The organism is Pseudomonas sp. FW305-70 (assembly GCF_058783925.1).
The window spans coordinates 57,517-111,793 of record NZ_JBYSYZ010000015.1; the positions used below are offsets into that span (position 1 = coordinate 57,517).

At 62.2% G+C, this 54,277-nt stretch carries 60 protein-coding genes and 2 pseudogenes (2 of these 62 running past the window's edge); 31 read left to right on the top strand and 31 right to left on the bottom strand.

The window, feature by feature from the left end:
* The 4 genes in view from AC3WN7_RS13970 to cysG are tightly spaced (at most 16 nt apart) and all read left to right on the top strand, a layout consistent with a single transcriptional unit that may run on beyond the window.
* A protein-coding gene (locus AC3WN7_RS13970) for a replication-associated recombination protein A (protein WP_102673994.1) crosses the window boundary here: on the top strand, positions 1-500 show its 3' portion. 823 nt of this gene lie to the left of the window's left edge; 500 of the gene's 1,323 nt are visible here — the last part of the coding sequence; the start codon falls outside the window, past its left edge; its stop codon occupies positions 498-500.
* The gene (gene crcB, locus AC3WN7_RS13975) at positions 500-874 is read left to right on the top strand and encodes a fluoride efflux transporter CrcB (protein WP_102673993.1); all 375 of its coding nucleotides are present in this window, start codon (positions 500-502) and stop codon (positions 872-874) included. Before AC3WN7_RS13970 ends, crcB begins: the two co-directional genes overlap by 1 nt.
* A gap of 16 nt (positions 875-890) precedes the next feature.
* The gene (serS, locus tag AC3WN7_RS13980) at positions 891-2,171 is read left to right on the top strand and encodes a serine--tRNA ligase (protein ID WP_015094401.1); all 1,281 of its coding nucleotides are present in this window, start codon (positions 891-893) and stop codon (positions 2,169-2,171) included.
* Positions 2,172-3,566, top strand: a complete 1,395-nt coding sequence (gene cysG / locus AC3WN7_RS13985) for a siroheme synthase CysG (RefSeq protein ID WP_095966489.1) — start codon at positions 2,172-2,174, stop codon at positions 3,564-3,566.
* A 128-nt stretch (positions 3,567-3,694) separates the two neighbouring features.
* Here the strand turns inward: cysG and AC3WN7_RS13990 are convergent, their stop codons facing one another.
* The 9 genes from AC3WN7_RS13990 to AC3WN7_RS14030 all read right to left on the bottom strand — a co-directional run bounded on the left by AC3WN7_RS13990 (position 3,695) and on the right by AC3WN7_RS14030 (position 8,694).
* Positions 3,695-4,696: a glutathione S-transferase family protein gene (locus AC3WN7_RS13990; RefSeq protein ID WP_102673992.1), complete on the bottom strand. Its 1,002-nt coding sequence runs from the start codon at positions 4,694-4,696 to the stop codon at positions 3,695-3,697.
* Positions 4,697-4,787: 91 nt separating this feature from the next.
* The gene (locus AC3WN7_RS13995; RefSeq protein ID WP_102673991.1) at positions 4,788-5,789 is read right to left on the bottom strand and encodes a glycosyl transferase family protein; all 1,002 of its coding nucleotides are present in this window, start codon (positions 5,787-5,789) and stop codon (positions 4,788-4,790) included.
* Positions 5,786-6,121: a TusE/DsrC/DsvC family sulfur relay protein gene (locus AC3WN7_RS14000; protein WP_015094405.1), complete on the bottom strand. Its 336-nt coding sequence runs from the start codon at positions 6,119-6,121 to the stop codon at positions 5,786-5,788. The genes AC3WN7_RS13995 and AC3WN7_RS14000 overlap by 4 nt, the downstream gene beginning before the upstream one ends.
* Positions 6,118-6,411 carry a sulfurtransferase complex subunit TusB gene (gene tusB / locus AC3WN7_RS14005; RefSeq protein WP_102673990.1) on the bottom strand — a complete coding sequence of 98 codons (294 nt, stop codon included), beginning with the start codon at positions 6,409-6,411 and terminating at the stop codon, positions 6,118-6,120. Before tusB ends, AC3WN7_RS14000 begins: the two co-directional genes overlap by 4 nt.
* Positions 6,411-6,773, bottom strand: coding sequence for a sulfurtransferase complex subunit TusC (gene tusC / locus AC3WN7_RS14010; RefSeq protein WP_102673989.1), 363 nt, complete (start codon positions 6,771-6,773; stop codon positions 6,411-6,413). The genes tusB and tusC overlap by 1 nt, the downstream gene beginning before the upstream one ends.
* Before the next feature lies 1 nt (position 6,774).
* The gene (gene tusD, locus AC3WN7_RS14015) at positions 6,775-7,167 is read right to left on the bottom strand and encodes a sulfurtransferase complex subunit TusD (RefSeq protein ID WP_095966485.1); all 393 of its coding nucleotides are present in this window, start codon (positions 7,165-7,167) and stop codon (positions 6,775-6,777) included.
* Positions 7,168-7,365: 198 nt separating this feature from the next.
* Entirely contained in the window at positions 7,366-8,070 is a 705-nt protein-coding gene (locus AC3WN7_RS14020; RefSeq protein ID WP_095966484.1) for a YoaK family protein, read from the bottom strand.
* A 25-nt stretch (positions 8,071-8,095) separates the two neighbouring features.
* Positions 8,096-8,425 (bottom strand): DUF6388 family protein, encoded by a 330-nt coding sequence (locus AC3WN7_RS14025; protein WP_095966483.1) that lies wholly within the window; start codon positions 8,423-8,425, stop codon positions 8,096-8,098.
* A 20-nt stretch (positions 8,426-8,445) separates the two neighbouring features.
* On the bottom strand, positions 8,446-8,694 hold the full coding sequence (locus AC3WN7_RS14030) for a hypothetical protein (protein WP_095966482.1): 249 nt from the start codon (positions 8,692-8,694) through the stop codon (positions 8,446-8,448).
* Between the two features lie 148 nt (positions 8,695-8,842).
* On the opposite strand from AC3WN7_RS14030, the gene AC3WN7_RS14035 reads away from it, so the two are divergent.
* Positions 8,843-9,193, top strand: a complete 351-nt coding sequence (locus AC3WN7_RS14035) for a hypothetical protein (RefSeq protein ID WP_015094411.1) — start codon at positions 8,843-8,845, stop codon at positions 9,191-9,193.
* A gap of 132 nt (positions 9,194-9,325) precedes the next feature.
* On the opposite strand, the gene AC3WN7_RS14040 is transcribed toward AC3WN7_RS14035, so the two are convergent.
* On the bottom strand, positions 9,326-9,751 hold the full coding sequence (locus AC3WN7_RS14040) for a GNAT family N-acetyltransferase (RefSeq protein WP_102673988.1): 426 nt from the start codon (positions 9,749-9,751) through the stop codon (positions 9,326-9,328).
* A 145-nt stretch (positions 9,752-9,896) separates the two neighbouring features.
* Between AC3WN7_RS14040 and AC3WN7_RS14045 the strand changes: the two genes are divergently transcribed.
* Together AC3WN7_RS14045 and AC3WN7_RS14050 are read left to right on the top strand one after the other, a co-directional pair.
* Complete coding sequence (locus AC3WN7_RS14045) at positions 9,897-10,334, top strand: hemerythrin domain-containing protein (RefSeq protein WP_007980611.1); 438 nt, start codon at positions 9,897-9,899, stop codon at positions 10,332-10,334.
* Between the two features lie 57 nt (positions 10,335-10,391).
* The gene (locus tag AC3WN7_RS14050; RefSeq protein WP_095966480.1) at positions 10,392-10,985 is read left to right on the top strand and encodes an NUDIX domain-containing protein; all 594 of its coding nucleotides are present in this window, start codon (positions 10,392-10,394) and stop codon (positions 10,983-10,985) included.
* A gap of 76 nt (positions 10,986-11,061) precedes the next feature.
* On the opposite strand, the gene AC3WN7_RS14055 is transcribed toward AC3WN7_RS14050, so the two are convergent.
* Positions 11,062-11,574, bottom strand: a complete 513-nt coding sequence (locus tag AC3WN7_RS14055; RefSeq protein ID WP_007980613.1) for a methylated-DNA--[protein]-cysteine S-methyltransferase — start codon at positions 11,572-11,574, stop codon at positions 11,062-11,064.
* Positions 11,575-11,710: 136 nt separating this feature from the next.
* On the opposite strand from AC3WN7_RS14055, the gene ggt reads away from it, so the two are divergent.
* Together ggt and AC3WN7_RS14065 are read left to right on the top strand one after the other, a co-directional pair.
* Entirely contained in the window at positions 11,711-13,438 is a 1,728-nt protein-coding gene (gene ggt / locus AC3WN7_RS14060; protein WP_102673987.1) for a gamma-glutamyltransferase, read from the top strand.
* Positions 13,439-13,507: 69 nt separating this feature from the next.
* Positions 13,508-14,041: a cysteine hydrolase family protein gene (locus tag AC3WN7_RS14065; RefSeq protein ID WP_102673986.1), complete on the top strand. Its 534-nt coding sequence runs from the start codon at positions 13,508-13,510 to the stop codon at positions 14,039-14,041.
* Positions 14,042-14,152: 111 nt separating this feature from the next.
* Here the strand turns inward: AC3WN7_RS14065 and AC3WN7_RS14070 are convergent, their stop codons facing one another.
* Positions 14,153-15,055, bottom strand: a complete 903-nt coding sequence (locus AC3WN7_RS14070; protein ID WP_095966477.1) for a LysR family transcriptional regulator — start codon at positions 15,053-15,055, stop codon at positions 14,153-14,155.
* Between the two features lie 199 nt (positions 15,056-15,254).
* Between AC3WN7_RS14070 and AC3WN7_RS14075 the strand changes: the two genes are divergently transcribed.
* The 7 genes from AC3WN7_RS14075 (at position 15,255) to AC3WN7_RS14105 (ending at position 24,741) form a co-directional block, all read left to right on the top strand.
* Positions 15,255-16,754 carry a purine-cytosine permease family protein gene (locus AC3WN7_RS14075; protein WP_095966476.1) on the top strand — a complete coding sequence of 500 codons (1,500 nt, stop codon included), beginning with the start codon at positions 15,255-15,257 and terminating at the stop codon, positions 16,752-16,754.
* Entirely contained in the window at positions 16,751-17,593 is an 843-nt protein-coding gene (locus tag AC3WN7_RS14080) for a nitrilase-related carbon-nitrogen hydrolase (RefSeq protein ID WP_095966475.1), read from the top strand. Before AC3WN7_RS14075 ends, AC3WN7_RS14080 begins: the two co-directional genes overlap by 4 nt.
* Before the next feature lie 87 nt (positions 17,594-17,680).
* Positions 17,681-18,703, top strand: a complete 1,023-nt coding sequence (locus AC3WN7_RS14085) for a helix-turn-helix transcriptional regulator (RefSeq protein WP_102673985.1) — start codon at positions 17,681-17,683, stop codon at positions 18,701-18,703.
* 201 nt (positions 18,704-18,904) lie between these two features.
* Entirely contained in the window at positions 18,905-20,701 is a 1,797-nt protein-coding gene (locus tag AC3WN7_RS14090) for an amidohydrolase (RefSeq protein WP_102673984.1), read from the top strand.
* A gap of 18 nt (positions 20,702-20,719) precedes the next feature.
* Entirely contained in the window at positions 20,720-22,459 is a 1,740-nt protein-coding gene (locus AC3WN7_RS14095; RefSeq protein ID WP_102673983.1) for an amidohydrolase, read from the top strand.
* Positions 22,460-22,566: 107 nt separating this feature from the next.
* Positions 22,567-23,307 carry a TorF family putative porin gene (locus AC3WN7_RS14100; RefSeq protein WP_102673982.1) on the top strand — a complete coding sequence of 247 codons (741 nt, stop codon included), beginning with the start codon at positions 22,567-22,569 and terminating at the stop codon, positions 23,305-23,307.
* Between the two features lie 45 nt (positions 23,308-23,352).
* Positions 23,353-24,741: a purine-cytosine permease family protein gene (locus AC3WN7_RS14105; protein WP_102673981.1), complete on the top strand. Its 1,389-nt coding sequence runs from the start codon at positions 23,353-23,355 to the stop codon at positions 24,739-24,741.
* 134 nt (positions 24,742-24,875) lie between these two features.
* Here the strand turns inward: AC3WN7_RS14105 and AC3WN7_RS14110 are convergent, their stop codons facing one another.
* The 7 genes from AC3WN7_RS14110 to AC3WN7_RS14140 form a co-directional block, all read right to left on the bottom strand.
* Positions 24,876-25,592: a L,D-transpeptidase family protein gene (locus AC3WN7_RS14110; protein WP_102673980.1), complete on the bottom strand. Its 717-nt coding sequence runs from the start codon at positions 25,590-25,592 to the stop codon at positions 24,876-24,878.
* Complete coding sequence (locus tag AC3WN7_RS14115; protein ID WP_102673979.1) at positions 25,589-26,347, bottom strand: M15 family metallopeptidase; 759 nt, start codon at positions 26,345-26,347, stop codon at positions 25,589-25,591. Before AC3WN7_RS14115 ends, AC3WN7_RS14110 begins: the two co-directional genes overlap by 4 nt.
* A 33-nt stretch (positions 26,348-26,380) precedes the next feature.
* Positions 26,381-27,370, bottom strand: coding sequence for a lipoyl synthase (lipA, locus tag AC3WN7_RS14120; protein WP_095966467.1), 990 nt, complete (start codon positions 27,368-27,370; stop codon positions 26,381-26,383).
* Positions 27,371-27,509: 139 nt separating this feature from the next.
* A complete protein-coding gene (gene glyA, locus AC3WN7_RS14125; protein WP_102673978.1) occupies positions 27,510-28,766 on the bottom strand; it encodes a serine hydroxymethyltransferase in 1,257 nt (418 codons plus the stop codon).
* Between the two features lie 32 nt (positions 28,767-28,798).
* Positions 28,799-29,182 carry a glycine cleavage system protein GcvH gene (gcvH, locus tag AC3WN7_RS14130; RefSeq protein WP_095966465.1) on the bottom strand — a complete coding sequence of 128 codons (384 nt, stop codon included), beginning with the start codon at positions 29,180-29,182 and terminating at the stop codon, positions 28,799-28,801.
* A gap of 396 nt (positions 29,183-29,578) precedes the next feature.
* Positions 29,579-31,087 carry a transcriptional regulator GcsR gene (gene gcsR / locus AC3WN7_RS14135; RefSeq protein WP_095966464.1) on the bottom strand — a complete coding sequence of 503 codons (1,509 nt, stop codon included), beginning with the start codon at positions 31,085-31,087 and terminating at the stop codon, positions 29,579-29,581.
* 69 nt (positions 31,088-31,156) lie between these two features.
* A complete protein-coding gene (locus tag AC3WN7_RS14140; protein ID WP_015094432.1) occupies positions 31,157-32,071 on the bottom strand; it encodes a LysR family transcriptional regulator in 915 nt (304 codons plus the stop codon).
* A 151-nt stretch (positions 32,072-32,222) separates the two neighbouring features.
* On the opposite strand from AC3WN7_RS14140, the gene speB reads away from it, so the two are divergent.
* The 5 genes from speB to AC3WN7_RS14165 all read left to right on the top strand — a co-directional run bounded on the left by speB (position 32,223) and on the right by AC3WN7_RS14165 (position 38,951).
* The gene (speB, locus tag AC3WN7_RS14145; RefSeq protein WP_008049320.1) at positions 32,223-33,224 is read left to right on the top strand and encodes an agmatinase; all 1,002 of its coding nucleotides are present in this window, start codon (positions 32,223-32,225) and stop codon (positions 33,222-33,224) included.
* Between the two features lie 68 nt (positions 33,225-33,292).
* Positions 33,293-34,804: an aldehyde dehydrogenase family protein gene (locus AC3WN7_RS14150; protein ID WP_095966461.1), complete on the top strand. Its 1,512-nt coding sequence runs from the start codon at positions 33,293-33,295 to the stop codon at positions 34,802-34,804.
* Positions 34,805-35,017: 213 nt separating this feature from the next.
* Positions 35,018-36,592, top strand: a complete 1,575-nt coding sequence (locus tag AC3WN7_RS14155; RefSeq protein WP_102673977.1) for a purine-cytosine permease family protein — start codon at positions 35,018-35,020, stop codon at positions 36,590-36,592.
* Positions 36,593-36,594: 2 nt separating this feature from the next.
* Positions 36,595-38,283 (top strand): choline dehydrogenase, encoded by a 1,689-nt coding sequence (betA, locus tag AC3WN7_RS14160; protein WP_102673976.1) that lies wholly within the window; start codon positions 36,595-36,597, stop codon positions 38,281-38,283.
* A 209-nt stretch (positions 38,284-38,492) separates the two neighbouring features.
* The gene (locus AC3WN7_RS14165) at positions 38,493-38,951 is read left to right on the top strand and encodes a GNAT family N-acetyltransferase (protein WP_007980669.1); all 459 of its coding nucleotides are present in this window, start codon (positions 38,493-38,495) and stop codon (positions 38,949-38,951) included.
* Positions 38,952-38,964: 13 nt separating this feature from the next.
* Here AC3WN7_RS14165 and AC3WN7_RS14170 read toward each other — a convergent pair whose 3' ends face one another.
* The gene (locus AC3WN7_RS14170; protein ID WP_095966458.1) at positions 38,965-39,270 is read right to left on the bottom strand and encodes an NIPSNAP family protein; all 306 of its coding nucleotides are present in this window, start codon (positions 39,268-39,270) and stop codon (positions 38,965-38,967) included.
* Between the two features lie 230 nt (positions 39,271-39,500).
* Here AC3WN7_RS14170 and AC3WN7_RS14175 point away from each other — a divergent pair, with 230 nt between their 5' ends.
* Both AC3WN7_RS14175 and AC3WN7_RS14180 read left to right on the top strand, forming a co-directional pair.
* Complete coding sequence (locus tag AC3WN7_RS14175; protein WP_102673975.1) at positions 39,501-40,163, top strand: ATPase; 663 nt, start codon at positions 39,501-39,503, stop codon at positions 40,161-40,163.
* Positions 40,164-40,203: 40 nt separating this feature from the next.
* Positions 40,204-40,542 carry a hypothetical protein gene (locus AC3WN7_RS14180; protein WP_095966456.1) on the top strand — a complete coding sequence of 113 codons (339 nt, stop codon included), beginning with the start codon at positions 40,204-40,206 and terminating at the stop codon, positions 40,540-40,542.
* A 317-nt stretch (positions 40,543-40,859) separates the two neighbouring features.
* On the opposite strand, the pseudogene AC3WN7_RS14185 reads toward AC3WN7_RS14180, so the two are convergent.
* Together AC3WN7_RS14185 and AC3WN7_RS14190 are read right to left on the bottom strand one after the other, a co-directional pair.
* Positions 40,860-41,018 (bottom strand): annotated as a pseudogene (locus AC3WN7_RS14185) (polyphosphate kinase 2); the annotation flags it as partial.
* Positions 41,018-41,107, bottom strand: a pseudogene (locus AC3WN7_RS14190) (hypothetical protein); the annotation flags it as partial. The pseudogenes AC3WN7_RS14185 and AC3WN7_RS14190, both read right to left, overlap by 1 nt.
* Before the next feature lie 112 nt (positions 41,108-41,219).
* Between AC3WN7_RS14190 and AC3WN7_RS14195 the strand changes: the two are divergent.
* The 4 genes from AC3WN7_RS14195 to AC3WN7_RS14210 all read left to right on the top strand — a co-directional run bounded on the left by AC3WN7_RS14195 (position 41,220) and on the right by AC3WN7_RS14210 (position 43,637).
* Positions 41,220-42,149, top strand: coding sequence for a Ppx/GppA family phosphatase (locus AC3WN7_RS14195; RefSeq protein WP_102673974.1), 930 nt, complete (start codon positions 41,220-41,222; stop codon positions 42,147-42,149).
* A 24-nt stretch (positions 42,150-42,173) separates the two neighbouring features.
* On the top strand, positions 42,174-42,617 hold the full coding sequence (locus AC3WN7_RS14200) for an arsenate reductase ArsC (protein WP_102673973.1): 444 nt from the start codon (positions 42,174-42,176) through the stop codon (positions 42,615-42,617).
* A 62-nt stretch (positions 42,618-42,679) separates the two neighbouring features.
* Complete coding sequence (locus tag AC3WN7_RS14205; protein ID WP_102673972.1) at positions 42,680-43,060, top strand: DUF1801 domain-containing protein; 381 nt, start codon at positions 42,680-42,682, stop codon at positions 43,058-43,060.
* Positions 43,061-43,247: 187 nt separating this feature from the next.
* The gene (locus tag AC3WN7_RS14210) at positions 43,248-43,637 is read left to right on the top strand and encodes a c-type cytochrome (RefSeq protein ID WP_102673971.1); all 390 of its coding nucleotides are present in this window, start codon (positions 43,248-43,250) and stop codon (positions 43,635-43,637) included.
* On the opposite strand, the gene AC3WN7_RS14215 is transcribed toward AC3WN7_RS14210, so the two are convergent.
* Complete coding sequence (locus AC3WN7_RS14215; RefSeq protein ID WP_008002864.1) at positions 43,638-44,495, bottom strand: LysR substrate-binding domain-containing protein; 858 nt, start codon at positions 44,493-44,495, stop codon at positions 43,638-43,640.
* Between the two features lie 134 nt (positions 44,496-44,629).
* Between AC3WN7_RS14215 and AC3WN7_RS14220 the strand changes: the two genes are divergently transcribed.
* From AC3WN7_RS14220 to AC3WN7_RS14235, 4 genes are read left to right on the top strand one after another with little or no spacing between them, the layout of a single operon-like run.
* Positions 44,630-45,682, top strand: a complete 1,053-nt coding sequence (locus AC3WN7_RS14220; protein WP_102673970.1) for an agmatine deiminase family protein — start codon at positions 44,630-44,632, stop codon at positions 45,680-45,682.
* Between the two features lie 4 nt (positions 45,683-45,686).
* On the top strand, positions 45,687-46,595 hold the full coding sequence (gene aguB / locus AC3WN7_RS14225) for an N-carbamoylputrescine amidase (protein ID WP_007980688.1): 909 nt from the start codon (positions 45,687-45,689) through the stop codon (positions 46,593-46,595).
* Position 46,596: 1 nt separating this feature from the next.
* Positions 46,597-47,697: an extracellular solute-binding protein gene (locus tag AC3WN7_RS14230; protein WP_102673969.1), complete on the top strand. Its 1,101-nt coding sequence runs from the start codon at positions 46,597-46,599 to the stop codon at positions 47,695-47,697.
* Between the two features lie 49 nt (positions 47,698-47,746).
* Positions 47,747-48,871: an agmatine deiminase family protein gene (locus AC3WN7_RS14235; protein WP_102673968.1), complete on the top strand. Its 1,125-nt coding sequence runs from the start codon at positions 47,747-47,749 to the stop codon at positions 48,869-48,871.
* Between the two features lie 138 nt (positions 48,872-49,009).
* On the opposite strand, the gene AC3WN7_RS14240 is transcribed toward AC3WN7_RS14235, so the two are convergent.
* The 8 genes from AC3WN7_RS14240 to AC3WN7_RS14275 all read right to left on the bottom strand — a co-directional run.
* Entirely contained in the window at positions 49,010-49,438 is a 429-nt protein-coding gene (locus tag AC3WN7_RS14240; RefSeq protein ID WP_102673966.1) for a nuclear transport factor 2 family protein, read from the bottom strand.
* Positions 49,431-50,174, bottom strand: a complete 744-nt coding sequence (locus tag AC3WN7_RS14245; protein ID WP_095966446.1) for an SGNH/GDSL hydrolase family protein — start codon at positions 50,172-50,174, stop codon at positions 49,431-49,433. Before AC3WN7_RS14245 ends, AC3WN7_RS14240 begins: the two co-directional genes overlap by 8 nt.
* A gap of 27 nt (positions 50,175-50,201) precedes the next feature.
* On the bottom strand, positions 50,202-50,402 hold the full coding sequence (locus tag AC3WN7_RS14250; protein WP_095966445.1) for a helix-turn-helix transcriptional regulator: 201 nt from the start codon (positions 50,400-50,402) through the stop codon (positions 50,202-50,204).
* A complete protein-coding gene (locus AC3WN7_RS14255) occupies positions 50,399-50,773 on the bottom strand; it encodes a hypothetical protein (RefSeq protein WP_102673965.1) in 375 nt (124 codons plus the stop codon). The genes AC3WN7_RS14250 and AC3WN7_RS14255 overlap by 4 nt, the downstream gene beginning before the upstream one ends.
* A 250-nt stretch (positions 50,774-51,023) precedes the next feature.
* Positions 51,024-51,596: a chorismate mutase gene (locus AC3WN7_RS14260; protein WP_102673963.1), complete on the bottom strand. Its 573-nt coding sequence runs from the start codon at positions 51,594-51,596 to the stop codon at positions 51,024-51,026.
* Between the two features lie 81 nt (positions 51,597-51,677).
* Positions 51,678-51,968 carry a DUF7693 family protein gene (locus AC3WN7_RS14265; RefSeq protein WP_102673962.1) on the bottom strand — a complete coding sequence of 97 codons (291 nt, stop codon included), beginning with the start codon at positions 51,966-51,968 and terminating at the stop codon, positions 51,678-51,680.
* 180 nt (positions 51,969-52,148) lie between these two features.
* Positions 52,149-53,711 (bottom strand): amino acid permease, encoded by a 1,563-nt coding sequence (locus AC3WN7_RS14270; RefSeq protein WP_102673961.1) that lies wholly within the window; start codon positions 53,709-53,711, stop codon positions 52,149-52,151.
* A 162-nt stretch (positions 53,712-53,873) separates the two neighbouring features.
* Positions 53,874-54,277, bottom strand: partial view of an iron-containing alcohol dehydrogenase gene (locus tag AC3WN7_RS14275; RefSeq protein ID WP_102673960.1) — the end only. Its footprint extends 757 nt past the window's final position; the window shows 404 of its 1,161 coding nt (coding positions 758-1,161); its start codon lies off the right edge, out of view; the stop codon is at positions 53,874-53,876.

The window sequence follows — 54,277 nt, forward strand, 5'->3', positions numbered from 1 at the left end:
TCGACGGCGGTTGCGACCCGCTGTACCTGGCCCGGCGCGTGGTGCGCATGGCCAGCGAAGACATCGGCAACGCTGACCCGCGCGCCCTGAGCCTGTGCCTGGCGGCCTGGGAAGTGCAGGAGCGTCTCGGCAGCCCCGAAGGCGAACTGGCGGTGGCCCAGGCCATCACCTATCTGGCCTGCGCGCCGAAAAGCAACGCGGTGTACATGGGCTTCAAGACCGCATTGCGCGCCGCCGCCGAACACGGCTCGCTGGAGGTGCCGCTGCACCTGCGCAACGCGCCGACCAAGCTTATGAAACAATTGGGCTATGGCGACGAATACCGCTATGCCCACGACGAACCGGATGCTTATGCCGCCGGGGAAGACTATTTCCCCGAAGAACTCGACCCGATTCCGTTCTATCAGCCCGTGCCCCGTGGCCTGGAGTTGAAGATCGGCGAAAAACTCAACCACCTGGCAAAACTCGACCGTTTAAGCCCCCGGCAGCGGAGAAAATAGTGCTTCCCTTGATCGTTGCGGTTTCCGCTGGCGGGATGGCCGGCACGCTGTTGCGCTTCGCCACCGGCAACTGGATCAACGCGAATTGGCCGCGGCACTTCTATACCGCGACGCTGGCCGTTAATATCGTGGGCTGTTTGCTGATCGGCGTTCTATACGGTCTGTTTTTGATACGCCCGGAGGTGCCCATCGAGGTGCGCGCCGGGTTGATGGTCGGCTTCCTCGGGGGGCTGACGACTTTTTCATCCTTTTCACTGGATACGGTGCGCCTGCTGGAAAGCGGGCAAGTGCCGCTGGCCCTGGGCTATGCGGCACTCAGCGTATTCGGCGGGCTGCTTGCCACCTGGGCCGGCCTGTCCTTGACCAAACTTTGATAAACGAGAAACCGACATGCTCGATTCCAAACTGTTACGTAGCAACCTTCAGGACGTAGCGGACCGCCTGGCATCCCGTGGCTTTGTGCTGGATGTTGCGCGCATCGAAGCGCTGGAAGAACAGCGCAAGACCGTCCAGACCCGCACCGAAGCACTGCAGGCTGAACGTAACGCGCGCTCCAAATCCATCGGTCAGGCCAAGCAGCGCGGCGAAGACATCGCACCGCTGATGGCGGACGTCGAGCGCATGGCGGGCGAATTGAGCGCCGGCAAAGTCGAACTGGACGCGATCCAGACCGAACTGGACTCGATCCTGCTGGGCATTCCCAACCTGCCCCACGAATCCGTGCCGGTCGGCGAAGACGAAGACGGCAACGTCGAAGTGCGCCGTTGGGGGACCCCGACTGCCTTCGATTTCCCGGTTCAGGACCATGTGGCCCTGGGCGAGAAGTTCGGCTGGCTGGACTTCGAAACCGCCGCCAAGCTGTCCGGCGCCCGTTTCGCCCTGTTGCGCGGTCCGATTGCCCGTCTGCACCGCGCCCTGGCGCAGTTCATGATCAACCTGCACGTCACCGAGCACGGCTATGAAGAGGCCTACACGCCTTACCTGGTCCAGGCCCCGGCGCTGCAAGGCACCGGTCAACTGCCGAAGTTCGAGGAAGACCTGTTCAAGATCGCTCGCGAAGGCGAGGCCGACCTGTACCTGATCCCGACCGCCGAAGTGTCGCTGACCAACATCGTCGCCGGCGAAATCGTCGATTCGAAACTGCTGCCGATCAAGTTCGTCGCCCACACGCCGTGCTTCCGCAGTGAAGCCGGCGCATCGGGTCGTGATACCCGCGGCATGATCCGTCAGCACCAGTTCGACAAGGTTGAAATGGTGCAGATCGTCGAGCCGTCGAAGTCGATGGAAGCGCTGGAAGGCCTGACCGCCAACGCCGAGAAAGTCCTGCAACTGCTGGAACTGCCTTACCGCACCCTGGCGCTGTGCACCGGCGACATGGGCTTCAGCGCGGTCAAGACCTACGACCTGGAAGTGTGGATCCCGAGCCAGGACAAGTACCGCGAAATCTCGTCGTGCTCCAACTGTGGCGACTTCCAGGCCCGCCGCATGCAGGCGCGCTTCCGCAACCCGGAAACCGGCAAGCCGGAACTGGTACACACCCTGAACGGCTCAGGCCTGGCAGTGGGTCGCACCCTGGTGGCGGTGCTGGAGAACTATCAGCAGGCCGACGGTTCGATCCGGGTGCCCGAGGTTCTCAAGCCGTACATGGGTGGTCTTGAGGTCATCGGCTAAATGAAATATCTGCCGCTGTTTCACAACCTTCGCGGCAGTCGTGTGTTGGTCGTCGGCGGGGGGGAAATTGCCTTGCGCAAATCCCGCCTGCTGGCCGATGCCGGTGCGCAGCTGCGGGTGGTTGCACCTGAAATCGAAGCACAACTGCGCGAACTGGTTGCCGGCAGCGGTGGCGAGTGCCTGTTGCGTGGCTACGCCGAAGCGGATCTGGACGGTTGCGGGCTGATCATTGCCGCCACCGACGACGAAGCGCTGAATGCACAAGTCTCCGCCGATGCCCATCGGCGTTGCGTGCCGGTCAATGTGGTGGACGCGCCGGCCCTGTGCAGCGTGATCTTCCCGGCCATCGTTGACCGTTCCCCGTTGATCATTGCCGTGTCCAGCGGTGGCGATGCGCCGGTGCTGGCACGCTTGATCCGCGCCAAGATCGAAACCTGGATTCCTTCCACCTACGGTCAACTGGCCGGTCTGGCGGCGCGTTTTCGTCACCAGGTCAAAGGCCTGTTTCCGGATGTGCAGCAGCGTCGGGCATTCTGGGAGGATGTTTTCCAGGGCCCGGTTGCCGATCGGCAACTGGCCGGGCAGGGCGCTGAAGCCGAGCGTCTGCTGCAGGCGAAAATCGATGGTGAAGCTCCTGTTGCGACCGGTGAGGTCTATCTGGTGGGCGCAGGGCCAGGTGATCCCGATCTGCTGACGTTCAAGGCACTGCGCCTGATGCAGCAAGCCGACGTGGTGCTGTACGACCGTCTGGTAGCGCCGGCGATTCTCGAATTGTGCCGTCGCGACGCCGAGCGGGTCTACGTCGGCAAGCGCCGTGCCGATCACGCGGTGCCGCAGGATCAGATCAACCAGCAATTGGTGGATCTGGCCAAGCAAGGCAAGCGTGTAGTGCGGCTGAAGGGCGGCGATCCGTTCATCTTTGGTCGTGGCGGTGAAGAGATCGAAGAACTGGCGGCCCATGGCATTCCGTTCCAGGTCGTGCCGGGGATTACGGCGGCCAGTGGTTGCGCGGCCTATGCCGGGATTCCGCTGACCCACCGCGATTACGCGCAATCGGTACGCTTTGTCACCGGGCACCTGAAGGACGGCTCAACCGACTTGCCGTGGGCCGATCTGGTCGCGCCAGCGCAGACGCTGGTGTTCTACATGGGCCTGGTGGGCTTGCCGATTATCTGCGAGCAGCTGATCAAGCACGGTCGCGGTGCTGATACCCCGGCGGCGTTGATCCAGCAGGGCACCACGGTCAATCAGCGCGTCTTCACCGGAACCCTGGCCGACTTGCCACGATTGGTGGCGGAGCATGAAGTGCATGCGCCGACGCTGGTGATCGTCGGTGAAGTGGTGCAACTGCGCGAGAAACTGGCGTGGTTCGAAGGGGCTCAGGGGCAGGTCTAGAGACCGAGGTGCCCCCATTCGCGAGCAAGCCCGCTCCCACATTGGATTCGTGAACGACACAAATCCCCTGTGGGAGCGGGCTTGCTCGCGAAGAGGCCCTCACATCCACCGCAAAACTCAGCTCAGACTCAGGCCTTGCGCCAAACCCCTTTCCCGCTCAACCGCTCCCGATCATGGGCCACGGTAAAGTCCTGCGCCGGCCCCTTGGGCACCACACCCGTCGGGTTGATAGTGCGATGGCTGGCATAGTAGTGGTGCTTGATGTGTTCAAAATCCACCGTCTCGGCAATCCCCGGCCACTGATAGATCTCCCGCAGCCAGTTCGACAGGTTCGGATAATCCGCAATCCGCCGCAGGTTGCACTTGAAGTGCCCGTAGTACACCGCATCGAAGCGAATCAGCGTGGTGAACAGGCGGATGTCCGCTTCGGTCAGGTATTCGCCAGCCAGATAGCGGTTGGCGCCCAGCAGCAGCTCCAGGCGGTCCAGTTCGGCAAACACCTCGTCGAAGGCTTGTTCATAAGCCTGTTGCGAGGTGGCAAACCCGGCGCGGTACACGCCATTGTTCACCGCCGGATATATCCGTTCGTTCAACGCATCGATCTCACCGCGCAGCGGCGCCGGGTAGAAGTCCAGGTCGTTACCGGTCAGATCGTCGAAGGCACCATTGAACATGCGGATGATTTCCGATGATTCATTGTTGACGATGCGTTTGTGCTGTTTGTCCCACAGCACCGGCACGGTGACGCGGCCGGTGTAGTCAGCGGTATCGGCGGTGTAGCGCTGGTGCATGAAGTCGAAGTGATCGAGCTTGTCGCCGGTGGAGCCCAGGGCTTTGTCGAAGGTCCAGCCGTTTTCCAGCATCAGCCAACTGACCACCGAAACGTCGATCAGGCTTTCGAGGCCTTTGAGTTTGCGCAGGATCAGGGTGCGATGGGCCCACGGACAGGCCAGGGACACATACAGGTGATAGCGACCGGGTTCGGCCGCAAAACCGCCGACGCCGGTGGGTCCCGGCTTGCCGTCTGCGGTCAGCCAGTGGCGACGTTGCGCCTGTTCACGCTGGAACGCGCCGTCCTTGCTGCTTTCGTACCACTTGTCCTGCCAGCGGCCATCGACTAACAAACCCATGTTCAAGACTCCAGAAGCCAATATTCGTTGGAGTTGAGTCTATTCCCATGGGTTCGAACAAAAAGCGCAAAGATCGGGCGCGAATGATCGGTTAAATCGATTTGTTGCGCGCGGCCCAGTATTGCCCGGCTGTTTCAAAGGCCTGTTCGCGGCTCTGGCCGAGTCCACGCAGGGCCAGGGCCATGGTCGAGATCAGGGCCATTTGCGGGTAGCTGTCGACCACCTCGCCACGCCACACCGCTTTCAAGTGCTCGGGATCGAGCGAGGCGGGTTTGACGTGACGCTGCGCCGACAACTGCGGCCATTCCTCGTCCCAGCTCTCGCCGCCAGTGGTGCCGTACAGATGGCTGTCGGCGTCCGGGTTGATCTCGATCTCGCCGCCATCGCCCTTGATCACGATCGCGGTATCGCCGAGCAAGCCGCTGGCATCGCGATGCACGGCCTGATAGCCGGGGTGGAAAATGCTCTGCAGGCCGCAACGCGCGCCCAGCGGATTGAGAATCCGCGCCAGCGAGTGGATTGGCGAGCGCAGACCGAGGGTGTTGCGCAGGTCGATCATCCGTTGCAGCTGCGGTGCCCAGTCCACCAGGGGCATGAAGGCCAGGCCGCCGTTATCCAGTGCCGAACCCACCTGTTGCCAGTTGCGGCACAGCGGGATGTTCAATTCACCCAGCAGTTGCTCGCTGTACAGGCGACCGGCCGTGTGGGCGCCGCCGCCATGCATGAAAATCCGCACGCCGTTTTGCGCAAGGCACTTGGCTGCCAACAGGTACCACGGCAGGTGCCGCTTCTTGCCGGCGTAGGTTGGCCAGTCCAGGTCCACCGCCAGTGCCGGAGGGTCCAGGCGTTCGCGCAAGGCTTCGGTGAACCCGGCCATTTCCTCGGCGCTTTCTTCCTTGTGCCGCAACAGCATCAGGAACGCGCCGAGCTGGGTTTCCTCGATCTTTTCATCGAGCACCATGCCCATGGCCTCGCGGGCCTCGACCCGGGTCAAGTCCCGGGCGCCGCGCTTGCCTTTGCCAAGAATCCGCACGAACTGGGCGAACGGGTGCTCGGCGGGCGTTTCGAGGGTCAGTGCTGGGTAATCGGTCATAAGCAATTCGTCGGTTTGGGCAGGCCCGCCAGCTTCGCGGCGAGTTTGGCGGGGGTGCCTTTGAACAGTCGGTTCAGGTGCAGGCTGTTGCCTTTTTCCGGGCCGAGTTTCAATGCGGTGTATTTGATCAACGGGCGGGTGGCCGGTGACAGCTGGAACTCGGCGTAGAAACTGCGCAGCAATTCGAGGACTTCCCAGTGCTCGGGCGTCAACTCGATGTCTTCGGCAGCCGCCAGGGCGCTGGCCACATCGGCAGACCAGTCATTGAGTTCGACCAGGAAGCCGTCCTTGTCCAGCTCGATGGCGCGGGCGCCGACCGTCAATGCATTCATAGCCAACTGTTGACCTTGTCATAGTGAATCGACAGTTCGACGAAGGCCGGGTAATCGATGGCCTGGGCCCAGTCCGGAACCACCAGCGCACGGGCCTGGGCATCTTCGGCCAGGACGAACAGCTTCAGGCCACGGGTGCTGAGTGCCGTGAACGGCGCGGTGCCTGGCTGCAGGGCATAGGCGGCATCGCCGGACAGCAGCAAGCCGTCGTTGGCACCGATCACGCGCAGGCAACTGGTCAGGCGTTCGTCACCGAACGGGGAGTGAGACAACACATGCAAAGTCGACATCAGAGGGTGATCACCTGGTCGTAACGGTCAATGAGGGCGGTGATTTCGTGGGCGGCCAACACCCGGGCTTCTTCCAGCGCCAGGCTGCTCGGGTCGAGGCCGCGCTGGGTGATGCTGTCGCCACAGGCAAACAGTTCCTCGACACCGAACATCGGCAGGGCTTGCAGGTTGGCGCTCAGGTCTTTCTGTTGCAAGGTCCTGGCGTTCTGGCTGGCGGCCAGCTGGAACACGCCGTCATCGAGAAACAACAGGCCAATCGGCAGATCGAAGGCCCCGCCGGCCAGCACGATATCCAGCGCTTCCCGCGCGCCCGGGCCGGACCATGGCGACTGGCGGCTGATGATCAATATGGATTTGGCCACGTCATGCGCCTCCGAAACAGATCAGGCGGTCGGCATCCTGCGCCGCGTCATGCAATTGGCCGAGGCCGGACAATTCCCACGGCGCACCGACGGCAACAGCCTCGCGCTGATAGCGCCGGGCTTCTTCTTCATTCAAGACACCACGACGCAGGGCGGCGGCGATGCACACCACGCCGTCGAGTTGATGGTCGCTGACAAAAGTGCGCCATTGCTTGGGCAAGTCCGCTTCATCCTGGGGCGTGACCACGCTGGCGGACGCGTTGTAGACGCCGTCCTGATAGAAAAACAGCCGGACGATCTCATGCCCGCCGGCCAGCGCCGCTTGGGCGAACAGCAGGGCGCGGCGCGAGGAGGGCGCGTGGGCGGCGGAAAACACGGCGATGGCGAACTTCATGACAGACTCGATCAGCGAAACTGCGGCCATGATAATGCTTTATCGGCGGGGCGGCCAAAGTGATGTTGTCTGTACGGGCCTCTTCGCGGGCAAGCCCGCTCCCACAGGTTTTGTGGTCATGCCGTAATCTCTGGCATTGCACAGATCACTGTGGGAGCGGGCTTGCCCGCGAAGGCGGCCGAACAGGCGATGCAAAACTCAGCGCGGCATGTACCCCAACTGCCAGCGCCGCGGGATCTTCAACGACAATACCCCGAGCGCGGCAGCCAGCAGGCCACTGGCAAACAACGCCTTGAGTCCCAGGTGATGTTCCAGCACGGCACCGAGTACCGCGCCGGCGAACATGCCGGTCCAGGGAATCAGTTGCACGCGCCAGCCGTTGCGGCGCTCGCCGAGCATATAGCGGCCCAGTCCGCGGCCGAAACGCGACAGGGCGCCGGTAACGTAAGTCAGGCCCACCGGCAGGCCGTTCACTTCTTCCACCGCGGCGTTGAGCATGCCCATTGCGATGATCGCCGCCAGCAGGGCCGGCAGTTGCGCGTCATAAGGCCAGGCTGCGGCGGCGCACAGCAGGGTGGCGATGCACAACAGCAGCGGCAGGGCCCGGCGGCCACCCAGGCGGCTGACGATAATGCCCAGCGCGTTGCCGACGATGAAGGTGGCGACGAGGATCACCAGGCGCAGGGTCAAGCCAAGGTCGCCAGCGCTGATGGCGACAGCCATCCGGGTGGTGTTGCCGCTCATGAACGAGACGAAGTCGCCGCTGGCCATGAAGCCGATGGCGTCGGTCATGCCGGCGAGTACCGAGAGCATGGCCACCAGGCTCAGGCCTATGCGCCCGCGCCATTTCTGCGTGTGCAAGTGACCGGGGCTGGCGTGGGTCCTGGCGGTGTTGGGCAGCATTGGCGACGGCATCCTTGAACAGTGCTCAGGGTTTTATCCCATTCAACTCGCAATACTCAAGCCAGTCCATACCGGCCATTTCCGCGACTTCCCGGTGCACTTCCAGGCGCTGCGCTTCGTAGTCCCGGGGGGTGGCGGCGGTTAACTGCAACGTCAGTTCCCAAGCGAACAACTGCTGGCGTTCTGCTTCAGCTTCAAACGCTTCGTGCAGCCGTTCCTCGCGATACTGTGCCGCCGTTTCACCCTTGGCCTGAGCCAGCAGCGGGTTGAGGTGGTCGAGTTCTTCGCGCAACTCGGGGCGTGCATCGAGAAACTTCTTGAGTGCTTGCTCATGCTGCAGTTCGGTTGCCGCCATGGTCGCTCCTTGAGAACGGATTACGAGGATTGCTGCTTGCTGGCTTTGGCCGCTGCCGCCAGGCATTCGAGGGCAAACTGCTCGGTGTAGGTCATCTGGATCGGCGTGGTTTCGCCTTTGACGGTTCTTTCGCCGTCGAGGATGTAGCGAATCCGCTTGTCGGTGACGCCGATTCGCTTGGCGATCCAGGACGGCGTCTGACCGATCTGGCTGATCAGCTTGTCGGCATACTCAGTGCTCGGTTTGTAGAACTCGGCATTAGGTGTCATCAGATTTCCAGTCAGGGGTGCGATGGGGCGTTATTGGCGCGACAGGGTGCGCGAATCGTTGTGCGCTGTCGCGGTATAAATGCAGTAAAGCAGAACGATACGGGCTGGCGGGGTGATAAAGTCCGCTTTTTCCTGATGAGTGAATGCAATGCGAATTCTGATGGTGGCGCTGGCCGTGACGTTGCTGGCCGGATGCGCCAGCTCGGCGATGAACGACGCCCGCACCAAGGCCCCGTACAAGACCCTGAACTCGGAAAAACCGGGAAAGGACGTCGCCCAGTGCGTGCAGTTTTCCTGGCAGGACGAGGCTGTGTTCGGCGTTGATGCCGCCGCCTATCTGGAGCCTGGCGAGAAGGGCGGCACGACCGTTTATACCCGTTCGGCGGAGTCCTTCGTCGACGTGACCACCGATGCCTCGGGCACGGTGTTGAGCTACTACGCGCAGAAGGATGATTTCGTGGCCAAGCGCCGTTTGGCGGCGTTGGCGACTTGCCTCTGATCTGACGCTGTACCCCTGTAGGAGCGAGCTTGCTCGCGATGGTCGTCAACGAAAACGCTGGGTGCCTGACACCCCGCGGCGTTCCGGTTTTTTTCGCGAGCAAGCTCGCTCCTACAGGGGGGGCGTTATGGATCAGTAGCTCAGGCGCTTCTGGAAGAAGAAGTGCTTGTGCCCCGGCGGGTAATCGGCAATGTGCCCGATCTCGCTGTAGCCGCATTTTTTGTAGAACTCCGGGGCCTGGAATTCGAAGGTTTCCAGCCACAGACCGACGCATTCCTTTTCGCGCGCAAGGTCTTCGGCCATCTGCATCAACCTGGTGCCCATGCCTTGTCCCCGGGCCTGTTCCGGCACCGCCAGCAAGTCTATGAACAACCACTGATAAAACAACCGGGCGTAAACGCCGCCGACGATTTCGTCGTTGTCATCGCGTATCAGCAATGCGATATGTTCCGGTGGCGGGCTTGCAGACTTCGAGGCGTTGTAGGCGCGCAACGGCACGAGGATCGCCTCGCGCTCTTCGGTGCTGGGGTTGTGCTTGCGTTCAATACGCAGGTTCATGGCTATATCCTTATGGCAGTGAAGCCGCAGCCTATCCCGGTTGCTGTGATTGTTCCATCCCCGGGAAAGTTGAACCGTCGCCAACGCACAGCTGTCATTCCTTAAGACGCGTCACTCCAGGCGCCGCTGATGAGGACAACGCCCCGTGAACATTTTTGAAGCCTTGCGCGAAAGCCACGAACGCCAACGGACCTATGCCAAGGCGCTGATCCACACCAGCGGCGATACGCCTGAGCGGGTCGAGGCGTACAAGCAACTCAAGTCAGAATTGCAGGCTCACGCCACGGCCGAAGAGCGGCATTTCTACATTCCGCTGATGAAGTTCGACAACGGGGTCGACCTCAGCCGTCATGGCATCGCCGAGCACCACGAAATGGACGAAATGATGGAGGCGCTCGATGACACCGAAATGTCCAGCCCGGCCTGGCTGGTGACCGCGAAGAAGCTCTCGGAGACGGTGCATCACCACCTCGAGGAAGAAGAGCAGAAGTTCTTCCAGATGGCCGGCAAGTTGCTCGACGACAAACAGAAAGAGTCGTTGGCCGGGCAATACGAGAAGGAGTACAAGGCGCAGCTTGCTTGAAGGGGCAGGTTTTCACCTAACATGTGCACTCTCTGACAAATAACAGGACGCGTTGTCATGTCGAACACAGCCGAGCGGGTCAACATCCTTGAGTCCCAGGTGTTGTCCCACGACTGGTACCTGCTCAAGAAAATCACCTTCGATTACCAACGCAACAACGGCGAGTGGCAACGCCAGACGCGAGAGGTCTACGACCGTGGCAACGGCGCAGCGATCCTCTTGTACAACCGCGAAAAGAAAACCGTGGTACTGACCCGGCAATTTCGCCTGCCGGTGTTCGTCAATGGCCACGACGGGCTGTTGATCGAAGTGGCGGCGGGGCTGCTGGAAGGCGCGGCGCCTGAAGACCGCATCCGTGATGAAGCGGAGGAGGAGACGGGTTACCGCGTGCACCATGTGCAGAAGGTGTTCGAGGCGTACATGAGCCCCGGTTCGGTGACGGAAAAACTGCACTTCTTCATTGCCGAATACGACGCCAGGTCGAAAGTCAGCGACGGTGGCGGGCTGGAGGCGGAAACCGAAGAACTGGAAGTGCTGGAGTGGGCGTTCGACGATGCACTCGAAGCGTTCTACCGTGGTGAGATCTGCGACGCCAAGACCATCATGCTGCTGCAGTATGCGGCGATGAAAAACCTCTTCAATCAATCCTGATCTCCCCGTAGGAGCTGTCGCAGGCTGCGATCTTTAAAAGATCAAAAGATCGCAGCCTGCGGCAGCTCCTACAAGGTCAAAAGCCGGGCAGGCGTGCGGTGCCGGGCGTTTGCCCGCCTTCAAGGGTGAGCAACAACGCCTTCGCCTCCAGCCCACCGGCAAACCCGGTGAGCTTGCCCGACGCCCCAATCACCCGGTGACACGGCGCCACGATCGAAATCGGGTTCTTGCCATTCGCCGCACCCACCGCCCTGACCGCCGCCGGGTTGCCGATCTGTTCGGCGATCTGGCTGTAGCTGCGGGTCTCGCCGAACGGGATGGTCAGCAGCGCCGCCCAGACCTTTTTCTGAAATTGCGTGCCGGCAAAGTCCAGTTCCAGTTCGAAGCGATCGCGGGTGCCGGAAAAATATTCGCGCAGCTGCGCGGCGGTGCGCACCAGGATCGGGTTGTCCGGCGCCTCGCTCATCGGGCCGAGGCGCACCCGCCCGGGTTTGTCGTTTTCCCAGAGGATGGCTGCCAGTCGCGAACCGTTCGCCACCAGCTTCAACTGGCCGACCGGGGAAGCCACGGTGATGCAGGTATAGGTCATGCCAGGGCTCGCGGAAAATTGCTGAACAAGCGTTAAGGATACTGCCTCGACGAGGAGGCGCAATACGTAATCCCGACCATACTTGCTCACGGCTTTTGAAGCGTTCCCCTGGTTAATGACAAGAAGAGACCGACTCATGAAGTACGAACCTTTTGCCAAATCGCTGATTGCGACCTCATTGGCTCTCAGCTGCCTGACTGCTCACGCTGCCTCCGTGGCCCCGGCGACGGGGGAAAACGGCATGGTGGTCACCGCCCAGCATCTGGCCAGCCATGTGGGCGTGGATGTGCTCAAGAGCGGCGGCAACGCCGTCGACGCAGCGGTCGCGGTCGGCTATGCGCTGGCGGTGGTGTACCCCGCGGCAGGCAACCTCGGTGGCGGTGGTTTCATGACCATCCAGTTGGCGGACGGGCGCAAGACCTTCCTCGACTTCCGTGAAAAAGCGCCGCTGGCCGCCACCGCCAACATGTACCTGGACAAGGACGGCAACGTCGTTCCCGATCTGAGTACCCGTGGCCACCTGGCCGTGGGTGTGCCGGGCACCGTTTCCGGCATGGAACTGGCGCTGTCCAAGTACGGCACCAAACCGCGCAAGGAAATCATCGCCCCGGCCATCAAGTTGGCCGAAGACGGTTTCGTGCTGGAGCAGGGCGACGTCGATCTGCTGGACTACGCCACCGACATGTTCAAGAAGGACATGAAGGATTCCGGCTCGATCTTCCTCAGCAACGGCGAGCCGATGCAGGTCGGCCAGAAGCTGGTGCAAAAGGACCTGAGCAAGACCCTGCGGGAAATCTCCGAGAAAGGCGCCGACGGTTTCTATAAGGGCTGGGTGGCCGACGCCATCGTCACCTCCAGCCAGGCCAACAAGGGCATCATCACCCAGGCCGATCTCGACAAATACAAGACCCGCGAACTGGCGCCCATCGAGTGCGACTACCGTGGCTACCACGTGGTCTCGGCACCGCCACCGAGCTCCGGCGGCGTGGTGATCTGCGAGATCATGAACATCCTCGAAGGCTATCCGATGAAGGAACTGGGCTATCACTCGGCCCAGGGCATGCACTATCAGATCGAAGCCATGCGCCACGCCTATGTCGACCGCAACAGCTACCTGGGCGATCCGGATTTCGTGAAGAACCCGATTGCCCACCTGCTGGATAAAAACTACGCGACCAAGCTGCGCGAAGCGATCAAGCCACAAAAAGCCGCGGTATCGAGTGAGCTCAAGCCCGGCGTAGCGCCCCATGAAGGCAGCAACACCACGCATTACTCCATCGTCGACAAGTGGGGCAACGCGGTGTCGGTGACCTACACCCTCAACGACTGGTTCGGCGCGGGCGTGATGGCGAGCAAGACCGGGGTCATCCTCAACGATGAAATGGACGACTTCACCTCGAAAATCGGCGTGCCGAACATGTACGGCCTGGTGCAGGGCGAGGCCAACGCCATCGCACCCGGCAAGGCGCCGCTGTCGTCCATGAGCCCGACCATCGTCACCAAGGACGGCAAAGTGGTGATGGTGGTCGGCACCCCGGGTGGCAGCCGCATCATCACCGCGACCTTGCTGACCATGCTCAACGTGATCGACTACGGCATGAACATCCAGGAAGCAGTGGATGCGCCGCGTTTCCACCAACAGTGGCTGCCGGAGGAAACCAACCTGGAAGCGTTCACCACCAGCCCGGACACGGTGAAGATCCTGGAAAGCTGGGGGCACAAGTTTGCCGGTCCACAGGACGCCAACCACCTGGCGGCGATCCTGGTCGGTGCGCCGTCCCTGGGGGGCAAGCCGGTGGGCAAGAACCGTTTCTACGGGGCGAACGACCCTCGGCGTAACACCGGGTTGTCGCTGGGTTATTGAGGGTTGTGTCCGGAGGGGGGCGGGCTTATGTTCGTCCCCTGAACCATCGACCGTTCAAGGAAGGAAATCATGACCACTGCGTTGTTAATCATCGACGTCCAGCAGGCCTTGTGTTGCGGTGAGTACGAGTGCTTCGAGATCGAACGAGTCATCAACACCATCAATGACCTGTCTGCCCGGGCGCGCAAGGCCGGCGTGACCGTGGTGCTGATCCAGCACGAAGAAACGGGCAGCCCGCTGGCGCATGATGTTCCCGGCTGGCAACTGGCCGCAGGACTGCAAACCTCGCCCACGGATCATCGCGTGCGCAAGACCACCCCGGATTCGTTCTACAAGACCCACCTGCAAAATCTTTTACCGGTGCAGGACTTCGAGCGCCTGGTCATCTGTGGTTTGCAGACGGATTACTGCATCAACTCCACCGTGCGCCAGGCCCTGAAACTGGGCTATGACGTGGTACTGGCGAGCGATGCTCATTCCACCGTCGACAACGGCAACCAGACCGCCGAAGACATCATCGCCGAACACAACAAGGACCTGAAGCGCCTGACCGGTTCCGTGGCGCGAATCGACGTGATCCCGGCCAAGGACATCCATTTCTGATCCCACCACATCCCCCTGTGGGAGCGGGCTTGCTCGCGAAAGCGGTGTATCAGTCAACATCAATATTGACTGTAGCGACGCTTTCGCGAGCAAGCCCGCTCCCACAGAGCCCTACACCGCTCCGAAAATCTCCATCAGCTCGTTGAGGAACGCACTCACCAGGTCCTTCTGACGAGATGAATGCCGCACCGCCGCATGAAAGCTCACCTCATAACGCAGCAGATCCGGGTTCAGCGGGTGCAATTGCCCCAGCTGTTCATGCCGGGTCGCGTAGTGCTGTGGCAGAAACCCCAGGTGCTGGCCGGACAGGATCAGCAGGGCCGCGCCGTCCATGCTGTCGGTGAGCACGGTCAGGCGTTCGAGGGAGGTGGGGGCCGGCATCTCCGGCAGCGGATGGCTCGGCCAGACCCAGTCAAAGCCGCTGACATCTTCGCGGGTCAGTGCGCCGACCTGGTCGAACAACGGATGCGAGGGCGCGCAGTAGGCAATCTGGGTTTCCGGGAACAACGGGAAATAATCGATGCTGGGCAAGCGGTGCCAGAAGTAACCAATGGCCAGGTCGATATGGCCGTTGATGATTTTCTCTTCCAGCAGCGACGACGACAGCTCGGTGAAATGGAAGTACAGCCCCTCGTGCCGAGCCCGCAAACGGGCAATGGCCAGGCCGATTTTCTTGTTCGCCACCGGATCGATCTGCCCCAGCAGGCCGATGTTGATGCTGCCCGAGACTTTGCGGTTGATGTGCTGCACCTCGACCCGGAATCCTTCGGCCGCCGCCAGCAAGCGTCGGGCCGCCTCGATGAACTGCGTGCCTTTGGGCGTGACGGAAAACCCGCCACGTCCGCGTTCGCACAGACGGAAACCGACCCGCGCTTCCAGCGTCGCCAATTGCGCGCTGATCGTCGGCTGCGTGGTGTTGAGGGCGGTTTGCGCCGCCGAGATGCCGCCGGCCTCGACGACGGTCAGAAATACCCGGATCAGACGCAGATCCAGCTCCGTAACAGTTCCCAGCATGGGGGCTCCCGGTTCTCGATTACATAGGCGCTGATCTATGTGAACAGTGTGCCTGCGATATTTTATTGCCCGGACTCACACCCTACATTGCCGTGAAACCAGCGTCATCGTCAGCTTTTTCTGGAGTTTCACCCGATCTGGACGTCGTAGCGAGCGCTGTAACCACAAAAACAACAAACACCAGCATAGGAACAATCGTATGTCAGGTTCCCCAGTGTCTGCGCGCGCCGCCGAGGCGAGTGGCGGATTGGCCATCGAAGGCCACTCCATCGATTACATTCCGGAAAACGAACGTCACGCCAAACTCAGCAGCCAGGGACCGTTCTGGTTCCTGGGCAACTTCCACTTCTTCACCATCTCCATCGGCTTTGTCGGCCCGAGCCTCGGCTTGTCCGCACTGTGGACCCTGCTCGCCGGTGCCCTGGGCATCATGTTCGGCACCATTTTCATGGCGTTCCACGGCTCCCAGGGCCCGGAAATGGGACTGCCGCAGATGATCCAGTCCCGCGCCCAGTTCGGTTATCGCGGGGTGATCCTGGCGTTGATGGCGACCATGTTCGTGTTCGTCGGATTCAACGTGGTGAACATCTCGCTGATCATGAACGGCCTGGAACATGTGTTCGGCATCGACCCGACCATCGTCGCCGTCACCGTGGTGCTGATCGGTGCGCTGTTGTCGATCTACGGCCACGACCTGATGCACAAGGCGTTCAAGTGGGCCTTGCTGGCGACCTTGCCGCTGTACGCCCTGGTGACCATCGCCCTGATGTTCGGTGCGGGTCAGGAAGGTGTCACGCCGGCGACCGATCTGGGTTTCAACTGGGTGGCCTTCGCCACGCTGTTCGCCATCGGTGCCAGCTACAACATTTCCTATGCGCCCTACGTGTCCGACTATTCCCGTTACCTGCCGAAAAACACCAGCCGGGTGAAATTGATCGCGGCGGTGTTCATCGGTGCCTCGTTGTCCGGCAGCTGGATGATCGGCCTCGGCGCCTGGCTGGCGCAGCAGTTGAAAGCCGCGGATGCACTGGTGGCGTTGAATCAGGTCGGTTCTTCCATGGTGCCGGGGTTGGGCAATCTGCTGGTGATCGTCTCGGTGGCGGGCTTCCTGCCGATCATCGCGCTCAACACCTACAGCGCCATGCTGACGCTGCTGACCGGTGTCGACTCGATCAGGAAAATCACCCCGACTCCCCGCGCCCGCGTGCTGTCGATCAGTGTGATCAGCGTGGTTCTGTTGACCTGCGTGCTGTCGATCAAAGGTGACGGTATCGCGCTGTTGAACACCTTCCTGGTGCTGTTGCTGTACTTCCTCGTGCCGTGGACCGCGGTCAACCTGGTGGACTACTTCTTTGTGCGCAGGGGCCGCTATGCGATCCCGCATTTCTTCACACCAAAGGGCATCTACGGCGCCTGGCAATTTCGCGGCATCGTCTCGTACCTGATCGGCTTTGCCGCGATGGTGCCGTTCTTCTACATCTTCGATGCCGCCGCCGGCAAAGAGGTTTTCGTCGGCCCGCTGGCGCGGGTGCTCGAAGGCGTGGACATCGCCTGGCTGGTGGGCCTGGTGGTGTCGGGGCTGACCTATTACCTGCTCAGCCGCTCGATTGACCTGGCCGCCGAACGCCGGGTGATCGATGCACTGAGCGAGAGCGACATCGTCGCCATGACCCATTCATCTGCGGAGGCAGGGCGTTGAACAACGCAAAAAATACCGTGGTCGCCTGTTGCCAACTGGCACCGAAAATAGGTGACCTGGCCTACAACCGCACGCTCACCGAGCGCGCGATTCGCCAGGCGGCGCACCAGGGGGCGCAAGTCGTCGTGCTGCCTGAGCTGGTGCAGAGCGGCTATGTGTTTGCCGACCGCGACGAAGCGCTGAGCCTGGCGGAAACCGTTGACGGTCCGACATTGCAGTTGTGGCAGGCCCTGGCCCGTGAGCTGAACCTGGTGATCGTCGGCGGCTTCTGCGAACGCCTGCCCGGCGATGAGCTGGCCAACAGCGCGGCGATGATCGACGCCAATGGCCTGCGCGCGGTGTACCGCAAGGCGCATCTGTGGGATGCCGAAAAGGACATCTTCACCGCCGGCGATGCGCCGCCGCCGGTGATCGAAACGCTGCATGGACGGCTCGGCATGCTGATCTGCTACGACCTGGAATTCCCCGAGTGGGTGCGTCTTGCGGCGCTGGCCGGCGCCGATCTGTTGTGCGCGCCGGTCAACTGGCCCGACGGTCCGCGGCCGCAGACCGAGCGCCCGGCGGAAGTCTTGCGGGTGCAGGCCAATGCCTCGGTGAATCGCCTGTTCATTGCAGCGTGCGATCGCTATGGCCATGAACGCGGGGTCGGTTGGGTGCAAGGGTCGGTCATCGTCGATGCTGACGGTTATCCCTTGGCCGGGCCGGCGGAGCAGGGCGGCGAGCAGATCCTGCTGGCGACGCTGAACCTCGCCGAAGCGCGCAACAAGCGCATCAGCGCGCGCAACGACCTGCATCAGGATCGCCGGCCACAGCTGTACGGGTTGCACAGCACTTTGTAACCGATGATGTCATTGCGTGCTGGACGCCCGTCAGGGGCCTATGGCATCGTCGAAACGAAAGGCCATGCAGTGAACGGGATCGCAATGATGGGGGCGGGAAATAAAGTCGACGGTGACGCAACGATGGTCACGCTCAAGGCGTTCAATCATTGCGTATTGCACCTTGGCCGGCTGGCGCGGGAGAGCGGATCGTCGCGGTTCATCGCCGATGGCCTGCAGGCCTTCGGTCAACTGGTGCCCTTCGCCTCTGCCTGGTGGGGCGAAATGTCTGCGCCAGGTCATGATGTGCCCATGCAAAGCTGGATGCATGGCAGCATCAATCTCCCTGAATCCTTTGCCGCCGAATGGCATCCGGTGGCGGCCAACGATCAGTTCTCCTACGCCACGCTCAATCATCCCGGTGAAGTGGTGCGCGACAAGGGTTTCACCGACCCTTGCGAGGCAGTCAATGATTTCGCCCGGCGCTTCGATCTCTATCACTTGATGAGCATCACCTACGAATTGCCCGAAAGTGGCCTGATGTTTTTCGTCTGCCTCTACCGGGGTGAGGATGAACAGGCGTTCGAGGAGAACGAAGCCGAGCTGTTTTTGGCGTTCTGCGATCACCTGTTCCAGCTGTGGCGGTTCCAGGTGCAGGACATGATTCGCTTCGACAGCGAAAACGGCGCGAGTGATTTTGGCATCACGCGCATGGACGGCAGTCTGCTCTATGTGGGGGCCAGGTTGTGTGTTGCCATCCAGCGCGAACTGCCCGGCTGGAGCGGTTCCACGCTGCCACCGGAGGTGATCGCGCAATTGTCCAAAGCCCCCTGCGTGATCCGCCTGGGCCGCTGCGCCCTGACCCTGAGCCCCAACGCCGAACACGTCATCCTGTCCCTCGATGCGCCCTCGGGCGGGGACGGCCTGGCACCTCGGGAGCGCACGGCAGCGATGCTGTTCGCCGCCGGCCATTCCTACAAGGAAATCGCCAAACTCCTCGCCCTGAGCCCCGCGACCGTGCGCACCTATCTGCGTAACTGCTACTTGCAGCTCGGTGTGAAAAGCAAGGTGGAACTGGGCTCGGTCCTGCGCTCGCCGGGCGCGCTGACGGAGTCCGTGCGCCGGGATTAATCCCAGCCGTTTCAATTATTTGCCTGACCCCTCCTCATTTGCAGAGGTCCATTCGAACGCTGCGCCCTATAGGGTAGGCCCTGTCTATACAAGGGCTTGTGCAGCCGTTCGGGCCGCTTCAAAACAATAAGAACAGGGGTGAGGCATTTGAGACTTTCCAGGCTTTTTGTCGCCATTGCGGCGACCACGACATTCTCCGGCATGGCGTTGGCGGCGACACCCGCCGACACGGTCATGCGCAATGGCTACGTCTACACGGTCGATGGCCAGAATTCCGTGCAGCAGGCCATCGCCATTTCGGGCGGCAAGATCGTCTACGTCGGCAGCGATGCCGGGGTCGACGGCTACATCGGCAAGCAGACACAACTGATCGACCTGGCCGGGCGCATGTTGATGCCGGGCTTCGTCGATGCGCACATGCACCCGGGGGATGGCGGTCGCGCCATGACGCTGTGCGACCTGAAATACCAGACCATGACCCGCGCGCAGTTTCAGGCGAGCATCCAGGCCTGCCTCGATGCCGAGAAGGACAAGGGCCCGGATGTCTGGCTGGAAGTCGGCAGCTGGGACCGCATGGGCATGACCGGGCTTGACGGCGACGCCGACAAGTCGACCCTGGACGCACTCAAGACCAAGCGTCCGATCCAGGTGCGCTCCACCGATTTTCACACCGTGCTGACCAACTCTCGCGGCCTGGAACTGGCCGGGATCAACAAGAACACCCCCGACCCCGAAGACGGCAAGTACCGACGTGACAGCGCCGGCAACCCGAACGGCATCTGCGAAGACGGCGCCGCCGAGTCGTTGGCCGCCGTGGTGCCGCCCGCCACCGACGCAGAAAAGCTCAACCAGACCCGTGCGGCCCTCGACGCCATGCGCCAGCAAGGCATCACCAGCTTCTTCGATGCCCTGTCGGGGCCGGAAAGCGGCAAGGCCTTCACCACTCTGCAAAAGTCCGGCGAACTGACCGCCCGGGCCTTGCTGGCGATCAAGCTGGACCCGGCCGCCGCGGCCGCCGACCCGGTGAAAACCATCGCCGAGGCCAAGGCCCTGGCCAGCACCTACGACCAGGGCGACGTGCATGTCGCGCCGGGCGTGAGCATGCGCCACGTCAAACTGTTCATGGACGGCATCATCAATGCCCCGGCGGACACCGGCGCCCTGTTGACCCCGTACCTGCACAACAGCGGCACCGACAAGGCACCGCAGTGGACGCCGGGCAAGAACCTGGGCGAGCTGTACTTCCCGCCGCAAGTGCTCAATCCGCTGGTGCTGCAAGCGGTCAAGGCCGGTCTCGATCCGCACCTGCACGCCACCGGCGAGCGCGCGGTGCGCGATGCACTGGACAGCGTCGCCTATGTGCGCAAAGAACTGCCCGGTACGGACTTCCGCCCGGCCATCGCGCACGCCGAGTCGGTCGATCCTGCCGACTACCCACGCTTCAAGGCGCTGGATGTCACCGCGACCATGTCGTTCCAGTGGGCGCAGCAGGCACCGTCCACGGTCGACGGCACCAGCGATCACCTCGGCGCCGAGCGTTTCGAGCGCATGGAACCCTCGGGCAGCATCGCCCGTGCCGGCGGCCGTGTGGCGTTTGGCAGCGACTGGCCGGTCGATCCCCTCGATGAGTTCCTGGCGCTGAAAGTCGGTGTCACCCGCTCCGGCGACCCCACCAACCCGCACAGCTATGGACCCAAATATGCCGGGCGACTCAACAGCGATCCGGCCATGTCGCGAGCCGAAGTGCTGCGCAGCATCACCCTCAATGCCGCCCAACAGCTGAAGCTGGAGGCGGTGCTGGGCTCGGTCGAAGTCGGCAAGTTCGCTGACCTGATCGTGCTCGACAAGAACTTCATGCAGGTACCCGAGGAGGCGCTGGGCCGCAATGACGTGCTGTTGACGCTGGTCGGCGGCAAGGTCGTGTGGGCCAAGGCGCCGTTCCTGGGGCTTGCGCCAAACGTGGTTTCCCAGGCCGTTACTTCCCGATCCGCCCAATAAAAACCAGAGAGCGTTCCGATGCGATTGATTCCAAACCTGTTGGCCGCCGCACTGGCCTTGTCGTCGGTGCCGGCGATGGCCGCCGCTGACCTGGTGTTGTTCAACGGCAAGGTCTTTACCGCTGAACCCGGCCAGACGCTGGTGCAGGCTGTTGCGGTGCAAGACGGCAAGATTCTGAAAGTTGGCAGCGATGCCGAAATCAACGCCCTGGCCGATGCCAAGACCCAGCGCATCGACCTGGCGGGCAAGGTGTTGATGCCAGGCATGATCGACACCCATAGCCACCCGGTGGTGGGGGCGTTCGACAGCATGAAGGCCAACCTGCTGGACGAAGTCAAACCGCTGCCGGAACTGGAGCAGTGGTTGATTGAAGAGGACAAGGCCGGGCGTGCCCGGGCTGGCGATGTGATCAGCGTCGCCGGGGTCAGTTCGGCCTATTGGGAAAAAAGCCGTGAACTGGGCAAGGTGTTCAATCAGGGGCGCTGGGCCGATCAGCCTGTCGTCTTCAGCGGCATCGACGGCCACACCGGTTGGGCCAACAACGCGATGCTCAAGCGTCTGAACATCGACGCGGCACTGGTCAAGAGCCTGCCGGAGAAAGAGCGCGGTTACGTCGGCCATGAAGCGGACTTCACGCCGAACGGCTACTTTGCCGAATCACGCTGGGACGTGGTGCGCAGCGGGATTCCCGCGCCCAGCCAGGAGACCATGCTCAAGGCCGCGAAAGAGGCGGTGCGGGTCAACAACCAGTTCGGCATCACGGCGTGGATGGACGCTGCGGCGAACGGCGGCAGTGAAGACTCACTGTTCGATTTCCATGCCACCGCAGAAACCGTCGGCGTCCTGCCGCTGTACAAGGCGTTGGCGCAGAACGGCGAACTCAGCGCCCACGTTGCCGCGTTGATGGTCACCAACCCGAAGAGCAAACCCGCCGACCTGGAAGTGATCGCCACGGTGATGAAGCAGTTCGAAGGCGTGCCTAACCTGACGTTCCCCGGCATCAAGGTCTTTGTCGACGGCATTCTCGAGTTCCCGGGGCAGACCGCAGCGGTCATCGTGCCGTTCAAGAACAGCCATAAAAATGGTCAGTTGCTGACCGACCCGGCGCACTTCGGTGAACTGGTGGTGGCGGCGGAAAAACGCGGCTGGATCGTGCACATGCACGCCGTCGGCGACCGCGCGGTGCGTGAAGCGCTCAATGGCGTGGCCTATGCGCGCAAGCTCAGCCCGAAGCCAGTGCCGCACAGCGTCGCGCACCTGCAACTGGTCAATCCCAAGGAGTTTTCGCGCTTCAAGCAACTGGGCGTGATCGCCTCGATGCAACTGCTGTGGGCCACTGGCGAGTCCTACACCGTCGAACTGGTCAAGCCCTACATCAGCGCCTTTGCCTACGGTTACCAGTATCCCGCGCGGTCCCTGCATGACGCCGGTGCAACGATTGCCGGTGGCAGCGACTGGCCGGTGTCGAGCGCCAATCCGTTCAACGCCATTGCCCAGGCCAGCACGCGCAAAGGACCGTTGGGCGTACTCAATGCCAAGGAAAGCATCGACCGCCAGACCATGTTCTATGCCTACACCCTCAATGCCGCGAAAACCCTGGGCCTGGACAAGCAGATCGGCTCGCTGGCACCGGGCAAGCAGGCTGACCTGATCATTCTCGACCGCGACGTGTTCAAGGTCAGCGATGACGACCTGTTCGAAACCAAAGTCCTGAACACCTTCTTCGCCGGCAAGCAGGTCTACGCCCCAGCGTCCTGACCTGCGAACACCCGACATACGCAAAAACCGCCAGCCCCTCGCAGCGCGAGGGGCCTGGCATCGCCATGCCTGAAATTCCCCGTACGCCATAACAACAAGAGAACTGTATGAACGCACTTTCAGCATTGACCCTCGCCGCACTGGCATTGGCCCCCCTGAGCAGCCACGCCCTGGCCCTCAACGATGACTTCAGCCTTGACATGACCCTGGGCGTGGTCAGCGACTACCGTACCCGTGGCATCTCGCAAACCCTGGGGGATCCGGCCGTGCAGGGCGGGGCAACGCTGCTGCACAGCAGTGGCCTGTACATCGGCGCCTGGACCTCCAACGTGGATTTCGGTGGCGACTTCGATACCCGGCAGGAGCTTGAGTACTACGCAGGTTACTTCTGGCAGGCGACCGAGGCCATCAGCCTGGACCTGGGCTACATCAAGTACGACTACCCGAAAAACGCCGAATTCAACCTCAGCGAGGTCTACGCCATTGTCGATCTGTATGGCGTCAAGCTCGGTGCCTATTACTCAAAGGACACACCGAACTTTTTCGGCGAGGACCAGGACACCCTTTACACCTACCTGGGCTACAAAATCGATCTGCCGGCTGAAGTCGGCCTGGACCTGCGCTTTGGACGCAACGATGTGAAAGACCCCGCGTTCTGGTCCGCCAGTGGCGATAACCGCGAGTCTTACTACGAGTGGGAGGCCAAGCTGACACGCGACTTCGTCGGTGTGACCTGGGGCCTGAGCTACGTCGACACGGACTTGTCGAAAAGCGAGTGCAGCGGTTGGTATGGCTATGACGACCTGTGTTCGGCCACGGTCGTTGCCAGCGCCACCAAGACCTTTTAAGTACACCCCCGACAACAAAAACAGTTCCTCAAAGGAAACACCGTCATGAGTGCGCAACGCAGTCCCCTGATCGAGACCCGCTCGATCGATTTCATTCCCGAGGCCGAGCGTCACGGCAGCCTCTACAGCCAGTTCACCCTGTGGCTTGGCGCCAACCTGCAGATCACCGCCATCGTCACCGGCGCCCTCGCCGTGGTACTGGGCGGCGATGTGTTCTGGTCGCTGATCGGCTTGCTGATCGGGCAAGTGCTCGGCGGCGCCGTGGTGGCGCTGCACGCGGCGCAAGGGCCGAAGCTCGGGCTGCCGCAGATGATCTCCAGCCGTGTGCAGTTCGGGGTGTACGGCGCGGCGATCCCGATTGTCCTGGTGTGTCTGATGTACCTCGGTTTCAGCGCCACCGGCGCGGTGCTCTCGGGGCAGGCGATTGCGCAGTTGATCAGCGTCAGCGACAGCGCCGGCATCCTGATTTTCGCGGCGTGCATCGCGTTCCTGACGATCTTCGGCTATCGGGTGATTCACCTGGTCGGGCGGGTGGCCAGTGTGCTGGGCATCATCGCCTTCGCCTACCTGTTCACCCGGTTGATGACCCTCAACGACATCGGCCTGCTGCTCGACAACCGTCATTTCAGCTGGAGCACGTTCTTGCTGGCGGTGTCGCTCTCGGCGTCCTGGCAGATCGCTTTCGGCCCTTATGTGGCGGACTACTCGCGCTACCTGCCGAGCAATACCTCATCGTGGAAAACCTTCACCGCCGTGGGCCTCGGCACAGTGTTGGGGGCCCAGACCTCGATGGTGCTCGGGGTGTTCGCCGCCGCATTGGCCGGAGCGAATTTCCGTGGGCACGAAGTGGCGACCATTGTCGGTCTGGGCAGTAGCGGTGTGATCGCCTCCTTGCTGTACCTGAGCATTGTGTTCGGCAAGGTCACGGTGTCCACCCTCAACGCCTACGGCAGCTTCATGTGCATCGCCACCATCATCAGTGGCTTTCGCCGCCGCCTGGAATTCAGCGCCTGCCAGCGCATGCTGTTTGTGCTGCTGATCGTCGCGGCGTCCACCGCACTGGCGTTGGCGGGGCAGTACTCGTTCCTCAACTCGTTCAAGTACTTCATCCTGTTCCTGCTGACGTTCTTCACCCCGTGGAGCGCGATCAACCTGGTGGACTACTACTTCATCAACAAGGAACGCTACGACATCCCGGCGCTGTCCGACCCGACAGGCCGCTACGGTCGCTGGAACGTGCTGGGGATCAGCGTCTATGTGATCGGCGTGTTGATCCAGTTGCCCTTTGTCGACACCCATTTCTACTCCGGGCCGATGGTTGCGCAACTGGGCGGCGTGGACATTTCGTGGATTGTCGGGTTGTTGGTGCCTGGGGTGATCTACTACGCGCTGGCCAAGCCGTCGATGGGTGCTGTGGTGGTTGAGCGGGGTTAACACCGGAAGAGCGGCGAGTACCTGTGGCGAGGGAGCTTGCTCCCGCTGGGGCGCGTAGCGGCCCTAAAAGATGGGACTGCTACGCAGTCCAGCGGGAGCAAGCTCCCTCGCCACAGGTTTGGTGTTGCTCTTAATCAACGCTCAGGTAACTTCCAGCGCTCACGCAACTGCTCGTACTGCGCTTCAGGCAGTTGCACCAGCACCGGGGATTTGCCAGGGTCCAGCCAATCCAGCAGCCGCTCGATATCCGCCGGGTCCATGGCCGTACAGCCACGGGTCGGCGCCGTGGGGCCGCGCCAGATGTGGAAGAAAATGCACGAGCCGGCAGCGGGAGAGGCCGGGGTGTTGTGCTGGATGAAAATGCCCTGGCGGTACAACTCATCCGGGCGGCGCATCCGTTCGGAGCTGCTCCAGTCTTTTTCGACGACCGCGCCGTCGACCAGTTCGTTGTAGCGAGTCGATTGGCTGTCATCCACGCATTCGATGCCCGGTGTCAGCGACAGATAGGGCAGGCGGGTTTCGGCCGAAGGCGCGTAGCCAAACGCCGTGCCCAGCTTGAACATCCCGGCTGGCGCCTTGCCGTCGCCTTCCTGTTTGACCGGTCCTTCAGGTGGCCCGTTGTCGAGCAGCCCCTTGCCCCAGCCCATGCCGTTCTTGCCGAGAACGACGGCAAAGGGCGCTTCGAATTTGCGTAAGGTCTGCCCGTGCCGTTCATAGCGCTGGGCAGTGCCCTGGATGTCATCCCAGCCTTTACTGGTGACCACGATCAGTTGGTCGCTGCCGTCGAGTCCCTGGGCCATGGCGGCCAGCGGAAAAAACGCCATCAACAGGGCCTTGAGCAGAGGGTTCATGGCGCCAACGGCGTGATGGGGAAGTCCATGACGTCCGGCTTCGGCGGATTGCCGCTGTACGTGAAGTGCCACCACTCGGCCGAATAACCCACAAAGCCTTCCTTGGCCATGGCATCGGTCAGTCGCTGGCGATTGGCCTTGGCCGTGGCGTTGATCAGCGCCGAGTCGGTGTGCGCGCGCTCATCGAAGCAGTCGAACCCGGTGCCCATGTCGAGCGCGCCGTCGTGCCAGCGCTCGCCGTAAGGCGCCGTGCAATCCACCGGTTTCACCGAAGGCGTCCAGGTGTCGGCGGGCAGGGCGTCGGGGCCGGTCATCGTCAGGTCGACGGTGTTGCCCCGGGAGTGATTGGACACCCGGGCCACATACCCCAGGCGCCAGAAGTCCTGCTTGTCGACCCGTGGATAGAACTCGGTCTTGAGCGGGTCGCCGGGTTCATGGGCGAAGCGGCCCATGTCCGCCACCGCGCGGGTCGGGCGATAGCAGTCGAATACCTTCAAGCCGTAGCCTTCGGCTTTCAGTGCGCTTTGCACTCGGGCCAACGCCTTCGCCGCGTCCTGCGATAGCAGGCACTCCGCCGCCTGGTAGCCGTCGAGCGGGTGCCCGGTGAAATTGTGTGCGCTGGCGTAGCGGATGTCCTGCACGATGCCCGGGTCGACGCTGCGCACATACAGCATGTGCCCGGGTTTCGAGTCGTCGGCCATGCACGGCAGGGCAAGGCTCAGGCACAGCAACAACAGACAGGGTGAACGCGGCATCGGGAACGGCTCCATGCATGACCAGTCACTCCATCATGGCTGGAAACCGCCGGCACCTCCATGAAGTTGTTGGTCGGCGTGATAGGACGAGCGCACCAGCGGACCGGACGCCACGTTCTTGAAGCCCATGCGCGTGCCTTCCTCGGCGAACCAGGCAAAGGTGTCCGGGTGCACGAAGCGCTGCACCGGCAAGTGACTGCGCGAGGGCTGCAGATACTGGCCGAGGGTCAGCATGTCGATGTCGTGCTCGCGCATGCGCTGCATGACTTCGATGACTTCCTCGTCGGTTTCGCCCAGGCCCAGCATCAGGCCGGATTTGGTCGGTACGTGGGGCACCGCGAGCTTGAACTTCTGCAGCAGGTCCAGTGACCACTCGAAGTCCGAGCCGGGGCGCGCGGCCTTGTACAGGCGCGGTACGGTTTCCAGGTTGTGGTTGAACACATCCGGCGGCTCAGTGGCGGTGATCGCCAGGGCCACGTCCATGCGTCCGCGATAGTCCGGCACCAGGGTCTCCAGCTGCACGCCGGGGGACAGCTTGCGGATTTCCCGCAGGCAATCGACAAAGTGTTGGGCGCCGCCGTCGCGCAAATCGTCGCGATCCACCGAGGTGATCACCACGTACTTCAGGCGCAGTTCGGCGATGGCCACGGCCAGGTTCATCGGCTCGTTGACGTCCAGCGGCCTGGGCCGGCCATGGCCGACATCGCAGAACGGACAGCGCCGGGTGCAGATGTCGCCCATGATCATGAAGGTCGCGGTGCCACCGGAAAAACACTCGCCGAGGTTCGGGCACGAGGCTTCTTCGCAGACGCTGTGCAGCTTGTGCTTGCGCAACAGTTGCTTGATCCGCTCGACCTCGGGAGAGATCGGCATGCGCACGCGAATCCAGTCGGGTTTGCGCGGGAATTCATCCGTGGGAATGATCTTCACCGGAATCCGCGCGACCTTGTCCGCGCCGCGCAGTTTGGTGCCGATTTCTACTTTCGCCGGGCTCTTGCCGGTCGATGCGACAATGGCATTCATGGTGCTTTCCTTGTGCAATTGCGCAGATCCTGTGGGAGCGGGCTTGCTCGCGAAGGCGGCGTGTCAGTCAATATTGATGTCGACTGACACGGCCCCTTCGCGAGCAAGCCCGCTCCCACAAGGGTTTTGTGTTGTGGGGTCAGTCGCGGTAGACCGGGAAGTCGGCGCACAGGGCGGCTGCCTGTCGGGCGACATTGGCTTCGATGTCGGCATCGCCCAGGTGATCGAGGATGTCGCAGATCCACCCGGCCAGGGCGATGCTTTGCGCTTCCTTGAAGCCACGGCTGGTGATCGCCGGCGTACCGATGCGCAGGCCGGAGGTCACGAAGGGCGATTGCGGATCGTTGGGCACGGCGTTCTTGTTCACGGTGATGCCGGCACGCCCGAGGGCGGCGTCGGCGTCCTTGCCGGTCAGGCCCTGGCGGATCAGGCTGACCAGGAACAGGTGGTTGTCGGTACCGCCGGACACCACGTCATAACCGCGCTCGATAAACACCTGCGCCATGGCCTGGGCGTTGCGGATCACCTGCGCCTGATACGTCTTGAATGCCGGCTCCAGCGCTTCCTTGAAGCACACGGCCTTGGCGGCGATCACGTGCATCAGCGGGCCACCCTGGCCACCGGGGAACACCGCGGCATTGAGTTTCTTCTCCAGCTCCGGGTTGGCCTTGGCCAGAATCAGACCGCCACGGGGGCCGCGCAGGGTCTTGTGCGTGGTGGTGGTGACCACGTCGGCGTAGGGCAGCGGGTTCGGGTACAGACCCGTGGCCACCAGGCCGGCGACGTGAGCCATGTCGACGAAGAAGTAGGCGCCGACCTTGTCCGCAATCTGACGGAAGCGCGGGAAGTCCAGGGTCTTCGAATAGGCCGAGAAGCCGGCGATGATCATCTTCGGCTTGTGCTCCAGTGCCAGACGCTCGACTTCGTCGTAATCGATCAGGCCGGTGGCGGTGTCGATGCCGTACTGCACGGCGTTGTACAGCTTGCCGGAAAAACTCACCTTGGCGCCGTGGGTCAAGTGGCCGCCGTGGGCCAGGCTCATGCCGAGCACGGTGTCGCCCGCTTGCAGCAACGCCAGATAAACCGCGGCGTTGGCCTGGCTGCCGGAGTGCGGCTGGACGTTGGCGTAGTCGGTGCCGAACAGTTGTCTGGCGCGATCGATGGCCAGTTGCTCGACCACATCGACGTGCTCACAGCCACCGTAGTAGCGCTTGCCCGGATACCCTTCGGCGTACTTGTTGGTCAGGCCGCTGCCCTGGGCCTGCATGACCCGCTGGCTGGTGTAGTTTTCCGAGGCGATCAGTTCGATATGGTGTTCCTGCCGGGCATCCTCGGCATTCATCGCCGCCAGCAGTTCGTCGTCGTAGCCTTTGATCTGGTCGTGTTTGCTGAACATGGTGTGGTCCTTTTTCCGGATTCGTGGGGGCTTCAAGCGTCGGCGTGTTCGGCGGTCAGGCGTTCGTAGGCGTCTTGATCCAGTAGATCTCCCAGCGCCTCGACATCGACCGGCTTGAAGCGAAAGAACCAGCCTTCGCCCAACGGGTCTTCGTTGACCAGTTCCGGAGTGCCCTCCAGCGTGTCATTGACCTCGACCACCTCACCGTCCAGCGGCATGCCGATGCTGCTGGCCGCTTTCACCGACTCCAGCACCGACACTTCAGCGCCGGCACCGAAGGCGCCCAATTCAGGCACCTGAACGAACACCACATCCCCCAGCGCCTGCTGGGCAAACGCCGTGATGCCGACGGTGACCAGGCCATTGCTCTCAAGGCGCAACCATTCGTGATCGACGGTAAAACGCAATTGGCTCATATCAACTCCTTATTGTTTTAAGGCTCGTGGCGGGGCGACGAGCGGGGTTGGAGGAGTGATAGCAAGGGCGGTGCCAATGTTTATTAGTCGTTTTAAATCAATGGCTTAAGGTGTTTTTACAAGAAAGGGATGACGAGTGCTGTATTGAAATCAATACGGGCAAGCAAAGCCCCGGACGCAAGCGCCGTGATTGCTGGCAGGCAAGTGGTTGTCTTGATTTCGCTACGCCGTATCGATTTTAAGACATGGAATCCAACCACAACACTGATCCCCTTGTGGGAGCGGGCTTGCTCGCGAAGGCGCCCTGTCAGGCAACACTGATGGTGAATGACACACCGCATTCGCGAGCAAGTCGGATCGCCGCACCGCCGCTCCCACATTTTGACCGAGTCAGTCTTACGGTTTGTTGGGAATCCCGTACTTGCGCAGGCGAATCGCGATGGCGCTATGGGATGTCTGCAACCGCGCAGCGAGCAACCGACTGGACGGATAACTGCGGTAAAGCTGTTCCAGCAGGTTCTTTTCAAAGTCGCCAACGGCCTCTTCCAGGCTGCCCACTTCGCCGTCGTTTTGCCGCTCGACGGCGGTGCGGGCGATGTCGAGGTCGTCGATGTCCACCAGCGGATTTTCGCAGATCGCCGCCGCACGAAAGATCACGTTTTGCAGTTGTCGCACGTTGCCCGGCCAGCGGTTGCCGAGCAGGGCACTGAAGGTGCTCGGCGCCAGGCGACAGGCCGGTCGCTGGATCTGCGCGCAGGCCTGTTGCATGAAGTGATTGGCCATCAGCAGAATGTCGTGACCGCGCTCGCGCAGCGGCGGCACTTGCAGGTTGAGCACGTTGAGGCGGTAGAACAGGTCTTCGCGGAAACGTCCTTCGGCGACCATTTTTTCCAGGTCGCGGTGGGTCGCGCTGAGCACCCGCACATTGACCCGTACTTCCTTGTCGCCCCCCACCCGACGGAAGCAGCCATCGCTCAAGAAGCGCAGCAACTTGGCTTGCAGATAGGGCGACATTTCCCCCACCTCATCGAGGAATACCGTGCCCTGGTCGGCCAGTTCCAGCAGGCCGAGCTTGCCGCCCCGTTGTGCGCCGGTGAAGGCGCCGGGGGCGTAGCCGAACAGCTCGCTTTCAGCGAGGCTTTCCGGCAGTGCCGCGCAGTTCAGGGCCAGGAAGGGCGCGTCGTGACGCGGGCTGATGGCATGGCAGGCACGGGCCACCAGCTCCTTGCCGGTGCCGGTTTCACCCTGGATCAACAGTGGCGCATCCAATGCTGCGACCCGTTGCGCGCGGGCCTTGAGCGCGCGGATCGGCGGCGATTCGCCAAGCAGCGCATCGAAGCCTTCGGCATGGTCGTGGTGCAGCGCCGACAGGCGTTCGCCGATGCGATTGGGTTGATACAGGGTGAGCAGGGCACCGGCGTCGGTGATCGGCATCGCGTCGAGGAGCAAGGTCTGGCCGCCGAGACTGACCTCGTGCATCGGCAGGCGGAAATGATGGGCGATCAGAGTGCGCTGCAAGTCGGCATCGTCGAACAGGGCGGTCAGCGATTCACCGGCCGGTTCGCGGCCGCACAGGGCGATCAGCGCCGGGTTGGCCAGCAGCACATGACCACGGTCATCCACCGCCAGCACCGGGTCGGAACTGGCGGCCAGCAAGGCGTCCAGTTGCAGGCGCCGGCGTTGCCCCGGAAGGATGTCGACCAGGGTCACGGCCTGCACGCCGCGCACATCAAACAGGGCTTCGCGCAGCTCTTCGAGCACCTCGGCGCCGAGGGTCGGCGCATCGATGTAGACGTTGGGCGGGACCATCTCCACGGCGTCCAGGTTGAAACTGCGTCCACCGAGCAGGGCCAGCACTTCCTGGGTGATGCCGACGCGGTCGATGAAGGTGACGTGGATGCGCATGACGGGCCTGCAAGGTTGGCGAACTAAAATCAGTATGCCCGGCAAAATTTCAATTTGGCGAGTGTCATATCACGGCTTGGCGGTTTTACGGGCGCTGGCGGCCAGGTCCTCAAGGAACGCCTGGAGGATGGGCGGCGGCGCCGTACCGCGCCGGGTGATCACATCGAAGGGTGACTTCAGGCGCAGGCTCGCGGCTGCCAGTTGATGCATCTCGCCGCTCTTGACCCACTGGCTGGCGAAGTGCTCGGGCAGGAAGCCCACATAGGCGCCGGAGATGATCAGGATGGCCGAAGCCTCGATGTTATCGACGGTGGCGGCCGCCTTGCTCACGCCCAGGTGCTCGAGGTCGTATTGCTGCATGTAGCCACGCACGACGATGCGCCCGGCAGCGACTTCTTCGAGCAGTTCCGCACCTTCAGCCTGGCTGCCAAACAGCGGGTGGCGCCGCCCGCAATACAAGCCCAGGGCTTCCTGGTACAGCGGCGATTGCAGCAGCCCCGGCACATGGATCGGGAAGTGCCCGATGGCGAGATGGAGTCGACCGTCGAGCACCCGTTCTTCGAGCTCCGCCGGGGTACCGACGTACACGTTCAGGTGCACGTCATGGCCCCGTGAGACGAAGCGCTGGGTGGTGCGCGGGATCGGTGAGTCGGGGTCGGTGATCGTGGTGTCGATGATCCCCAGGTTGAGCTTGCCGCTGATGTGCTGCTTGAGCACGTCGGCGTCCATGCAGAAGTTTTCCACCGCCGACAGCAGGCGCTGGGTGGCTTCATGAATCGCCACGCCCTGTTCGGTCAGGCGAAAGCCGCTGCGCCCGCGCTGGCAGAGTTTGACCCCCAGGCGGGTTTCCAGGTGGGTCATCTGCTCGCTGATGGTCGACTGCCCGGCATTCAGCGCCGCCTGCGCGGCCGAGAAACCGCCGCAGCGGACAATCGTGGCAAACACCCTGAGCAGTTTCAGGTCGACATCGTGCAGCTGGATCATCTTGGACCTCCGGCCTGTGGACGCATCGGGAATGCCGATATGAGTATCTGATGTTTAGCATTTTTTCCACGAAAACCTGCGCCCATAGTCTCTCCAACGGCGGTCGCCTTGCAGTCCGCCAGGCCGATAACAAGAAGTGGAGAGGCTAGAAATGTCGAACAACGGTTATGAATCCGGACGCCTGAACCTGCCATTCGTGGGTCATTGCACCTTTGGCAAATCCCCGGTGTGCACCGATTGGGATGCACTGGATGCCGACGTCGCGGTGCTGGGCGTGCCCAACGACATGGGCACCCAGTGGCGCTCCGGTGCACGCTTCGGACCCCGCGGGATTCGTGAAGCATCGACGCTGTTTTCCTTCGGCCACGCCGGTGCCTACGATCATGAAGATGACGTGATGTACCTCACCGCATCGGACGTGCGCATGGTCGACGTCGGTGATGCCGACATCGTCCACACCGACATGGCCACCAGCAACAAGAACACCGAATACGCCGTGCGCAAGATCCTCGATGCCGGCGTGATGCCGGTGGTGCTCGGCGGCGACCACTCGGTGCACGCGCCGGTGATCAAGGCGTTCGAGGGCCGCGGCCCGATCCACATCATCCACTTCGATGCGCACCTGGATTTCGTCGACGAGCGCCACGGTGTGCGCTACGGCCACGGCAACCCGCTGCGCCGCGCTTCGGAAATGAACCACATCGTCGGCATGACCCAGATGGGCATCCGCAACGTGTCGTCGTCCAACCGTGACGACTACGAAGCGGCCCATGAGGCCGGCTCGAAAATCCTCTCGGTGCGCGACGTGCGCCGCCTCGGTGTCGAGGGTGTGCTGGCGCTGATCCCGCAGAACATCAACTACTACATCACCATCGACATCGACGGTTTCGACCCGTCCATCGCCCCCGGCACCGGCACCCCGAGCCACGGCGGCTTCCTCTACTACGAAGTGCTGGAAATCATCCAGGCCCTGGCCAAGCGCAGCAAGGGCAACATCGTCGGCATGGACCTGGTGGAAGTGGCGCCGGTGTACGACCCGACCGGCATGACCTCGATCCTCGCCGCGCAACTGCTGCTCAACAGCATCGGTTTCATCTTCCACGAGCGCGGCAAGGTGCGTGCGGCCGCCGAGAGCGAAACCACTCCAGCCTGATATCGAAACCACAAAGCTCAGAAGCCAGAGCCCCGGCAGTGCCTGACTGCCGGGCAGAGAGAATAAAAATGGACACGATCGTCAAGAGTTACCTGCAGAAATTCGGCGTCAGCGAAGCCACCCAGACCTTCCTCAGCAAGGTCCAGAAAATGTTCATCGGCGGCGCCTGGGTCGAAGCCAGCGACGGCCAGACCTCCGATGTCATCGAACCTTCGACCGAAGGCCTGATCACCCGCATTCCCATGGGCACCACCGATGACCTGGACCGCGCCGTGCAAGCCGCCCGCGCGCAGTTCGACGGCGGCGCCTGGCGCCAGGCCAAACCGGCCGAACGCGAGCGCATGATGCAACGCCTGGCCGACCTGATCGAACGGAACGCTGCCGAACTGGCGGAAATCGAATCGATCGACATGGGCAAATCCGTAGCCTTCGCCAAGGACGTGGACATCCAGGGCACCGTCGATACCCTGCGTTACTTCGCCGGCTGGGCCACCAAGCTGCACGGCCGTACCGTCGAACCTTCGCTGCCGGGCAACTACCTGGCCTATACCCGCAAGGAAGCGGTCGGCGTGGTCGGTGCCATCGTGCCGTGGAACTTCCCGCTGCAGACCATGGCCTGGAAGCTCGGCGCGGCGCTGGCGACCGGTTGCACCGTCGTGGTCAAGCCCGCCGAGCTGACCTCGTTGTCGGCCCTGCGTTTCGCTGAACTGGTGCAGGAAGCGGGCATCCCCGATGGCGTGATCAACATCGTCACCGGGCGCGGCAGTGTGGTCGGTGCGGCCATGGCCACCCACCCTGGCATCGACAAACTGACCTTCACCGGTTCGACCCCGGTCGGCCAGACAGTCGGTCGCGCAGCGCTGGATGACATGAAGCGCCTGACCCTCGAACTCGGTGGCAAATCACCGGTCATCGTCTGCGCCGACGCCGACATCCCGGCCGCCGCCCAAGCGGTCGCCAACGGTGTGTTTTTCAACTCCGGGCAGGTATGCGACGCCGGTACACGGGCCTATATTCATAGCAGTGTCTACGACCAATTCCTGGGTGAGCTGATCGCCTACACGCGCACCCTGAAAATGGCCCCGGGCCTGGACCCGGACTGCTTCATCGGTCCACTGGTTTCGGCCCTGCAAAAGCAGCGCGTGACCGAGTACATCGAGACCGGCAAGGCAGAAGGCGCCGAACTGGTCTACGGCGGACAAGCGGTCGAAGGCCCAGGCTTCTTCGTCGAGCCGACCATCTTCGCCCATTGCCGCAACGACATGCGCATTGTCCAGGAAGAGATCTTCGGGCCGGTGCTGGTCACCGCACCCTTCGACGATGAAGAAGAGGCCCTGGCCCTGGCCAACGACTCGCCTTACGGCCTGGCAGCCGCACTGTATTCCAACGACCTTGGCAAAGTGCACAGCCTGATCCCGCGCCTCAAGGCCGGCTCGGTCTACGTCAACGCCCACGGCACCCTCGATCCGTCGATGCCGTTCGGTGGCTACAAGCAGTCCGGGTTCGGCAAGGACCTGGGTGCCGAGCAGCTCGATTACCTGCTCGAAACCAAGGCGGTCTGGATCACGCTGCCAGGCTGACGCCTGTCCATTGTAGGAGCGAGCTTGCTCGCGATGGTCGCTAACGATAACGCTGGAAGCCTGATACCCCGCGGCGCTCCTGGCTTCATCGCGAGCAAGCTCGCTCCTACAGGTTGTGCATAGGAAGTGGGAACGGCAAGGAGGCATTCGGGAGTCGTTCCCCCGAAAGAACGCGGTTATCTCGTCATGATCTTCCAACAATAAGAGTCCATCATGAACACTAACGCCAAGTCCGCCCCGAGCGTGTCCAGCCTCGACGAAAAATCCGTCGTCGAGGGGCATTCGATCGACTTCATCCCCGAGAACGAGCGCACCGACAAACTGTCGAGCCAAGGCCCGTTCTGGTTCCTCGGCAACTTCACCTTCTTCACCATGACCATCGGCTTCGTCGGCCCGAGCGTCGGCCTGACCGCGCTCTGGACCACCCTGGCCGGCACGCTGGGCATCATGTTCGGCACGCTGTTCATGGCGTTTCACGGTTCGCAAGGCCCGCACCTGGGCCTGCCGCAGATGATCCAGTCCCGTGCGCAGTTCGGTTATCGCGGGGTGATCCTGGTGCTGCTGGCGACGCTGTTCGTGTTCGCCGGTTTCAACATCGTCAACCTGGTGCTGATGATGCAGGGGTTGCACACGCTGTTCGGTTTCAGCCCTGCGGTGATCGCGGTGGCAGTGACCATCCCGGCGGCGGTGCTGGCGATTCTCGGCCATGACTGGATGCACCGCAGCTTCAAATGGGCACTGTTCCTGTCGTTGCCGCTGTATGGCCTGGTGACCATGGCGGTGCTGATGGGGTGGGTGCCGGATGCGGTGCTGCCGGCACTCGCGGAAGGCGAAGTGGCCCGGGAGCCACTGGGTTTTAACTGGACCGGTTTCATCGCGCAGTTTGCGGCGGCCGCCAGCTACAACATCGCCTATGCGCCTTATGTGTCGGACTACTCGCGCTACCTGCCGAAGAACACGTCCAGCGGCAAGCTGATTGCGGTGGTGTTCCTCGGGGCTTCGCTGTCCGGTGCTTGGATGATTTCCGTGGGTGGCTGGCTGGCCGATCACCTGCATACCACTGACGTGCTGGTGGCCCTGGGGCAAGTCGGCAACACCGTGTCGCCACTGATGGGCACGGCGGTGGTGGTGGTCACCATCCTGGCGTTCCTGCCGGTGATCGCGATGAACATCTACAGCGCCAAGCTGACCACGCTGACCTGCGTCGACTCGATCAAGCACATCGAACCCACCCGCAAGGCACGCATCCTGGCCATCGGCTTCGTGATCCTGCTGCAACTGGGCGTGGCCCTGAGCATCCAGAGCTCGGGCAAAGGCCTGTCGGTGCTGGGGATTTACCTGGTGGTGATGCTGTACTTCCTGGTGCCCTGGACCTCGGTCAACCTCACCGATTACTTCTTCGTGCGTAAGGGCCGCTACGCCATCCCGCATTTCTTCATGCCCCACGGCAACATTTATGGCAGCTGGGGACTGCGTGGGATCGCCGCTTATGCCATCGGTTTTATCTCGATGATTCCGTTCTTCTACATCTTCGACGGCGTTGAACAGCGCGAGGTGTATGTCGGCCCGCTCGCCAAGGCACTGGGCAGCATCGACATCGCCTGGCTGGTCGGATTGATCGTCTCGGGCCTGGCCTACTACTGGCTGAGCCGCTCGATCGACCTCAAGCGCGAAGAAGCGGTGATCCAGCAGATCGAAAAAACCTCCCCGCAATACACCACCGGCGACACGCTGATCCACAAACAGCAGCCACTGCCGGTATTCACTGAATCGACGGTCGGGAGATGACCATGGCTACGCAAAAATACGACTACATCATCATTGGCGCAGGCTCGGCAGGTTGTGTGTTGGCCAACCGCCTGAGCGAAGACCCGGCCACCTCGGTGCTGGTTCTGGAGTTCGGCGGCAGCGACAAGAGCGTAGTGATCCAGATGCCCAGTGCCTTCTCGATCCCGATGAACACCAAGAAGTACAACTGGCGCTACGAGACCGAGCCGGAGACTTTCCTCAACGGTCGGCGCATTCACTGCCCACGGGGCAAGGTGTTGGGCGGTTCGTCTTCGATCAACGGCCTGGTGTATATCCGCGGCCATGCGCTGGATTTCGACGAGTGGGAATCCCTGGGTGCCGAAGGCTGGGGCTATCGCAACTGCCTGCCGTACTTCAAGCGTGCCGAGAGCTACGAGTCGGGCGGCGACAGCTATCGCGGGCAGACCGGACCGCTGCACACCACCAACGGCAACCACATGAAAAACCCGCTGTACGGCGCCTGGGTCGAAGCCGGCGCGGAGGCGGGCTACATCAAGACCGAAGACTGCAACGGCTACATGCAAGAGGGTTTCGGCGCCATGCACATGACCGTGAAAAACGGCGTGCGCTGCTCCACGGCCAATGCCTACCTGCGTCCGGCCATGGGCCGTCCGAACCTGACGGTGATCACTCACGCGATGACCCGCCAGGTCATCCTCGAAGGCAAGCGTGCGGTGGGGGTCATGTATGACCACGGCGGCCAGACCCACCAGGTGCTTTGCAACCGCGAAGTGCTGATCTCGTCCGGGCCGATCGGCTCGCCGCACCTGCTGCAACGCTCCGGCATCGGCCCGGCGGACGTCCTGCGCAAAGCCGGGATCGGCGTGCGCCATGACCTGCCGGGGGTAGGGGAGAACCTGCAGGATCACGCCGAGGTGTACATCCAGTTCGGCTGTAAGGAACCGGTGACCCTCAACAGCAAGATGGACCCGCTGAGCAAGCTGATGATCGGTCTGCGCTGGCTGCTGTTCAAGGACGGCCTGGGCGCCACCAACCACTTCGAGGCCGGTGGCTTCATCCGCTCCGAGAAAGGCCTGCGCTGGCCGGACATCCAGTTCCACTTTCTGCCGGCAGCGATGCGCTACGACGGCAACAAGCCGATCAAGGGCCATGGCTTCATGGTGCTGACCGGGCCGAACAAACCGAAAAGCCGTGGTTACGTGCGGGTGCGCTCGGCCGACCCGTACGAGCATCCGGAGATTCGCTTCAACTATCTGGAGCGGGAAGAGGACCGCGAAGGTTTCCGTCGCTGCATCCGCCTGACCCGCGAGATCATCGGCCAGAAAGCCATGGACCGCTTCCGCGACGGCGAAATCGCCCCGGGCGCGCAGGTGACCAGCGACGAAGACCTCGACGCCTTTGTGCGCGACAACCTGGAAAGCACCTACCATCCTTGCGGTTCATGCCGCATGGGCGAGGACGACATGGCGGTGGTCGACTCCGAATTGCGCGTGCGTGGCATCGCCGGTCTGCGGGTGATCGATTCGTCGGTGTTCCCGACCGAGCCGAACGGCAACCTCAATGCGCCAACCATCATGCTGGCTGAGCGGGCGTCCGACCTGGTGCGTGGCGCGCAGATGCTGCCGGCGTCGGATGTGCCGGTGGGGCTGGTGGAGGGTTGGGAAAGCAGCCAGCGTACTTCGTTGCCGGGGCGTAATGTGCGGGTCTGACGGCAACCCGCAATCAATGTGCAAACCTAATGTGGGAGCGGGCTTGCTCGCGAAAGCGGTGGATCAGTCACATCCATGTTTAATGTGCTGCCGCCTTCGCGAGCAAGCCCGCTCCCACAGGGGTAATGGTGCTTTCAGGAAAAAAGTGCGTCGTTGTTTCCTGGCCATTGCTAGTCTGTAAATCCTTGAGACCGCAATGGAGCACCCTCATGGCTATTCAGGCCCTGCGCGCCGATGCATCGCATATCGACCAGATCGCCCCTCTGTTTGACGCCTACCGGATGTTCTACGAGCAGCCGTCGAACCTGGCGCAGTCGCGCGCCTTCATCGCCGAGCGCATCGCCCGGGATGAATCGGTGATTTTTCTGGCCCGGGACACCGACGGTGAAAACCTCGGCTTCGTCCAGCTGTTCCCCACTTTTTCCTCGATCGACGCCCATCGCACCTGGCTGCTCGGTGATCTGTTCACCACGCCCGCTGCACGGGGCAAAGGCGTCGGCACCTTGCTGATGAACACCGCCCGGGATTTTGCAAGGCTGGCCGGTGGCAAAGGCATGACCCTGGAAACCGCCACCGACAATGTCACCGCCCAGCGCCTGTATGAATCCCTGGGCTGGGTGCGCGACCCCGGTTACTACACCTACTGCCTGGATCTGAAAAAAGACTGAGTCAGCCAGCCTTTCAGGCAAACACCGGCCGCATGAATGAGCGCTCGTAGCTGAGGATGAATTTCCTCTCTTCGGCGTATTTGAACGCCGCGATGCACGCCGGATCGTTCATCGATTGCTGCCGGTAATGTTCGTAGGCCGCCAGGCTGGGAAAGGTGAACAGCGCCAGGGCGATATTGTTGGCGCCCTCCGAAGGCAAAAAGTAGCCGTGGTGCTGGCCGCCGAACTTCTCCACCAGGGGGATCCACAACTTGCCGTAGTGCTCGAAGGCGTCGAGCTGGTAGGGGTCGAGCACGTATTTCAGGTAGCAGGTCACCATTGTTTCACTCCTTGATCAGGTTTTGAGGGCAGTCGCCACTGTAATCAACAGTGGGCGCCCGGCACAGCCGCTTGTTCGACATTGACCGGTAGGTTTGCGCCAGAGACCTGTACTGGCGCCGTCGCACTATTGGTTCAGTCAATAGTCACCATCAAGCATCGCAAGTTCTGTTTTTTGCGCAAAGGCGGAAAATTGCCGGCATTGAACACGCTGCTCAAGGAACCTGCGCGATGAAAATCTTGACCCGACTGGCTGTGTTTGCCCTGTTGCTGGGCAGTGTTGCGTCTACCGCATCGGCCTTTGCCGAGGACGCACGTACCTGCCACCTACCGCCCATCACCGGAAGCCAGGGCGGCTTGCAATACGGTCAGACGGTCGGGGTGCTCTACAGCGAACACACCGTGGAAAACCTGCAATACCTTGAGCAATACCACTCGGTGGCCGTCAATGGCGCGAAGAACGCACTGGATGCGCGAATTCGCCAGGCTTTCGTCGACAGCTCCGATCCGCAACTGGCCATCGACTGGCTGCTGAGTTCGTTGCACAAGAGCTTTCTGTCGGTGACGGTCTACGACAACCTCGATGCCCTGGTGCAGGCCCATCCCGATGTCGTGGTGATGCTCGATACCCACAACCAGTTGCTGACCCAGCGTAACGACCGGGTCGAGGCGCGTTTCGCCGCACGGTTCTACGACGCCAGCCTGCAATACATCGGCAAGGCCGAAGGCGCGGTGGAAAAACAACTGCCGTCGGTGTGGGTGCATGACAAGGCCGCGCCCGAGATTGCCGCGCAAATCGAACAGCAACGCGACCTGCAACTGACTGCATTGAAGCAATTCGATGCGTCGTTGAAGGCGCTGGTATCCGCCGGATTAACCGCAGCAACCCATTAACCAGCCAATTCACCATAGATTGCTTTTCAGGACCTGATTCATGCGCACTTTTTTTGCCCCGACCCTGGCCTTCGCCTCGCTGTTGCTGGCCGGTTGTGCCACACCGAACAATCCGACGCTGACCTTGCAGACCAGCAAGTCGCCCGAGGCGTACACCCATTGCGTGGTGCCGAAGTTGCAGCACGATGCACTGGCGCCCACGGTGTCGCAGACCCAGCGCAGCTACCGGATCGTCGTGTCGAGCAAAGTGGCGGCGGACAACGTGCTTGAAACCTACAAGGCCTCGAACGGCGGCAAGGTGTTCCTGTACGAGCGCAAGCTGCTGGCGTCGACCTTCGTACCGTCCAGTTTCGAGCGTGCGGCGCAGGAATGCCTGTAAGCGCCATTTCAGGCAAAAAAAAGCCGCCGGGAGAGGCAGCAGAAAGTTAAAGCACGCATTGGATGACTGGAGTATGGCGTTCGGTGCATGACAATTCGATGACAGCTTGATGGACATTCATCAGGATGCCAGTAATCCCGCTGCGAGTGATTAACTGTGGCGAGGGGGCTTGCCCCCGTTCGGCTGCGCAGCAGTCGTAAATCCCTACAGCGCGGTATGCCTGAAAAACCGCGATGGATGATTTTGGGGTCGCTGCGCAACCCAACGGGGCGGTGCGGCGATCCGACAAGCCCCCTCGCCACAGGTCCTGTGTTGGGTCAGTAAACCTCGGGCACGATGATTTCCTGCGGCACAGGCCCCCGCGAATAGTCTTTCTGGCGCTCGCGCTGCGGCAATTCGATCACCGGCAACTCGACCTCTTCATAAGGCATCTGGCTGAGCAGGTGATGGATGCAATTGAGCCGGGCCTTCTTCTTCGCTGGAAATACCACTGCGTGCGTTCGCGGTCATTGGGGGCGGGCAGGGCGGCCACCCGGCAGACCCGGGGGTTGAGTCGCTGGGTGATGCCCGCTGGTGTCACATGGGTGTCATCGACGCCATGGCAAGATCCTCGCAATCCGTCTTGAGTGCCCGACGGCCGTCAGTCCGCCGGCAGTTGAATGTGCAAGGAACCCCGTATGAAAGACGCCCCGCTGTTTGCCGCCATCGACCTGGGTTCCAATGCGTTTCGCCTGATGATTGGTCAGTCGGTGAGACGAAACCAGCAGATGGTCATTCAGGAAGTGAAGACCCTGCGCGAACCGGTGCGTCTGGCCGAAGGCCTGCAGGGCGGGGCGCTCGATGAGCTGGCGCTGGACCGTGGCTGGCAGGCGCTGGCGCGGTTCGGCAAGAAGTTGCGCGGTTTCGAGGCCGGACGCGTGCGGGCGGTGGCCACCAGTGCCGTGCGCGAGGCGGACAACGCGCCGTTGTTCCTGGCCAGTGCCGAGCGTCACCTGGGCTTTCGCATCGACGTCATTTCCGGTCACGAAGAGGCGCAACTGGTCTACGCCGGCGTCGCCCACACCTTGCCGGCGCAAACCACGCGGCTGGTGGTGGATATCGGCGGTGGCTCCACGGAAATGATCATCGGCCGTGGCGACCAACTTCTGGTTACCGAAAGCATTGCCATCGGCAGCGGCACCTTTGGTGCGCATTACTTCCACGGCGGGCGGATCCTGGCCGAAGCGCTGCTGGAGGCCGAACGCGCGGCCACGGTGCAATTCGAACGCATTGCCCGCCGCTACCGCGCCATGGGCTGGCAGCAGGCGATCGGCTCTTCAGGGACGGCGCGGATGCTGGCCAAGGTGCTCAAGGCCAATGGCCTGAACGATGAGGGGCTAAGCGGCATCACCTACGGCGGCCTGTTGCGCCTGTCGTTGCGCCTGCTGGAAGTCAAACATGTGAAACACCTCAAGCTGGCCGGTCTGCCCACCCACCGCCTGAGCATTCTGCCCGGCGGCCTGGTGGTGATGCTGGCGGCGTTCAAGGTGTTCGGGATCACACATATGATTGCGTCTGAACCGGGATTGCGGCTCGGCGTATTGCATGGATTGATGAACAAACACTGACAACCTGCCAGCCGAGGTAAACCCATGACCGAACCACGTCGCGTGCTGTTCGTCTGCGCCAGAAACGATGTCCGCTCACCCATGGCCGAAGCCTTGCTTCGCCACACCGACCCTGCCGACTTCCTGGCCTTCAGCGCCGGGCTTGAGGCCACCGAGATCGATCCACGTACCTTCGAATCCCTCGAACACATCAATGTCGATGCCAGCGGCTTGCGCAGCAAGTCCCTCGAGGATTTCGAAGGGCAGGCATTCGACTACGTCATCACCCTGTGCGACAAGTCCCGGGAAGTGGCCGCGCGCATGCCGTTTGCCGGTGAAGTGATGGTCTGGAGCTTCGAAGACCCGACCACCAGCGAAAGACATGACCCGTTCCGCCATACCCTCCAGGAAATCGGCGACCGCATCAAAATGTTCATCACCGTGAAAACCCGTCCCGCGCCCCAGGCACCGTCAGTCAGCGATTCCTGAAAAGCCGCGAGCAGCGTCTACCCTCATCGGTCACAACCATCATGATGAGGGTGCAGACAGTGATGAAAACGGACAAGGTTGAATCAAACGAAGCCTCGGCACTGATCGACGAGCGAATCCGCGAACTGGCCGACTGGCGCGGCGAGACCCTGGCCCGCCTGCGCAAGATCATCCGGCAGGCCGACCCCGAAGTGATCGAAGAGTGGAAGTGGCGCGTGCCGGTGTGGTCCCGTGCCGGCATCCTCTGCACCGGCGAGACCTACAAGCAAGTGGTGAAGCTGACCTTCGCCAAGGGCGCGTCGCTGGACGATCCGTCGAAGCTGTTCAATGCAAGCCTTGAAGGCAATACCCGACGTGCGATTGATATCCGCGAGGGTGAGCAGATCGATGAAAAGGCGCTGACGGCGTTGGTTCAGGCGGCCATTGAGCTCAACAAAAAGTAAGCCATGCACAAGTCCCTGTGGGAGCGGGCTTGCTCGCGAAAGCGATAGTCCAGTCACCTACGATGTTGAATGTGAAGGCCTCTTCGCGAGCAAGCCCGCTCCCACAGGGATTGCGTCCATTTGACCACTTGGGGTATCCCCGGCCTGCATGTTCCAATAGCGAGCCATCGCAGACTGGAAACGCAACATGAAGAAAATCGCCGCCCTGACCCTCGCCCTGGCGCTCAGCGCTGGCCTGTTCGGCACACCCACCCTGGCTGCGGGCGATGTCCAGGCCGGGGAGAAAGTGTACAAGCGCCTCTGCAGCGGCTGCCATCAGATCGGCGAATCGGCTCGCGCCTTCTTCGGCCCGCAGCTCAATGGCGTGATCGGCCGCCACTCCGCCGTCACCACGGACTACGTGTATTCCGACGCGATGAAATCCGCCAACCTGGTCTGGGATCGCGAAACCCTGATCGCCTACCTCGAGGCGCCGAAGAAAGTGGTGCCCGGCACGCGGATGATTTTCTGGGGCCTCAGTGACCCGGAAAAAATCGAAGACCTGTTGGCCTATCTGCAAACGTTTCCGGCGCAGTAATCACTCGCCCAGGTTCTCCACCAGCCATTGAGTGAAGCTGCGCGCCATCGCCGTGTTCTCGCTGTCACGGTGGGTCAGCAGCGCCCAGTTCGGGCCGCGGATGGTTTGTTCCACCATCGGCTGCAACAGCCCGGTGGCCCGCGCCTGCCGACTCAGCAACTGGCTCACCAGCGCAATGCCGAGCCCGGTGCAGGCGGCGTCCAGCAGCAGCCCCGGATCGGAAAAGTTCAGCCCCTGATCCATCTGCCCCACATCAATGCCCGATTCCACCGCCCAGTGGCTCCAGTCCATTTCCCGCTCGCCATGCAGGGTGGTGCGCTGTTCCGCCGGCACCGCCAACAGGCTCGGGTGGCACGCCGGGTAGAGGCGGTCGGCGTGCAGCACCTTGAAACTGCATTCGGCCTGGGAACTGATGTCGTCGCGCACCGCCAGGTCGATGGTCTGACTGGCCATGTCCGGTACTTCATCGGTGCTGAAGATCCACAAATCGACCTGCGGATGCTGGCGACGGAAATCCCCCAGGCGCGGCAACAACCAGTGCCGGGCAAACGCCGGGGTGGTGTTGAGCACCAGTTGATTGGGTTTCTGGTATTGCCCCAGCCGGCGAATGCCCACCGCCAGTTGCTGCAACAACGCCTGGGTGGTGCTGAGCAGATCGTGACCGGCATCGGTCAGGCTGACGCTGCGCCCACTGCGATAGAACAGCGGTTGTTCCAGGTAGGCCTCAAGGCTGCGGATCTGCTGGCTGATCGCCGACTGGGTGAGGTGCAACTCTTCGGCAGCCTTGTGAAAGCTGCCCAACCGGGCGGCGGCTTCGAAGCCGCGCAGGGTGCTCAGGGGCGGCCAGTGTTTGAGCATATCGATAAGTTCCTCTAATCAGTTGCCTGCAAAATCCATCGTTTGTTAGCCCGTTTTGTCAGCCGTAGCATGCATGCCAAGACCGCCAAGGGCGTTTTCATTGAACACAATGACTTAACTCAGAGGTACTTGTCATGCAGCAGAACGGTATTCAAAACAGCGGTTGGACGATGCCGGCCGAATGGGTCACCCACGCCGCCACCTGGATGGTCTGGCCGCACAACAAGACCCTGTGGGAGTCGGGCTGGCGGGTGACGCTGCCCCAGGTTCAAGAGGACTTCGCCCGGGTGGCCAACGCCATCGCCCGTTTCGAGCCGGTGAAACTGGTGGTCGATCCTTCAGCGGTCGCCAGCGCCAAAGCCTTGTGCGGGCCGAACATCGAGTTGATCGAACTGGCGGTCAACGACAGCTGGTGCCGCGACTCCGGCCCGAGCTTCGTCTGCCACCCGCAGCAAGGCCTGGCCGGTGTGAGCTGGCGCTTCAATGCGTGGGGCGGCAAGTCGGCCCACGAACTGGACGAAAGCCTGGCCCGCCGCGCGCTCAACCATCTGGGCCTGGAGTGTTTCGGCACGGCGCTGAGCAACGAGGGTGGCGCCATTCATGTGGACGGCGAGGGCACGCTGATCACCACCGAGTCGGTGCTGCTCAACCCTAACCGCAACCCGGGCGTGACCAAGGCCGAGATCGAAGAGATCTTCACCCGCCTGCTGGGCGTGAAGAAAACCATCTGGCTGCCGGGCGATCCGGACTACGTGACCGGTGACATGACCGACGGCCACGTCGATGGCGTGTGCGCCTTTGCCCGTCCTGGCGTGTTGCTGGTGGACGCGACTCACGACCAACAATCGGTGTACGCCGACGTCGCCCGGGAGAACCGTCGCGCCCTTGAACTGGCCACCGACGCCCAGGGCCGCAAATTCGAGCTGATCGAACTCTATGAAGCCACCGATGCGGTGGACACCGAGGCCGAAGTGTTCTGCGCTTCCTACACCAATTTCTACATCGCCAACGGCGCGATCATCATGCCGGCCTACGGCATCGATGCCGACAAGGTCGCTGCCGAAGTGCTGGCGCAGGCGTTCCCCGGTCGCGAAGTGGTGCCGGTGCGGATCAACCATCTGGCCCATGGCGGCGGCGGTGTGCACTGCATCACCCAGCAACAGCCGGCCTGGCCGGTGCGGGGTTGATGCCATGACACTGTTGACCATCGCCACCACGCAAATGCCCTGCACCTGGGACCTGAAACACAACCTCGACCAGGCCGAGCAATTGGTCCGCGAGGCCGCGGCCAAGGGCGCGCAGGTCATCCTGTTGCAGGAGCTGTTCGCCACGCCGTACTTCTGCATCGAGCAACACCACAAGCACTTGGCCCTGGCCGAGGAGTATCGCGACAGCCACGTGCTCAAGCGCTTTGCCGCATTGGCCAAAGAGTTGGGCGTGGTGCTGCCGCTGAGCTGGTACGAGAAGGCCGGCAATGCCTACTTCAATTCGTTGAGCGTGGCCGACGCCGACGGACGCCTATTGGGCGTGTATCGAAAGACCCACATCCCCAACGCCATCGGCTATCAGGAGAAGGAATACTTCAGCCCCGGCGACAGCGGGTTCCGGGTCTGGGACACCGCGTTCGGGCGCATCGGCCTGGGCATCTGCTGGGACCAGTGGTTCCCCGAAACCGCCCGCTGCCTGGCCTTGATGGGCGCCGAAGTGCTGTTGTTCCCGACCGCCATCGGCTCCGAACCTGGCTGTGCCACGCTCGATTCCCGCGATCACTGGCAGATGACCATGCGCGGCCACGCCGCCGCCAACCTGCTGCCGGTGGTGGCGGCCAACCGTGTCGGCCGGGAAGCGGCGACCACCGACCCGACCCTGCAAATGAGCTTCTACGGTTCGTCGTTCATCTGCAATCACAAGGGCAAGTTGCTCGCCGAAGCCGACCGCGACAGCACCGGCGTGCTGGTCCACACCCTGGACCTGGCGGCCATGCGCGAAGACCGCCTGACCTGGGGCATCTACCGCGACCGCCGTCCGGACATGTACGGCGCCTTGCTGACCCAGGACGGTCGCCAGATCCACTCACGCTGGGCAACCCAAGGGGTGTGACATGAACACGATCAACACGCTGTGCCTGGCCATGGGGCTTGCGCTGACCTGTGCGATGCCTGCGTTGCACGCCGAGGAGAAAACCCTGCGGCTGTACAACTGGGCCGATTATTTTGCCGAGGACACCCTGAGCCAGTTCACCGCCGAAACCGGGATCAAGGTGATCTACGACGTCATGGACGGCAGTGAAACCCTGGAAGCCAGGATGCTCGCCGGCGGCAGCGGTTACGACCTGATCTTCCCCGGTGACACCGTGGCCGAACGCCTGGTGCGCGCCGGCAGCCTGCAACCGCTGGATCACTCCAGAATTACCGCCTTGAACGACGTCGAGCCGGGGTTGCAGAAGCTGCGCTCGCACTATGAGCATTCGAGCAACGCCACGGTCCCCTACACCTGGGGCACCATCGGCCTGACCTACAACGCCGAACAGATCGCCCAGCGTGCGCCGGACGCACCGGTCAACAGCCTGGACATGCTGTTCAAGCCGGAGTTGGCGGCGAAGTTTGCCGACTGCGGCATCTCGATGATCGACTCGCCGGACGAAGTGCTGGCGGTGGTGCTCAACTACCTCGGCCGCGACCCGCGCAGCGGCAAACCGGCGGATCTGGCGGCGGCCAGTGAGTTGCTGATGAGGGTGCGGCCGTACGTGCGCAAATTCCAGTCGCAACCGGTGACCGATCTGGTCAATGGCAACCTGTGCATGTCCCTGGGCTACAGCGGCGACATGACCCAGGCGCAGCGCACGGCCGACAGCGCCGGCAAGAAAACCACCTTCCACTACCGCATTCCCCGCGAAGGCACCACGGTGTGGATGGACACCATGGCCATTCCCGTCGACGCCCGGCACCCGGAATACGCCTACGCTTTCATCAACTTCGTGATGCGCCCGCAAAACATGGCGGCCATCAGCAACTTCACCGGCTACCCGACCTCCAACGCCAAGGCGCGGCCGGACGTCGATGCCGCGATGCGCAACAACCCGGACATCTACCTCGATGAAGCCACCTACGCGCGGCTGATTCCCGGCAAGGACATCTCCCAGGCCGACATGCGGGCACGCATGCGCACCTGGACCAAGTTCAAGACCGCTACGGTCAATTGATCACCGGTCGGCCCGCGGGCCGGCCAAACCCCGGATTTCAGGAAAACACATGCCGACACGTCGAACATTCATCAAGCAGGTATCGGTCATCGCCGGACTGGGCGCGGTGGCGTCCATGGGATTGGGCTTGGGGGCCATGCCGGTGCGCGCGGCCGGCAAAGGCAACGGGTACATGCCCGATGAAGGTGAAAAACACCAGCGGGCCTTCATCGCCTTCGGCGCACAGGCCGCGATCTGGGAGGACTTCACGCCCCACGTGCAAGACGCCCTTGGCCGGATCGCCCGCAGCATCGCCGAATACGAGCCGGTCACGGTGTTCTGTCGCCAAAGCGAACGGCGCCTGGCCGAAGCCAAATGCGGCAGCCACAACACCACCTTCGTGATCACCGAACTGGACGACATCTGGATGCGCGATATCGGCGCCAATTTTGTCGTCGATGACAACGGCAACCTCGGCGCCGTGGACTTCAACTTCAACGGTTGGGGCAACAAACAGCAGCATGAGGACGATGCGCAATTGGCCGCCCAGGTCGCGCAAAACGCCAAGGCGGATTACCAGCGCAGCGAACTGGTGGGCGAGGGCGGTGGCATCGAAGTGGACGGCCACGGCACCGGGATCATGACCGAAAGCAGCTGGATCAACCGCAATCGCAACCCCGACTGGAGCAAGGCCGAGGTCGAAGCGGAGCTGAAGGAACGCCTGGGCCTGCGCAAAATCATCTGGCTGCCGGGCATCAAGGGCAAGGACATCACCGACGCCCACGTCGACTTCTATGCGCGCTTCGTCAAGCCCGGGGTGGTGATCGCCAACCTCGACAATTACCCCGAGTCCTACGACTACAAGGTCACTCGCGCCCATCTGCAGATCCTGGAAAACGCCACGGATGCCGATGGCCGCAAATTGCAGGTGCATACCGTTTCGCCACCGCTCAACCCGCGCAACAGCCGGTTCAGCAAGGACAACCCGGACTTCGCCGCCGGCTACATCAACTACTTCGTGATCAACGGCGCGATCATTGCGCCGCAATTCGGCGACAAGCAAGCGGATGCCAAGGCCTTCGACCTGCTGTCCGAACTCTACCCTGACCGTGAAGTGGTGCAGCTCGACATCGACGCGATCTCCGCCGGTGGTGGCGGCATACACTGCGTGACCAGTCATCAGCCGATGGTGTGAAGCCTTCAGGTTGTACACAAAACCTGTGGGAGCGGGCTTGCTCGCGAAAGCGGAGTGTCAGTCAACATCTCTATCGACTGGTTCACCGCCTTCGCGAGCAAGCCCGCTCCCACAGGGGTATTTGTTGAATCAGATAAATCAGGCCTTGCTTGCCTTCAGATAAGCCCCCAACCGCCGCCCCATTTCCTCGCCCAGCGCCTGCAAGCCACTCAGCGGCCGCACCATCACCTCAAACTCGACAATCCTGCCCTGTTCGTTGAAGCGGATCATGTCGATGCCCTTGAGCTCTTTCTCGCCGACCCTGGCACTGAATTCGAGAATCACGTTCAAGCCATCCGCCGTCGCCAGCTCGCGGTGATAGGCAAAATCCTCGAACACGTTCATGACCGTGTTGAGGATCATCGACACCACTGGCGCCCCCGGATACGGCGTGTGCGCCATCGGCGAACGGAACACCGCTTGCGGATCGAGCAGTTCGGGCAAGCCACTCAAGTCGCGGTTGCCGAGCATCGCGTGCCACTGCTTCAGGGACGCTGTGACATTGGGGTTCAGGTTCAGCTCAGACATCTTCAACTCCTGTTTTTATTGTTGTGGTGCGAAAGCGTTGATCGATAACCCTGGCGGCATCGTCGGCCCATTGCAGGTAGAGCATCGGCCCCGGATGAAAACCATCGCTGGCCATCAAGCCCGGTTCGGGTGCCAGCGGGGTGGTCAGCAGCGTGCATTGATCCACGCCGGCGGCCAGATCCGCAAGCCGTGCGTTGAAGCGACGCGCCCTGAACCCCAGAAACCAGCGCAGCGGCTGCGGCAGGGCGGGGAACAAATGCATCGGTGGAAGCGGCGACACCACAATCTGCCTCACCGCGAACCTGTCGCACAACAGCGCCATCAATCGCTGTTGCCGAGCGAGCCACTGATCCAGGGTGAGCGAGCTGGTGACATCGTTGACGCCAATCGACAACAGCGCCACATCAAACGGCTCGGGGGCGTGCTGTTCGAGCAGCTCCAGCAACCCTTGCGAATCCAGACCGGTGCGCGCCCAGAGCTTCCACGACACCTGATAATCCTCGACCAGGCGCTCCACCAGCCGACCGCTGAGCGCCTCGCCTTGAGTCGCCGCCCCCACACCCGCCGCGGCGCTGTCGCCGACAATCAACAAGCGCAGAACGTCGCCGCTGCCGGCCACGCCCTGGCGTTCACCTTCGGCCTCCGGCAGCCTGGGCGTCACCCGTCGCGTGTACAGGCCCTGCATCAGCAGCAACGGGCCGAGCAGGATTTTGGCGAGGGTTTCCGTATGGCTCATGGGCAGGCGCCTGATTGAAGAGAGAGATCAGCCGGCGAACTCGTCATCGAAAATATGCTCGATAGGCAGCGCAAATGCCCGGGCAATCTGGAACGCCAAGGGCAGGCTGGGATCATAGCGGCCATTTTCGATAGCATTGATGGTCTGCCGTGAAACATTCAACAACGCCGCCAGATCGACCTGCGACCACTTGCGTTCGGCACGCAGTTCCTTGAGACGGTTTTTCATTGGTAACGCCGCTTGGCCAGTCTGAGCCCGACCATCCACATCAGGCCCATCACGGGCCACACACAGACCCAGGACACGTGTGGAAAGCCGACATTCTCCAGAAAGCCGTAGGTGAAGGTCAGAAGCGCCGAAGCGGCAAAGGCAAAACCGAGCGCTTCGTACTGGATACGCAAGTGCATTTCGTCCAGCGTGCGCATGTTGCGCACCACTGCCCAACACATCAGCCCCGCAGGAATCACCGGCAACAGCGTGATGATGATCTTCAGCGCCATGGCCATTTCCTGCTGATCCTTGAGCAGGATGACCGACAGGATCAGCAATACCGAGTACAGCGCCGTCGCGGCACCCATTTCCATGTAATAGCGTTTCATTGTTTCTTCCTGGTGTAAAAGACCCTTTACATGATCGGCGGGTTTTTCAGCGGTGTAAAGGGTGTTTTACATTTGGCGTGCGGGTTTTCCATTGGTGCAGATCGCGTAAGGCCTGTTGTTCAAACCGTAATGCAAAACCCTGTAGGAGCGAGCTTGCTCGCGAAGGACTCAAGAGCACCGCAATCAGTCAGTCAACCCGCGTTATCGTTAACGCCCATCGCGAGCAAGCTCGCTCCTACAGTAGGCAATGTCATCGACCTACGATGCACAGCTCCCCGGTCGCACGAATCATCGCCTGGCCATGCAGGTAATCCTTGATCAGCGCCGAGCGTTCGGTGGCCAGCCATTGCGGGCAGTTCGGGTCTTTGCGGTAGGGCAGGAACGCGGCGTACTGATTGAGCAGCAGGTTCTGCAGTTTGTCGAGTTTGGGCCGGATGTCGTTGTTGAGGTCCGGTCGTGGCGTGTCCGGTGCCTTGTGCGCTGCTTGCCATTGTGCGAGCCGGCCGTATTGCACCAGTTTGCTGGCTTCGATCTGGGCAGCGATCAGGTCGGCGACTTCGTCGGGGTCAAGCTTGCGCTGATCCGCCTGCTTGCGCGCGTTGGCGATGACTTGCGCTTCCCGGACATTGTCCTGGACCGGTTTGCCGCTGTCCCACTTGGTCAGCGCCACCAGCTCACTGATGTTCAAGCGCTCGTTCATCGTCGCCAGCAAGGGTTGCAGGGCATCGGGTGCCGGGGGCGTCGTGCCGGCCTGGGCAACGCCCGCGAACAAACCGAGCAGGGTGCAGGCCAGCCAGTGCGAAAGGCGTGGGGAACGGGGCATGGACGGAATCTCCTTGGACGCAAAAATCACTCCGGCTTGTGTATCACAAGTGCGGCCAGGGAACGACAGGTTGCGAATGATTCAGGCCAGTAACCGCTCAATCTGCGCCAGTTCCCAGGTGCTGAGCAAACTCACCGGGTCGGTGCCGAAGCGCTGCCCGTTGTCGAACACATACTCGCGGCCATCGGGGCATAGGCTGTGCAGGCAGTGGCGCAAGTGGCCGGCGTCGACGTCGAGCAACAGGCGCCAGCCGTCGATGTCGACCCGAACATGACTGGACTGGCAAGCGTCGTCGACTCGCTGGAGCGTGCGAATACCCTGGGCGGCATCGCGCAACGGCTGGTAAACCTCGCGGGCGGTGAGGGCGGGCACAGGTGTCTCCGGGATGAAATCGGGGGAGGCACAGGATAAATCATCAGCGTGCATAAAAGCCCGGACCCTGTAGGAGCGAGCTTGCTCGCGATGGACTCAAGAGCGCCGCGTTTAGCCAGTAAACCCGCGTTATCGTTAACGACCATCGCGAGCAAGCTCGCTCCTACAGTGATTCGGCTATCAGCTTCCGGCTTGTTTGTTCAACGCCGCTTCCGCCGCGGCGATTTCAGCCTGGCGCTTGACGATCATGTCGCCCACCGGTGGCCCCTGGAAGCGCCGGGCTTCAAATCCGAACCAGACGATGGCGGTCAGCACCAGGAAGCCGATGGTGATGTACAGCGCCCAATCGTTCGGTGGCTGGATGCCGATGACGAAAATGATGATCATCGACAGGATCGAGAGGATGGCGAACACCGAGTACCAGAATCGCCCCATGTTCCACGGCCCCATGGTCGGCCACTTCGACGTCCCGTAGGTAAACAGGCCGAGCACGATGGGGATGGCGAAGGAGAAGAACAGGAAGATCACCGTGCAGGACACCACGATCGTGTAGACCGGCGTTGCCCCGACCGAGATCACCGACGAGCCCCAGTCGAACAGGACGGCAAGGGTGGCACCGGTCCAGATGGCCGCCACCGGGCTGCGAAAGGTCGGCGAGACCGAGGCCAGGGCTTTGGAACAGGGCAGGCCACCGTCCCGGGAGAAGGCGAAGATCATGCGTGAAACCGAGGTGACCGTGGCCAGTCCGCAGAGCACCTGCGAGATGAATATCGCCACGAAAAGCACCAGTTTCAAGGTCGGGTTGACCTGGGTGTTCATGGCCCAGAAAAACACGTTCCAGCCCTGTTTGGCAGCCTCGTCCATGTTCGGCAGCATCAGCACGAACGCGCTGAGCATCAGCCAACCGAACAGCAATGACCAGACCACCGACATGACCATGCCGCGGGGCACCGACATGGCCGCGTTGCGGGTTTCCTCGGAGGTATGCGCCGAGGCGTCATAGCCGGTGATGGTGTAGATCGGCAGCAGCAGGCCGAGCATGAAAACCCAGCCGTTGGAGACCTGCGGCCAGACGCTGCCGCCGGCTTCGCCGGAATAGTTGCCGAAGGTCCACAGCCGTGCGAATTCATAGCTGGGTGCCGAGATCAGGCAGACGATGGTCAGCGCCAGCGCCGTGGCGAAGATCAGGTAGCCGGAGAAGTCGGTGAGCTTGGCCGTCAGGCCGATACCCAAGTGGTTGCACAAGGCCTGCAGGCCCGTGAGGATTGCCAGGAAAATCACTCTGACCGTGGTCGTGTCCTCCATGCCCAGTGCCGGTCCGAAGGCACCGAAAAAGAAGTAATAGGTGCCGACGTTGATCGCGCCCAGCACCGTGACCAGCCCCAGCAGGTTGAACCACGCGGTCAGCCAGCCAGTGAAGCGGTTACCGAGGATCGAGCCCCAGTGGTAGAGGCCGCCGGCGGTGGGGTAGGCCGAGGAAATCTGCGCCATGGCCATGGCGAATACCCCGGAGATCAGGCAGCCGATCGGCCAGCCGATCCCGATGGATATGCCACCGGCGCCCGAGGTGCCCTGGGCCAGTGAGTTGATGCCGCCGGAAAGGATGCAGATGATCGAAAAGGAAATGGCGAAGTTGGAGAAAACACCCATTCGTCGTGAGAGTTGCTGGGCGTAGCCCATGCTGTGCAGCACCTTGACGTCATCGTCGTGGGTGTCGGTGCCCGGCTGGCTTGTTGGGTTCATGATATGTGCCCCTTTTCAGGTATTGGACAGGCCGAACTGAGCCGCCGTAGGCTCGACCTTGGTTTTCTGTAGGAGCGAGCTCGCTCGCGATGGACGTCAACGATGACGCGGGGAGCCTGACACCCCGCGTCATCCTCAAGTCCATCGCGAGCAAGCTCGCTCCTATAGACGGCCGTGAAGTGCCGCGTCGAAAATCTTTGCCACGCCGTCCCGGGTCAAAGGCAGCGGGTTGCCACCGGCCGAGGGGTCGACAATCGCCATGTCCGCGATCAGGTCGGCCTGCCGGTCATCCACGCCCAGTTCAACCAGGGTATGGGGCACGCCGATGTCCTTGCGCAGCTTGAGGACGAAGGCCAGGAAACTGTCGAACCCCGGCGAGGGCAGGCGCAGGTACGCCGCCAGGCGGGTGATGCGCTCCTCGATGGCCGTGCGATTGAATTGCAGGACATAGGGCATGAAGGTGGCGTTGGTCATGCCGTGATGGGTGTCGTACAGCGCACCCACCGGATGGGAGAGCGCATGCATCCCGCCCAGGCCTTTCTGGAATGCCGTGGCGCCCATGGCCG

Bases quoted from the DNA above. Each gene is read 5' to 3' on its own strand.
- glyA (WP_102673978.1), bottom strand. From the start codon at position 28,766: ATGTTCAGCAAACACGACCAGATCAAAGGCTACGACGACGAACTGCTG.
- betA (WP_102673976.1), top strand. From the start codon at position 36,595: ATGGCTACGCAAAAATACGACTACATCATCATTGGCGCAGGCTCGGCA.
- AC3WN7_RS14030 (WP_095966482.1), bottom strand. From the start codon at position 8,694: ATGACACCTAATGCCGAGTTCTACAAACCGAGCACTGAGTATGCCGAC.
- AC3WN7_RS14065 (WP_102673986.1), top strand. From the start codon at position 13,508: ATGACCACTGCGTTGTTAATCATCGACGTCCAGCAGGCCTTGTGTTGC.
- AC3WN7_RS14195 (WP_102673974.1), top strand. From the start codon at position 41,220: ATGAAAGACGCCCCGCTGTTTGCCGCCATCGACCTGGGTTCCAATGCG.
- AC3WN7_RS14250 (WP_095966445.1), bottom strand. From the start codon at position 50,402: ATGAAAAACCGTCTCAAGGAACTGCGTGCCGAACGCAAGTGGTCGCAG.
- AC3WN7_RS14215 (WP_008002864.1), bottom strand. From the start codon at position 44,495: ATGCTCAAACACTGGCCGCCCCTGAGCACCCTGCGCGGCTTCGAAGCC.
- cysG (WP_095966489.1), top strand. From the start codon at position 2,172: ATGAAATATCTGCCGCTGTTTCACAACCTTCGCGGCAGTCGTGTGTTG.
- AC3WN7_RS14115 (WP_102673979.1), bottom strand. From the start codon at position 26,347: ATGCCGCGTTCACCCTGTCTGTTGTTGCTGTGCCTGAGCCTTGCCCTG.
- AC3WN7_RS14260 (WP_102673963.1), bottom strand. From the start codon at position 51,596: ATGCCCCGTTCCCCACGCCTTTCGCACTGGCTGGCCTGCACCCTGCTC.
- AC3WN7_RS14035 (WP_015094411.1), top strand. From the start codon at position 8,843: ATGCGAATTCTGATGGTGGCGCTGGCCGTGACGTTGCTGGCCGGATGC.
- AC3WN7_RS14165 (WP_007980669.1), top strand. From the start codon at position 38,493: ATGGCTATTCAGGCCCTGCGCGCCGATGCATCGCATATCGACCAGATC.
- AC3WN7_RS14210 (WP_102673971.1), top strand. From the start codon at position 43,248: ATGAAGAAAATCGCCGCCCTGACCCTCGCCCTGGCGCTCAGCGCTGGC.
- AC3WN7_RS14025 (WP_095966483.1), bottom strand. From the start codon at position 8,425: ATGGCGGCAACCGAACTGCAGCATGAGCAAGCACTCAAGAAGTTTCTC.
- AC3WN7_RS14100 (WP_102673982.1), top strand. From the start codon at position 22,567: ATGAACGCACTTTCAGCATTGACCCTCGCCGCACTGGCATTGGCCCCC.
- AC3WN7_RS14095 (WP_102673983.1), top strand. From the start codon at position 20,720: ATGCGATTGATTCCAAACCTGTTGGCCGCCGCACTGGCCTTGTCGTCG.
- AC3WN7_RS14055 (WP_007980613.1), bottom strand. From the start codon at position 11,574: ATGACCTATACCTGCATCACCGTGGCTTCCCCGGTCGGCCAGTTGAAG.
- aguB (WP_007980688.1), top strand. From the start codon at position 45,687: ATGACACTGTTGACCATCGCCACCACGCAAATGCCCTGCACCTGGGAC.
- AC3WN7_RS14220 (WP_102673970.1), top strand. From the start codon at position 44,630: ATGCAGCAGAACGGTATTCAAAACAGCGGTTGGACGATGCCGGCCGAA.
- AC3WN7_RS14085 (WP_102673985.1), top strand. From the start codon at position 17,681: ATGGGGGCGGGAAATAAAGTCGACGGTGACGCAACGATGGTCACGCTC.
- AC3WN7_RS14050 (WP_095966480.1), top strand. From the start codon at position 10,392: ATGTCGAACACAGCCGAGCGGGTCAACATCCTTGAGTCCCAGGTGTTG.
- AC3WN7_RS14110 (WP_102673980.1), bottom strand. From the start codon at position 25,592: ATGAACCCTCTGCTCAAGGCCCTGTTGATGGCGTTTTTTCCGCTGGCC.
- tusB (WP_102673990.1), bottom strand. From the start codon at position 6,411: ATGTCGACTTTGCATGTGTTGTCTCACTCCCCGTTCGGTGACGAACGC.
- AC3WN7_RS14070 (WP_095966477.1), bottom strand. From the start codon at position 15,055: ATGCTGGGAACTGTTACGGAGCTGGATCTGCGTCTGATCCGGGTATTT.
- serS (WP_015094401.1), top strand. From the start codon at position 891: ATGCTCGATTCCAAACTGTTACGTAGCAACCTTCAGGACGTAGCGGAC.
- AC3WN7_RS14235 (WP_102673968.1), top strand. From the start codon at position 47,747: ATGCCGACACGTCGAACATTCATCAAGCAGGTATCGGTCATCGCCGGA.
- AC3WN7_RS14170 (WP_095966458.1), bottom strand. From the start codon at position 39,270: ATGGTGACCTGCTACCTGAAATACGTGCTCGACCCCTACCAGCTCGAC.
- AC3WN7_RS13995 (WP_102673991.1), bottom strand. From the start codon at position 5,789: ATGACCGATTACCCAGCACTGACCCTCGAAACGCCCGCCGAGCACCCG.
- lipA (WP_095966467.1), bottom strand. From the start codon at position 27,370: ATGAATGCCATTGTCGCATCGACCGGCAAGAGCCCGGCGAAAGTAGAA.
- AC3WN7_RS14075 (WP_095966476.1), top strand. From the start codon at position 15,255: ATGTCAGGTTCCCCAGTGTCTGCGCGCGCCGCCGAGGCGAGTGGCGGA.
- tusD (WP_095966485.1), bottom strand. From the start codon at position 7,167: ATGAAGTTCGCCATCGCCGTGTTTTCCGCCGCCCACGCGCCCTCCTCG.
- speB (WP_008049320.1), top strand. From the start codon at position 32,223: ATGTCGAACAACGGTTATGAATCCGGACGCCTGAACCTGCCATTCGTG.
- AC3WN7_RS14240 (WP_102673966.1), bottom strand. From the start codon at position 49,438: ATGTCTGAGCTGAACCTGAACCCCAATGTCACAGCGTCCCTGAAGCAG.
- AC3WN7_RS13990 (WP_102673992.1), bottom strand. From the start codon at position 4,696: ATGGGTTTGTTAGTCGATGGCCGCTGGCAGGACAAGTGGTACGAAAGC.
- AC3WN7_RS14155 (WP_102673977.1), top strand. From the start codon at position 35,018: ATGAACACTAACGCCAAGTCCGCCCCGAGCGTGTCCAGCCTCGACGAA.
- AC3WN7_RS14140 (WP_015094432.1), bottom strand. From the start codon at position 32,071: ATGATCCAGCTGCACGATGTCGACCTGAAACTGCTCAGGGTGTTTGCC.
- AC3WN7_RS14245 (WP_095966446.1), bottom strand. From the start codon at position 50,174: ATGAGCCATACGGAAACCCTCGCCAAAATCCTGCTCGGCCCGTTGCTG.
- ggt (WP_102673987.1), top strand. From the start codon at position 11,711: ATGAAGTACGAACCTTTTGCCAAATCGCTGATTGCGACCTCATTGGCT.
- gcsR (WP_095966464.1), bottom strand. From the start codon at position 31,087: ATGCGCATCCACGTCACCTTCATCGACCGCGTCGGCATCACCCAGGAA.
- AC3WN7_RS14270 (WP_102673961.1), bottom strand. From the start codon at position 53,711: ATGAACCCAACAAGCCAGCCGGGCACCGACACCCACGACGATGACGTC.
- AC3WN7_RS14255 (WP_102673965.1), bottom strand. From the start codon at position 50,773: ATGAAACGCTATTACATGGAAATGGGTGCCGCGACGGCGCTGTACTCG.
- AC3WN7_RS14150 (WP_095966461.1), top strand. From the start codon at position 33,293: ATGGACACGATCGTCAAGAGTTACCTGCAGAAATTCGGCGTCAGCGAA.
- AC3WN7_RS14205 (WP_102673972.1), top strand. From the start codon at position 42,680: ATGAAAACGGACAAGGTTGAATCAAACGAAGCCTCGGCACTGATCGAC.
- AC3WN7_RS14200 (WP_102673973.1), top strand. From the start codon at position 42,174: ATGACCGAACCACGTCGCGTGCTGTTCGTCTGCGCCAGAAACGATGTC.
- AC3WN7_RS14105 (WP_102673981.1), top strand. From the start codon at position 23,353: ATGAGTGCGCAACGCAGTCCCCTGATCGAGACCCGCTCGATCGATTTC.
- AC3WN7_RS14040 (WP_102673988.1), bottom strand. From the start codon at position 9,751: ATGAACCTGCGTATTGAACGCAAGCACAACCCCAGCACCGAAGAGCGC.
- AC3WN7_RS14175 (WP_102673975.1), top strand. From the start codon at position 39,501: ATGAAAATCTTGACCCGACTGGCTGTGTTTGCCCTGTTGCTGGGCAGT.
- AC3WN7_RS14000 (WP_015094405.1), bottom strand. From the start codon at position 6,121: ATGAATGCATTGACGGTCGGCGCCCGCGCCATCGAGCTGGACAAGGAC.
- AC3WN7_RS14180 (WP_095966456.1), top strand. From the start codon at position 40,204: ATGCGCACTTTTTTTGCCCCGACCCTGGCCTTCGCCTCGCTGTTGCTG.
- AC3WN7_RS14020 (WP_095966484.1), bottom strand. From the start codon at position 8,070: ATGCTGCCCAACACCGCCAGGACCCACGCCAGCCCCGGTCACTTGCAC.
- AC3WN7_RS14090 (WP_102673984.1), top strand. From the start codon at position 18,905: ATGGCGTTGGCGGCGACACCCGCCGACACGGTCATGCGCAATGGCTAC.
- gcvH (WP_095966465.1), bottom strand. From the start codon at position 29,182: ATGAGCCAATTGCGTTTTACCGTCGATCACGAATGGTTGCGCCTTGAG.
- AC3WN7_RS14230 (WP_102673969.1), top strand. From the start codon at position 46,597: ATGAACACGATCAACACGCTGTGCCTGGCCATGGGGCTTGCGCTGACC.